This is a genomic window from Saccharothrix sp. DSM 118769 (assembly GCF_052936295.1).
Genome location: NZ_CP193627.1, coordinates 2,786,729 through 2,844,399 on the forward strand (window position 1 = coordinate 2,786,729; position 57,671 = coordinate 2,844,399).

Below are 57,671 nucleotides of genomic sequence, written 5' to 3' on the forward strand. Positions count from 1 at the left end.
TGTGCGGCGAGCAGCTCGGCATCTTCACGCACGGACACGCCGTCCCGCTCAACCCCGAGGGGACGAGCGGCGACCCGACCTGGCCGGCCGTCCGCGACCACCTCGTCAACCACTACGACGGCGACGGCGACGACCCGTTCTGGGACGAGAACGTCTGGTACCGCATCGACCCCAGCTGGATGGTCGCCTACAGCACCGACCCCGCCGGGCTGCTCGACCGACAACCGCCGGCCTGAGACCGCGAGTACGCACAGGCGGGCGCCGTTTGCGGAACACGAGCTCCCCGCGGTCATCCCGAGCCCTTGTCCTGATCGCGCTCCTCACCTGTGTGGACGGGTTTGGTGAACGCCCTGCTGTCGTTCGCCGAGGTGACGACGCGGTTGTCCTGCAGGCGGTGCGAGTTCACGCGGCGTGGTGAGCACGGCCCGTTCGGGCAGGTCGAGGTCCGCTGCTGCCGGCCGGGCATGATTGTCCGCGGTGGTGGGCGCTGTCGTCCGCCACGACGGGCGCGCCGTTGACCCGGTCGTCGTCGCGTGAGCAGCGGAGTGGAGTCGGATGGAGAAGTCCCGAGGCTGGTGGGCGAGCCTGCTCGCGGTCGTCGCGACCGGTGTCCAGGCGGCGTCCGCCCTGCTGCTGTTCGGCGGTCCGCCCGGTGGGGTCACCAGGTTCGACCAGGCCGCCCTGGGTGTGCTGGTCGTGTTGAGCCTGCCGGTCAACCTGGCCGCGCTCGTGCCGATGGTGCGCCGGGTGCGGCGCCGGGCCGCCCCGGGTGTGGCGGTCTTGGTCTTCTGCGCCGTGTTCCTGCTCTGGCACGGCTTCGCGCTGGGCGCGCTGGCGGGGTGGTGGGCGGCCGGCTTCGCGGGCGCGCTCCACCTCGCGTCCAGCGTGCCGATCTCGTTCGGCTACCAGGTGGTGCTGTGCGGTGCCTTCGCCGCGGTCCTCGCCCTGGGCGTGCCGAGGCGGGGTCGCGCCGAGGGGTCGTGAGCCGCTTCCGCACGACTCCGTGGTCGACGGCTGCGGCTTGGGACAACCTCACCACGCGCGGTTGTATGCGTGACGTCGAGCATGTGTGTTTTGTCCACGATGTTCTAGAGTCGGCACGTGACGAACGACGACCAGTCCCGAGACGCTGCGGATGCCGACCTGTTGGACTTGATCGGTCCCGCGTTCGCACGGCTGCGCAGGCGTACGACGCAGGTGGCCGTCGATCCGCCGGTCGAGCGCAAGGACCTGAACCGGAACCTGGTGCTGAACGTCATCGACGAGGCCGAGGGGGAGATCGGCGTCGGGGACGTGGCGGACGTCCTGGGCGTCGACCCCTCCGTGGCCAGCAGGATGGTCGCCGACTGCATCTCCCACGGTTACGTCCTGCGCCTGCCCTCGCAGGTGGACGGCCGCCGGGCGGTGCTCCAGCTCACCGAGACGGGGCTCGGCCTTCGGGACCGCTTCCGCTCGCAGCAGCGCCAGGCGTTCGAGCACATCACCCGTGACTGGCCCGAGGCCGAGCGCCGGGAGCTCGCGCGGTTGATCATCAAGTACGTCGACTCGGCGGCCGAGGCGATCAAGGGGTGAGTGCGCCCCGGTGCGCCGGGGCCGTTGGCTGAGGGTTCTCTCAGGAAGGGCACACCGTACGAGCAAATGTGTGTAAGTTGCACATGTAAGCAACATGCATATGTCTGATCGTCGCTCATCCTGAACGGAGATGCCCCGATGTGTCCTGTCACTCGTCGTGCCCTGCTGGGGTCGGTCGGTGCCGCCGCGGTGGCGGCCGGGTCGTCGGCCCTGGTCACCGCGTGCTCCACCGGCGGTCCGGAGCAACCGTCCTCCGGGCTGACCGCCATCACCAACGCACGGGTCTTCGACGGCGAGCGGGTGCTCGACCAGCACACCGTCCTGATCGAGGGCGGGTCCGTGGTCGGCATCACCGGGGATGCGCCGTCGAACGCCCGGGTCGTCGACGCCCTCGGCGCCACGTTGCTGCCCGGGCTGATCGACGCGCACGTGCACACCTCCGAGGACGGCCTGCGCAACGCGCTGCTATTCGGTGTCACCACCGAGCTGGAGATGCAGGGCGGGTTCGACGCGAAAGGGCGGGAGTCCATCGCGGACCGCGACGACCTGGCCGACGTCCGGTCCGCGGGGTTCGGCCTGACCGCGCCGGGGGGTCACCCCAGCGAGCTGGTGCCCGACGGCCCGCCGCCCGGGGCCGAGGGTGCGGGGGAGGGGCCGCCCGAGGGCGGGTCCGGGCCCAACCCCGCCGAGTCCGAGGTCACGACCCCCGAACAGGCCGTCGCCGCCGTTCGCCTGCGGGTCGGGGGCGGCTCGGACTTCATCAAGATCATGATCGAGGACGGGCACGTCCTGGGTGCGCCGAACCTGCCGGTGATGAGCGACGAGACGATCAGGGCCGCGGTGCTGGAGGCGCGGCGGCTCGGCAAGTTGGCCGTCGCGCACACGTTGACCGTCGCGGCGACCGAGCAGGCCATCGCGGCGGGCATGAGCGGTCTCGCCCACCTGTTCATCGACCGCCCGCACACGCCCGAACTCGTCGAGGGCATCGTGCGTTCCGGGGTGTTCATCACGCCGTGCCTGTGCCTCAACGCCTCGATCATGGGCCGGACCGGCGCCGAACTCGCGGCCGACGAACGGGTGGGGCCCAGGCTGAGCCCCGAGTGGCGCGACACCCTCAACGGCAGTCTCGACAGGTACCCGGAGGGCGACTTCGACGCGGTCCTCGCGACGGTCGGGGCGTTGCACGCCGCCGGGGTGGACCTCCTGGTGGGCACCGACGTGTCCGTGGCGTGGCCGGAACTGGGCGGGATGGCGCACGGCGCGAGCGTCCACCACGAGATGCAACTGCTGGTGAAAGCAGGTCTCAGCCCCGTCGCGGCGCTGCGTGCGGCGACCTCCGTGCCGGCGCGCCGGTTCGGCCTGTCCGACCGGGGCCGCATCGTCCAGGGGGCTCGTGCGGACCTGCTGCTGGTCGACGGTGACCCGACGAGGAACATCGGCGACTCCCTGTCGATCAGGGAAGTGTGGCGGCGGGGCGTCCGGCAGGCCAGGGCGTAGCACCGGGCGCCACGCCCGCGATCGTGCCTCCGCGACGCGTGGTGCGCGCTCGCGGTCGTGGACGGCCGTGCCGAGTGCGTTCGTCGCCGGCGCAGCACCAAGCGGTTGCTCCCGAAGAACCCGTGACAACGCCACCGAGGGCGCTCATCGCCGTGCCGGCCCTCGCGGGGACCACGGTGTCGTTGCAGCAGACCTTCGTCATCCCCTTGCCCCCGCACCTGCCGGCGCTGCTGCGCACGACCCCCGGCGAAGCCTCGTGGGCCGTGACGGCCACGTTGGTCGCGGGGGCGGTGTCCATCCCGATCGCAGGCCGGCTCGCCGACGTGCAGGGCAAGCGACGCGTCCTGCTGTGCTGCCTCTCCTTGCTGGTCACGGGTTCCGCGGTGACGGCGCTCAGCACCTCGCTGGGCTGGTTCGTCACCGGTCGCGCCCTGGAGGGCACCGCCGCCGGTGTGGTGTCCCTGGGCATCAGCCTGCTCCGCGACCACCTGCCGGCGCGCCGGCTGGCCTCCGCGACGTCGGTGATGGGCACGTCGCTCGGCGTCGGGGCGTCACCGGGCATCCCGCTGTCGGCGTTGCTCGCGCAGTGCACCGACTGGCGGGTCCTGTTCTGGACCGCGGGCGGGCCGGCCGCCGCGGTGGGTGTCCTCGTCCTGCTCGTCGTGCCCCGCGCGTCGCGGCCGCGGGACGGCCGGTTCGACCCGCTGGGGGCGTTGCTGCTCTCGGGAGCGCTGGTCTGCCTCCTCCTCGCCGTCTCCCGCGGCGGTGGATGGGGGTGGACGAGCGGCCTCACCCTCGGGTCGTTCGCGGGCGCTGCCGCGCTGCTGGTCCTGTTCGGCGCGTGGGAGCTGCGCACCCCGCAACCGTTGATCGACCTGCGGGTGAGCCGCCGGCCGCAGGTCCTGCTCACCAACACCGCCTCGGTGGCCTTCGGCTTCGCCGTGCTGACGAACTCGCTGGTGTTCACCCAGCTCCTGCAGGTGCCCGCGACGGCGGGGTACGGGTTCGGCGAGTCGATGCTCGTCGCCGGCCTCCTGCAGGCGCCGGGCGGGGTGTGCATGATCGCCACGTCACCGGTGTCGGCCAGGATGACCACCCGCTTCGGGCCGAAGGTGGCGCTCGTGGCCGGTGCCCTGGTCCTCGCGTGCAGCTACGGCTTCGCGGCGCTGTGGCACGCCCGGCTCTGGCAGTTGCTCGTCCGCACCGCCCTCGTCGGGGCCGGCACCGGGCTCGCCCACGGGGCGATGCCCTCGCTCGTCATGGACGCGGTCCCCGCCGGTCAGACCGCGGCGGCCAACGGCCTGAACAACCTCTGCCGGTCGTTGGGCACGTCCGCCGCCGGTGCCGTGACCGGACTGCTCCTCGCCGCCGGCACCACGACGGTGAGCGGGCGCGCGGTCCCGGACCCCGCCGCGTTCACCACCGTCCTGCTGGCCGGCGCGGCGGCGCTGCTCGCCCTGGTCGTCGCCGCCTTCATCCCGGGGCGTCCACGCGTCGCACGTGGCCGGGGGACGACGCGCGACGCCGTGCCCGGGCAGTGGGGAACCCCGCCGGGTCGCGCCGTTCCCGCACCTCGGCCCGCTCGACCGGCGTCGTCGGTGTGTATCGTCCCGGCGTGCTCAGGACGCGGCTCGACCTCGACCGGGTCCACGCGGCCCGCCGGGTGGTCGACCCGGTCTTCCTGGACACCCCCCTGGACCCGTGCGAGGCGCTGGGACGCCGTCTCGGCTGCGCGGTGAGCGTCAAGGTGGAGACGGCGAACCCCGTCCGCAGCTTCAAGGGGCGGGCGACCGAGTTGGTGACGAGCCTGCTGGGCGAGCAGGGACGGGCCGCCGTGGTGTGCGCCAGCGCCGGGAACCTCGGTCAGGCGCTCGCCTGGTCGGGTCGGCGGCGTGGTCTCGACGTGACGGTCGTGGCATCGCGGCACGCGTCCGTCGCCAAGCTGGACCGCATCCGTGCGCTGGGGGCGGAGCTGGAACTGGTGGACGGCGACATCGAAACGGCCCGCGAGCGGGCGGCGGGCATCGCGCGGGAGCGCGGCGTCCGGCTGCTGGAGGACAGCCTGGACGTCGAGACCTGCGAGGGCGCCGCGACGATCGGGCTGGAACTGGTGGACGCGCGGCCCGGGTTCGACACCGTCCTGATCGCCCTGGGCGGCGGTGCGATGGCCACCGGGATCGGCTACGTGCTCAAGAGCCTGGCCCCCGGCGTCGAGGTGATCTGCGTGCAGCCCGCGGGCGCGCCGGCGATGACCCGCTCCTGGCACGAGCGCCGCGTCGTGACCACCGGGCCGACCGACACCATCGCCGACGGCGTCGCCGGGCGGTACCCCGTTCCCGAGGTCCTGGACGACCTCCTCGTCGTGGCCGACGACGCGGTCCTCGTCCGGGAGTCGTCGATCATCGCGGGCATCCGGTTGCTCTGGGAGCACGCCGGTCTGGTCGTCGAGCCCTCGGCCGCGCTCGGTGTCGCCGCCGTGCTGGAGGACCGCGACCGCTTCCGCGACCGCCACGTCGTCACCGTCATCTGCGGCGGCAACGTCGACCCGCGCGCCCACGGGCGTTGGGTCCGCCGGTGACCCGTACCGGGGTTCAGCCGGACGAGTCCCGGGCCTGTACCCGCACCACGTGGTGCTCCACGAGGTGGGTGAGCGCGCCGGGGTCGCCGGCGATCTTCGGCACCGCCGCGGGCGCGGCCGGCTACCTGGTAGCGGCCCGCGCCGGACCGGTCGCCGTGCCGGGGCCCCGGTGGCCGACACCGAGGTGCGCTCAGACCAGGGTCAACCGCGGTTCTCCCGCGTGCGCCGCGCGACGGTTCTGGTGATGTCCACGAAACCGTGGACCAGTGCGCTTCGATCGCGGCGGCGCCAGGCGATGACGAGCGGGCTGGGGGCGACACCGTCCACCGGGACGACGGTGATGCCGGGGGCCTCGCTGATCGTGAGGGGGGCCAGACCGATCGCGTTCGACCAGAGAACCGCCTGGATGCACTCGCGGACGGTCCGCACGGTGGTGTCGGCGTCGTTCGCCGGGGTTCGACCGCCGGCCCAGTAGTCCCGCCAGTGCGGGTCGGCGGTGTCGGGGAGGCGGAACCAGCGCCGGTCCCGCAAGTCGTCCACGTGGACCCGGTCGAGGGACGCCAGCGGGTCGGTCGTGCGGACGACGACCCCGACGGGATCACGGCGGATCTCGGCGATCACCACCCCGGGGGCCTGGAACGGGCCGCGGGTGAGCGCCACGTCGACCTTGCCGAGGGCGACCCCCACGGTGGGATCGGTGAGGTCGCCCTCCACGATGCGGATCTCCACACCCGGGTGACGGGCGCGGAACAGGTCGATCAGGTCACGGCCCGCGCGGTCCACGCTGTCGGCCAGCGTCCCGATGGTGATGGTGCGCGCATCGGCCGCCCGCGACACCAGGGACGGCAGCGCCCCGACCCGGGCGAGCACCTCCCGTGCCTCCGGCAGCAGCGCGTGCCCCGCCTCGGTCAAGGTCATCCCGCGAACGGAACGCGTGAACAGCTCCGCGCCGAGATCACGTTCGAGCCGCTGGACCGCCCTGCTCAAAGGCGGCTGGGACATGTGCAACCGGGCCGCCGCCCGACCGACGTTCAGCTCCTCCGCCACCGCGACGAAGTAGCCGAGAACGCGCAGGTCCACCACTCCCGAACCATACCCCGACGGTATGGCTCCGCCGGATCGGGTGTTGGCCGCCCGACCCGCGGGCGGGGTCCAATCGAAGGGTGAGCCACGACGGGGAAACCCCGCACGACCGAACCGCCCGCGGCACAGCGGTCTGCGCCGAGACCTTCGGCGTCGGCACGAGCGAGCTGCCGGGCGTGTTCGAGGACCGCGTCGGCAGCCGGTTCGCCGAGGAGGCCATCCTCGGCGCGGGCGGCCCGGCCTCGAAGTCCTCACCGTTCTGCTGTCCCTGTACGTGGGCCAAGCGCGCACGTCGGTGGCGGCCGAGGAGATCCACCACTTCTTCCGCACCCCGGAAAGGCACGGCACCCCATGACCTACGCCCTGATCGGCGTGGCGCTCGCAGTCCTCGCCGCCTCGTTCCTCGCCGTCCGGTCGTTCCGGCCCGCGCCCCTGCCCGCACCGGCCCCGTGGACGGGCCCGCTGCCGGAGGCGTCGCCCCCGGAGGGCATGGCGCTCCACCAACTGCCGACCGGCACCTACCAGAACCGCGCCGCCCTGGCCTACCGCGGCGGCTCGTTCTCCGACCTGCGCGAGTTCGCCGCGACCGCCGTGCTGATCCAGCACCCTTCGGGCGACCTCCTCGTCGACGCCGGGTTCGGCGCGAACGTGGAGGCGCACATCGCCGCCATGCCGGCCTACCGCCGCACCCCGCACGAACTCGGCGCGACGGTCCGGGAGCAGCTGGGGAACTACGACCTGCGACGGTTGCGGGGCGTCGTCATCACCCACGCCCACTGGGACCACGTCAGCGGTCTGGACGAACTCGACGTGCCGATCTGGATGAACCCGGCGGAACAGCGCTACGTCGACCGCGCCAAGGACGCGACGGTCTTCCGCGACATCGCGAGCGGGCGCGAAATCCACCACTACACCTTCGACGGACCCCCGTACCTCGGTTTCCCCGGCAGCCACGACGTCCACGGCGACGGCTCGGTCGTCATCGTGGAGGCCGGTGGCCACACCGACGGGTCCGTCATCGTGTTCGTCACCCTCCCCGACGAGCGCCGCTTCGCCTTCATCGGCGACCTGACGTGGCAGTCGGAGGGCGTGACCCTGCGAGCCGAGCGCCCGAAGGTGCTCCGGGTGCTGGCGGACGTCCAGCCCGAGCGGGTGCGGGACGCCCTCCTGCGCGTCATCGCACTGGCCGACCGCGTGCACGTCGTCCCCGCCCACGACGTCCACGCCTACGACCCGATCCCGAAGTGGGTTCCGGCACCGGTGGCCGGGTGACCGCCCGGATCAGCGCCCACCCCCGGTCCGCGTGAGCCGCCCGGTGTGACGGCCGCCCGCCTGAAAGGTTCCGCGTGACCGTCCACCGGGTCGTGCCCCACACCGCCGGCGTGCTCCTGGTCGTCGCCGGACTGGTCAACGCGTTGACGCGCGCCGGCGGCGGTCCCGACCCACCACGAGGTCCCCGCCGGCCGGGCCCCGGTCAGGGGCGTAGTCGCACCGGGCCGAGGTCGATCGACAGGGGCAACACGACCAGGGCACCCACGACCAGGGCCGCGACCGTCACCAGGAGCACGATCGCGCGGGTGGTGGTCCCCCAGGTGCCGAGGACCTCGTGCAGGAATTCGACGAGAACCGGTTGTCGAACGCCGTCATGCGTCGCGGGGGTGTCCGTCTCCTCGTCGGGGGCGGCACGCGCGTCGCGTCGCGGCGCGAGGTGGCGGGGACGTGATTCCACGTGGTGCTCCTTCCGGGGGGTGGCGAGATGCCTGCCGACCTCGACGTGCCTGTCGTGGCAGTGGTTCGACGGCATCCCCTACCTATGAAGGATGCGTCGACGCGTGGATCGTGACGCGTTGTCGAACTGTGGAGCAGTTTTTTACGCCCACAGGCCTAACCTCGTCCTTTGCGGCACCCCTGATCGCTACTACCGGTGCCCGGGTGGGCCGAACGAGTCAATCGCCGCGCACGACCGGGGACGTTGATCCACTGTTGCGCGTGGTGGAACCCCGTTTTCCCAGGCCAGGTCGCCGGTCCAGGCGACCCGCGCGAGGGCCGGTTCCGGCCTCGCCCGCAGCCGGTACGACAGCGGGCCGAGTGCGACAGCGGGCCGAGTGCGACCGGGTCGATTCCCGGGACCGGTCGGTCGTGGCGCGGACTCGCGGTGCCCTTCGTGCCGTCGGCCCCGCGCCGGGGCCCGTCGGCACGGGGGTGGCGGTGCGGCCCTGAACCGCGACCTCGGGACAGCCGTGGACGACGTCGGCCACGGCTCGACGGCCGGTGGACTCGGGTCGGTCGGCTGTGGGGCGCGGGTGGTGGGGGACGGCGGGTCGTGGCGGTCGTGCGGCGGGCGTGGGCGAGTGCGTCCGCGGACGGTTCGGCGCCGTAGACCTGGCGCATCAGGGTGGTGAGGCGGTCGGCCCAGGCAGGAATGGCGATGTGGCGCCCGGGTTCGAACAGGGCGCGGACGCCGAGGAGCAGGAGTTCGTCGGTCGGGTGGTGCTCGACGAGGACGTGCAACTCCTGCAGCACCCGGTCGGCCCAGCTTTACGACCGTGCCTGTCCGCGGTAACCGGACACCGACGAGGACGGTGTCGAACGGTGTCGGGCACTTCTCGTCCCGGTCGCGGATCAGGAACCGCGCGGAGCTGCCCGCGTCGCAGGCCGGCAGAGCTTCGGCCAGTGGGCGGAGGGAGGTCGACCAGGTCGCCGTGGGGTGCGTCCGGGTGCCGCGACGCCGGGATCTCCCCGCCAGGCCGCGGGTTCGGGCGTCGTACCGCCGGCTACCTGCCGTCTCGTCGCAGGAACCGGTACAGCAGCCACAGCACCAGGGTGATCGGGGTGAGCAGCGCCGCGAACAGGATCGCTGCGAACACCCCGTAACCGTGCGGGTCGGTGGACAACCCGGTCACGCTGAGCAGCCCCACGCCGATGAGCAGGGCGATCAGGGCCACCGCGCAGCTGAACACGGCGAGGACGATGCGCCTCAGCGCTGTTCGCAGAGCGCTCTTGCGTGTGGTGCCGTCCGGTGCGTCCATGTTCGGCTCCGCAGGTGGTTCGGTCCGACCTCTTCATCAGCCGGAGTCGGGGGTGCAGACGGTCAGGAACGACTTCTGGTTCTCCCGCTCCACGTCCGCCGCGTCCATCCAGCCGCGCCCGCCGAAGAGGTAGCTGTCGGACGGGTGCCGGGCCGACTCGTCCAGCACCCGTCCGACGTCGACCCTGGCGCCGTACGCGCTCGGGCCGTCGACGGAAAAGTTGATCGAGTCCGACTTGGTCCAGTCGTAACCCTCGACCAGGGTTTTCCGCACCCGAAGCGGTTCAGCGGTGTCCGGAGGTGGTTCCCCGGAGGTCCTCAGCAGGTCCATGCGCTCCAACAGCACCCCCGGCGGGGGTGCGGACCACGCCTGCTCCGCGCTCCTGGTGGTGCCCGAGTCGAAGGTCACCGTCACGCCGGTGACGCCGTTGCAGGGGGTTCCGGTCCACAGCTTCAGGACGTCGCCGTCGACGCGGAACCCGGTCGCCGTGGGCAGCGACGGTTCGAACGGGGCCTTGGTCCCGCACGCAGCGGTCACCGACATCGCGAGGAGGACGGCGCAGGCGACGCGCCGCCGGTCAGCGATACCCGCCATCGGAAAGCCCCGCGTCTTCCTCGGTCTCGTTGCCGCCTGTGACCTGCTCCCACACGTAGGAGGCGAGGAAGCCCGTGTAGCCCTCCCGCGCCCACTGCTGCGAGTGGCGCTCCTCGTGGTGGAGCAGTCGGTCCAGGTCGAGATCGCCCCGCTGAGGTCCGCCCTCGCCGTCGTACCACACGTGGCCCGACCCGGCCACCTCCCGGAGCTGCTGCGCGGCGTCCTCCGGGTCGTCGATGTTCAGCATGAACGTGTCGCCCCAGGCCGTTCCGCCCTGCTGGCTGAACTGGTCCTGGACCAGGTTCCCGCCCAGGCCCATCATCATGCCGTTCGGGGTGGTCACCAGCCGTCCGCCGTTGCCGTGCACGAACGCCACGTCTTCGTCGTAGCTCCAGTCGTTCGCCCGTTGCCGCTCGATGATGCGGTTGAGCTCTCCCGAGCCGTAGGGGGTCTGCGGGAAGTCGGTTTTCTCCCCTTCGGTGCCGTAGTCGGTGCCCGCGTTCATGACGTAGGTCATCCGCACCGCCTTGGCGGCGTCGTCGCCGCTGATGTCGGTCGGCATCATGAAGTACGACTTGGACGTCCCGTCGCCGTCCTCGTCCTCCCGGATCTCCTCCATCCCGTCGAGGACCTTGAAGTCCTCCGGCGTGATGTGGTGTTCGGCGGCGATCTTCTCGATCGTGTCGATCGGTACGCCGCGGCGCACGGCGTTCTCGAGCCACTGCCGGTAGTGGCCGGACGCGGGTGGCCCGGTCAGCAGCCCGGCGTCCCGGAGCGACTGCTCCATCCTGACGACCTGGGCGTCGATCTCACCCGATTGCCCGGCGGCAGCCAGGGTGGTCGCGCCGTCGTCGCTGATCTTGCCGTCCTGCGCGAGTCGCAGCACGCGCGCGAGGGTGGCGTCGATGCTGTTCGCCGTGGCCAGTATCGCCTTGGTCTCCTGTTCCAGTTGCCTCTTGATGTTCTCGCGGTGCTGCTGGGCCGCGATGCGTTCGTCGGCCTCGTGCGACGATCCCGGTGGGCTGTTGTCGACGGGCCTGTTGTCCACGATCGTGCCGTCGGGGGAGATGTGGAACCCGTAGGCGTCGGCAAGGGCATCGTTGTTGGAAACCCGGGACTGCAAAGAGGAAACGTCGTCGGACGCGCTCTGCAGTGCGCGTTTGACCGCGGACAGCTCCGCGATCATGATCTCGGCCTTGTCCCGCGTGCTCCCCAGCGAACCGCGCGCGAGTTCGCCGGCGGAGCCGTGCCAGTCGGGCAATTTCCTCGCGCCGTCGAGTTCGTCCTGCAACCCGACGAGCCTGTCCCGCCTGCCGCCCAGGTTGGTGGCCGACGCGTCGAGCGCCTCAGCGTCCCACTTGCGGACGTCGTCGTAGCCGGCGGTCATCCCCCGAAAGCTCTTTCGGCGGCGTCCTCGTTCTCCGCGTAGGTCTTCGAGGACGACAGGACCGACTCGCTCCACCGGTCGATCTCGCCCGCCCACCCCGCCGCGCGTTCGTCGAACGCCGAGGCCAGGGCCGGCGCGCCCTTCGCCGACTCCCCGCCCGGCATCGCCGTCGCGATCGCGCCCAAGTCGGTGCCCGGGCGCACCTCCCTGGCCTGGTCCGCGGCTGAAGCCGCCGCTTTCGACGCAGCCCGCAGTTGACCGATCTCGACTCCGTACCCACTCACACCCGTGACCTTCCTGTTCCGGATCGATCAGCAGAGACCCCGAGTCCGGGAATGTGCGGCTACATCGTCAGACCCCTTGTCGTGGCGGGTACCGCACCGCGCGAACGTGTATCGCCATCTCAACCCCCGGGAGTGGACCGTGCACTGCGTCGACGAGATTCGGTTCTACCGACCGGTGTGGGCGGGTTCCGCGCATTTCGCGTACCCGTCGCTCGTTCGGTCGTACAGGTCCACTCGACCGGACGATGTGCCGTCATCCGATTCCGCTTTTCGGCGGTGATCATCGGTCGCCGGATGCGCTTCGTGCGATTCGGGGACGAAGTGTGCGAAGACCAATGGTCCGGCGAGGGCATTCCGGTCGAACAGGAATTCGCGGTAATTTTCCCGCGACCTCGCGCCGGGCGCAGCAGCGCGAACGCGTCGAACGGCTCAACCCCGGTTCCACCTCACTGGGACTGAATGGTCTACACGCGCCCGCGTGGAATTGCGGAACACTGTCCGTGGGCGAGTGAACACGGAGAGGACGCAAAGTTGCGCAAGAAATGGAATGCCTTCCGCGTCACCGCGTTGTCCCTGGTCTCGACAGTGGTGGCCGCCGGGGCGCTGGCGGGGGCCGCGGGTACGGCGTCGGCGCAGACGACCGCGGTGCGGATGAGTTATGCCTGCACCACCTCTCCCGGGCCGAGCGTCGAGCTGACCGTGTGGGTCGTCGGCGGTCTGCCGGACGAAGGGGCCGGCCTGAACACCGTTGCCAGCCACGACTACGCCCACATCGACGTGGACCTGGACCTGCGCGAGCTGCGCCCGGCCCTGTCCTTCGCCGAGGGGATTCGCCTGGACGGCGACAGCACCGCGACGCTCGACGCGAGGATCGTCGGCCCGGACGGGACGCGGACCACCCGGGCCGCGTTCACCCTCGCGCCCACGTGGTTGACGACCACCGAGAGGACCGCGGTGCGGGCCGCGGGCGCCTTCCCGGTGCAGCGGCTGGGCACGCCGGGCTCCTACGAGCTGCGCGTGGACGACCTGACGTTGACCCTGCGCCCCGAGCGCGCCGACGGCACGTCCCTCGGCACGGTCACCGCGTCCTGCTCGCACGACCCGGCGCAGGACGACCTGCTGGGCACCGTGCTGTCGCAGGGGGCCCACTTCGAGCGGCCCCCGCGCCCGAGCTGGTTGCAGGTGGTCTCGACGACCCCGACGTCCGTGACGCTGTCCTGGGAGGGCTACTCCTGGTGGAACCCCACCCGGGGCTACGAGGTGCACCTGGACGGCGGGAACACCGGCCTCGTCACCGAGGAGCAGGTCACGCTGACCGGGCTGACCCCCGACAGGCAGCACCGGGCGAAGGTCGTCACCGTGGACGTGCAGGGCATCCGGTCGACCTTCAGCCAAGGTCTGATCTTCACCCTCCCGCGCGCCTGAGCCGCGTCACCCCGTCGGTCACCGGGGTCCGTCGCTCGGTGGACCCCGGTGCCGCGACGTGGCCTCGGGCTCACTTGCGGTACTCGTAGACCTGCCCGTCCCGCCCGTCGACGGCTCGTACCAGGTGAACGAAGGCGCTACTGAGCGCCTTCGTCGCCTGGCCGGCCAACCTCCGCTCGTCGGCGATGCCGTCCCAGATCTCCAGCGCGATGACACCCCGGTGACCGCTGCCGAGCAGGGAGATCTCGCGGTCCTTCGCCACTCTGCCCTGCCCGGAGGCGTTGAGACCCGCCAGCTGGTTGGTGGCGGTTTCGACGTTGTGCGCCAAGTTGCTGAACTTGAAGGACTTGGCCTGCACGAACTCGCCGTCGTACTCCCTGGTCCCGTGGTCGGCCCCCTTCTCGCCGGTGTCCTCCTCTTCCCGGGGTCGCCAGAAGACGAGGTCTGCGCCGACCGGGCCGTCGCGGTGCTTCTCGTAACGGGTCGGGGAGCCTTTCAGGTGATCGGTGAGGAGAACTCGACCGAGCTTCTCGACCTGCACCAGGGAGCGCTCGTTGCGCTTGATCTCGGCGGCGGCGAGGCGGAGCTCGAAGAGGAAGCCGGTGCCGGGGGCATCGGCCTTGCGGGCCTTGCGGTCCAGCTCGTCCAGCGGGAACACCCGGTTGCTCGTCCGCAGGAGGTGGTACAGCCCGGCCACCTCCGGGGAGAGTTCACCTTCCCTCGGCGGGGTGCCGGCCGCGCTGGTCCTCCGCTCCTCCTGCTGCCGGTAGAGCTGGTACTCCCTGACCTTGTTCTTGAGGCTGTCCGGGGTCGGCCCGACCGCGAAGACCTCGTCCGAGCTCAGCATCTCGACCAGGCAGGCTTGCAGCGCGGCCTGGTGGGCCGCCAGCTTCTCCGCCCACTCCCTCTTGTTGTTGCCGAACTTCTCCTTCTTGGTCTTCTGCGACATGGAGAAGAACCCCGGCACGTCGGCGCCGATGTGCTTGAGGTCCGCGAGGGTCCTCGCCTGGACGAGCCCCGAGTCGACGACGCGCTGCACGGCGACCACGCGGGAGAACGCCGCGTTGCCGATCGCCTGGTGCAAGCCCACCGCAGCGTGGGGCGTCAACGGTCGCGCACGCTGCCCGGGGTGTTGCCCGGTGCGGTCGAGCCTGTCGTCCCCTCGATGGATCACACCACCAGGATGCGGCAGACGGCCCAGCGCCACAGCGTCCGCGAGGGCGGGAAACGCCGCCCTCGCGGACGATTGGTCCCGGTGCCCTCCCGCGCCAACGCTGAGTCGACGATCCGCCGCCCCGGGCGGAACGGCGAACGGGGACCTGTCCGCGGTCCCGTGGCGGGCCTGCCGGTTGCCGGTGGAGAACCGCGTTCTCGTCCGCCCGGTGGCGTCGAATTCCCGTGCGGCCCGCGGGGCCACCTGGTCCGTGCCGCGATTTCCTCGCGCGGACCGTGAGCCGCTGTTGTGCAGGAATTTCGGCACGCCGGGAAGTTTCCCGCAGTGGAAAAATCGGCACGGGATCTCGCGGAGTGGTCAACAATGGCCGGCCCGCCAGCTCCGGCAAGCGAGAGAGCTTCGGCTTGCCGAAGCGTGACGGGCTGGTCGGCCGGTCGCGGGTCACGCGTCGCGAGCGGATGTCCGACGCTTTGTCGGATATTCCACTCAATATGGATTGGATTTCGCGCCGGACCGGCCGGGAAGGGTTGTTATTCGCGGTCGGTGGTAATCCCGAGGAGGTGTTCCGAATCCCTCAGGCGGAGGTGAGGGAGGGCATCGTGGTTTCGTGCGCGGAGGTGAACCGGTGGCACACCGACCGCAGGACCTCGATGTGCGGTTTGTCCTTTTCCGCTACTTGCCAGATCACGCCGAACTCGCACTCCGGCAGGTCCGCGACTTGCAGGTAGCGGACATCCGGTCGCACGTAGAGCCGCGCCGCGGTGACCGGGACGAACGCGATCGCGCCGCCGAGCGCCACTGTGGACAAAAGCGACTCGAATCCCGTGACCTTGTGCGTGGCGTGGCGGACCCGGGTCCCGTCCGGCCGGGGGTCCACCGCCCAGAACCGGCGCCCCTCCGGGAAGCCCTCCGGGTTGAGGCCGAGCACCGGGTGATCGGCCAGGTCCGACAGGCGGATCACGTCGCGCTCGGCGAGCGGGTCGTGGGCGGCGATGCACGCCACCCGCGGCTCGGTCACCAAGGGCTGTGCGCCCAGGTCGTCCGGCACGGGAAGGTGGACGAACGCCGCGTCGATCTCGCCTTTGCGCAGTTCGGCCAACTGCTCGGTGAAGGAGTCGACCACCCGGACCTCCGGGCCCAGTTCCGGGTGGTCGGTCGAGAGCATCGAGATCACCCCCCTGGTGGCGTCGAGCGCGGCGAAGCTCTCGCACACCCCCAACCGCAGCACGGGGGTGTCGTTCGAAGCGCGTTCCGCCGCCCTGAGCAGGTCGTCCACGGAGTCGACCACCCGTCGGGCGAGCGGCAGCAGTGCCTGCCCCTGTGCGGTCAGTTCGACCCGTCTGCTCGTCCGGTCGAACAGTTGCACCCCTAGTTTCAACTCCAGTGCGCGCACCCGCTGGCTGAGCGCCGGTTGCGACAGGTAGAGCCGGTTGGCCGCACGTCCGAAGTGGAGCTCTTCGGCGAGCACCAGCAGTTGCCTCAGATGCTGGGCCGTCGGCTCGTCGCCGTTGGTCATGAATACGCCTCCCCCGATCCATAATCCCTGAATTATCAGTGTACCGCAGATACTAATCGATCTCCGGTTGCACTCGCGGTTCTGTCGCTGGCAGACTGATCTCAGAACTGGGGTGGTTTCCAATGTCTGCCGTCCCGGCTGCGTGGGGGCGCAACTTCACCAGGAGGAGAAGTTGAGTACTAACTCGACTGATGCTTTAGCTCCAGCGGAAGTGTCGCGAAAAGTATTGGAAACCCTCTACCGTTACCGGCGCGTCGACACGTCGGTGCAGTTGGACAAGAAGCAATCCTTCGACGACTCGGGCTGCGTTGCCTGCTTCGAGGCGTTCCAGGCCAAGATTGAAAAGTTCGTGAAGCACCACAAGGCGATCCGCTTCGTCATCCCGGCCTTCCCCGCCAAGTCGCCGAACCGGAAGAAGGTGCTCGGCGCGCTGCCGGACCTCGGTGAGCACGCCGCACTGGACTTCCTCCAGTCGCTCTGCGATTACGTCCGCCACTTCTACGCGCCCGGAGCGCACATCACCATCTGTTCGGACGGGCACGTCTTCAGCGATGTGATCGGTGTCGACGACGGCACGGTGACGGCGTACCGCAAAGCCCTCGAAGAGATGATCAGGCGGGAGAGCTGGACGTCGCTCGACCTCTTCGGCCTGGACGACGCCTTCGGCGACGCGGGCTACCCGAAGCTGCGGGCGGTGCTCGAACGCGACTACTCCGACACGCTCGCGCAGCTGAAGGGGAAGATCCGCGAGGACGACGCCACGCGCTCGCTGTTCAACGGCATCCACCGCTTCATGTTCGAGGACGCGCTGGGCATGAGGGAGGACGTGGTCTCGAAGACCAAGCTGCGCGCCGAGTCGAAGGACAGCGCCTACCAGACCATCCGCCGGAGCAACGCGTGGAGCAGGGTCGTCTCGGAGAAGTTCCCGGACGCCATGAGGTTGTCCATCCACCCGCAGGCGCCGCACTCGGAGAAGTTCGGGATCAACCTCATGCGGGCGCGCGACCAGTGGTTGACCCCGTGGCACGGCGTGGTGCTCGACGACGGCACGAACCTGTCGCTGGTCAAGCGCTGGGAAGCCGAGGAGGTCGACGCCTCGGTCATCTGGCGGGACGGCCGCCCCAGCCACTTCGTCGCCCCTCACCTGACCATCAACTCCTGAAAGGGCGGGCTCCGACATGACATCACCGGCAGAGACGCTGATCCACACCCCGCTGCGCCCGTTCGGCCGCATCGTCCAGGCCCCCGGTGGGGCGCGGGTCGCCGACATCCCGGTGGAGACGCTCGCCACCTGGACCATCGAGTCCCGCGTCCTGGTGCTGCGCGGGTTCGACCTGATGGCGAAGCAGGAGTTCGCCGACTACTGCCGCCAGTGGGGCGAGGTGCTCAAGTGGGAGCCCGGCGAGGTGGTCGACCTGGTCGTGCAGGAGGACCCGAAGAACTACCTGTTCGCCAGCGGTGACGTGCCGTTCCACTGGGACGGGGCCTTCGTCGAGGCCGACCCGCGCTGGTTCTTCTTCCAGTGCCTGGACGCCGCCGAGGAAGCCGGTGGCGAGACGGTCTTCTGCGACACCACGGCGGTGTACCGGGACGCGGAGGCCGAGACCCGCGAGCAGTGGTCGCGGATCAGCGTCACCTACGAGACGGAGAAGCTGGCGCACTACGGCGGTCAGGTGACCGAGCGGCTGATCTCGCAGCACCCGGCGACCGGTGTCCCGGTCCTCAGGTTCGCCGAGCCGCTGGACCCGGCGGTCTACAAGAACCCGGTGCACGTCACGGTGGACGGCGTCGAGCAGGGACAGGTCGACACCTTCCTGCGGTCGATGGCCGAGCGGCTGCACCGGCGCGAGTACTGCTACGACCACCCGTGGCAGGCCGGTGACATCCTGATCGCGGACAACTTCTCCCTGGTCCACGGGCGCAACGCCTTCACCGGCCCCACCACGCGCCACCTGCAGCGGGTCGAGGTCATTTGATGGGGGCGGGGATCGGCATCGTCGGTGCAGGCATCTCGGGCCTGCACCTGGCGCTGCGGCTGCACCAGCGCGGGATCGACTGCACGCTGTACACGCCCGGCGACCCGGAGGAGATCCGGAGCGGCCCCCTGGTCAACCTGGTGACCCGCTTCGCCTCGACCAGGGAGCGGGAGCGCGAGCTCGGCGTCACCCGGTGGCTGTCGGGCGAGTTCGACAACAGCTGGATGCACATGCGCCTGGAGGGCGGGGAGGGGCTGTCCTTCCGGGGGCGGCTGCCGAGCCCGGCCAGTTCGGTCGACTTCCGGATGTACCTGGCGTCGCTGCTGGAGGAGCTGAACGCCCGCGGCGGGACGGTGGTGCGGCACCGACCGGCCGACCGGGCGCAGCTCGCCCGGCTGGCGGAGCGGCACGACCTGCTGGTCGTCGCGGCCGGGCGGGGCGAGTTGGCCGACGTCTTCCCGCGCGACGAGGCGCGCTCGCCGTACCGCGAGGCGCCGAGGGCGTTGCTGGGCGGGCTGTTCCACGGCATCCGCCCGCCGGACCCTCCCGGGATGACCATGGACATGATCGCCGGGGTGGGCGAGATCCACGCGCCGACCTACCACTCGTTCGGCGGCCGGGTGCACGCGGTGCTGGTGGAGGGCGTGCCCGGCGGTCCGTTCGAGGCGGTGACCCGCGGCGACCACCGGGGTGATCCCCACCTCGTGGCCAAACAGGTCCTGGGCCTGATCACCGAACACGCGCCCTCGTTGAGGGAACGCGTGGACGAGCGGGAGTTCCAACTCGTCCGACCCGACGACGTGCTCCAGGGGGCGGTCGTGCCGACGGTCCGGCGGGGCTGGGCGGAACTGGCCGACGGGCGGTTCGCCCTGGCGATCGGGGATGCCTGGATCACCAACGACCCGCTCACCGCGCAGGGGGCCAACCTCGGCTCCCGGCAGGCGTTCCAGGTGGCCGACGCGCTGTCGGAGCACACCGGCCCCCATGACGGGGAGTTCTGCCGACAGCTCTCGGAGCGGTTGTGGTCCGAGGCGCGCCCCGTGGTCGACTGGACGAACACCTTCCTCGGACAACCCCCGCCGCAGGTGCTGTCCCTGTTGACCGCCGCGGCCGAGGACCAGCGCGTCGCGGACGCGTTCATCGCCAACCTCGACCGCCCGGACCGGATGTGGCACAGCATCGAGCGACCTGAGGACACCGAGCGGTTCATCACCGCGGCGCGTTCCACCGGGGGTGGGGCATGAGGGTGAAGGTGGGACTGGCCTGGGACGCGGTCGGCCCGATCGACGGCGGCCGTGACCTGCTCGCCCTGGCGCGCGCCGCCGGCATGGACGCCTTCCTGGTCTTCGACCACCTGATCAACGTCTTCCCGACGCAGGCGTGGGACGCGGACTTCAGCTACCTGGCGACCGTGCTGCCCACACCGGACCAGTGCCTGGACTTCGCCACGGTCCTCGGCAACTTCGCCCCGCAGGCCGGACCGGTGCAGTTGGTCATCGGCGTCACCGACCCGAACCGGCGGCACCCCGCGGTGCTCGCCCAGACCGCGCTGACCCTGGCGCAGCTGACCGAGCGGCCCCCGGTGCTCGGCATCGGCGCCGGCGCGCTGGAGAACCTCCAGCCGTACGGCGTGGCCCACGACCGCCAGGTCGACCGGGTCGAGGAAGCGCTGCAGGTGCTGCGGCTGCTCTTCGGCGGCCCCGGGCCGCACGACTTCAGCGGGAGGTTCTTCTCTCTGGACAAGGCCCTCATGGGGCTCCGGGCGCCCGAGGGGCGCGCACCCGAGATCTGGGTGGGCGCGAACCGCTCGCGGATGCTCACCCTCACCGGCCGGTACGCGGACGGGTGGGTGCCGTCGGAGCTGGTGCCGGCCGCCGAGTACGCGCGGCGACTGGCCGTGGTGCGAACGGCTGCCGCGGAGGCCGGCCGGGACCCCGACGCGATCGTCGCCGCCGGTGGCGTGCCGATCGTCGTGGCCGACACCGACGCGGAGGCGCGCGAACTGCTGCGCGCCGACGCCATCCGCTTCACCGCGCTGCACGCGAGCGCGGCGGCGTGGCGGGAGCACGGCGCGGTCCACCCGTTCGGCGAGGGGTACCGGGGCCTCAAGGAACTGCTGCCCCACCGGCTCACCCGCGAGGAGGTGACGCGTGCGCTGGCGGCGGTGCCCGACGACGTGGTGGCCGCGCAGGCCCTCGTCGGCAGCAGGCAGACCGTCCTGGACCGGATCGGCGACCTGGTCGACGCCGGTATGAGGCACCCGGTGCTGATCCCGGTGTCCGCGCTGGCGTCACCGGAAGCCGCGCGGTTCACCGTCGAGTCGCTGGCCTGGCTCAGCGCCGAGCTGCGCGCGGGAGCGCCTGCCGGGAGCGTGACGGCGTGACCGGCATCGGCATCGTCGGCTCCGGCATCTCCGGCCTGCAGCTCGCACTGCGGCTGCAGCAGTTGGGCCTGCCGGCGACGGTGTACTCCGCGCAGTCCGCGACAGAACTGGCCTCGGGTCGCCCGCGCAACTTCCCGGCGAGGTTCGGTCCCACCCAGCGGCGGGAGGAGCAGCTCGGCACGGTGGCCTGGCGGTCGGCGGACGCGCAGGTGCGCGCCTGGTCGGTCGCCATCGGCGTCGACGGACCGCCCCAGCGGTTCCTGGCCGACCTGGACCCGCCGTCCAGCGTGGTGGACTTCCGGGTCTACCTGCCCCACCTGCTGGAGGTCTTCGTCGAGCGAGGCGGCGACGTGCGGTTCGGGCCGAGCCGGGTCGACGACGTCGCGCGGCGGCACGACCTGGTGGTGGTGGCGAACGGCGACCGCTCCGTGCGCGAGCTGTTTCCCCGCGACGACGCGCGCAGCCCGTACCGGGAGCCGCAGCGCATCCTGTGCAGCGGTCTGTACCACGGCATCCGCGAGGACGTACCGCACTCCTTGGACCTGTACTTCCTGCCGGGGATCGGCGAGATCTTCCGCATCCCCTTCCTGTCGCCCCGGGGCCGCGCCGACGTGCTCGCCTTCGAGGCCGTGCCGGGTGGTCCGCTCGAAGCCGTCAGCCACGTCGACGCCGATGGCGACCCGGCGACGTTCCACCGCGATGTGCTCGCCCTGGTGGCCGAGTTCGCGCCGGACCTCCGCGACCGCGTCGACGTGGGCGACTTCGGGCTCATCGGCCCGGGCGAGGTGGCACAGGGCGGCGTCACCCCGGTCGTGCGCCGGCAGTGGACGCGGTTGGACGGCGGCAGGTGCGCGATCGCCATCGGCGACGCGTGGATCACCAATGACCCCTTGACCGCGCAGGGGGCCAACCTCGGCTCCCACTCGGCCTTCGCGCTCGCCGGGCTGATCGCCGGCGCGTCCGGGCGCCTGGACGAGGAGTTCTGCGGGAGGGCCGCCGAGCGGCTCTGGGAGCACGCGCGGCACGTGGTCGAGTGGAGCAACGCGTTCCTGGCCCCGCCGCCTCCGCACGTCGTGGAGCTGTTGGGGAAGGCGGCCGAGGACAAGCGGATCGCGGACGCCTTCGTGAACATGTTCCACGACCCCGTCGCCATGTGGCGGACCCTGAACGGTCCCGACGGCGTGAGGTCCTTCCTCGCAGACTTCCTCGAAGGAGCCCGATGACGAACCTGGGAATCGACATCGACGCACGGGGCGTGCTGATCCCCGAGGCGGACCAGACGGCGGTGTGGCTCCTCGGCGGGCTCGCCCAGGTCCTCGTACCCGGTGAGGTGACCAGGGACAGCTTCACCGTCGTGCAGCACACGGGAAAGCGCGGCTACACCACGCCGCTGCACTACCACACGATCGAGGACGAGGTGTTCATCGTGCTGGACGGCCGGCTGCGGATGGTGTCCGGCGGCCGTGAGCTCATCGCCGAGGCGGGCACGACGATGATCATCCCCAAGGCGGTTCCGCACGGGTTCGTCGCGGTGTCACCGGACATCAGGTTCCTGACGATCCACTCGACCCCCACACCGGGTGAACGCCCGCAGTTCGACCGGTTCCTGGCCGCGGAGATCCCTCGCGCCAAGGCGCTCACGCTACCGACCGAGGACCTCGGTCCGGAAGCCGGTCCCGACCTGGACCGGCTCATCGAACTCGGTGGCGAGTACGGCTACGGCTACGCCGGGCCCGCCCCCACCCCGTAGAAACAGCACCCAGCTCAACGAGGAACAACATGCGTCTCAGACTCATCGCCTTGATGGTGTGCGTCTTCGGCATCACCACCGGCGAGTTCGTCATCGCCGGCATCCTGCCGGACGTCGCCACCGACCTGGGCGTCTCCATCCCCGCGGCCGGTCTGCTGGTCACCGCGTACGCCATCGGCATGATCATCGGTGGTCCGGTGCTGACCGCGATGACCACCCGCTTCCCGCGCAAACCGCTCATCCTGATCCTGCTGCTGGTGGCGGTCGCCGGCAACGTCGCGTCGGCGTTCGCGCCGGCCTACGAGGTGCTCTTCCCCGCCCGGGTGGTGACCGCGCTGGTGACGTCCACGTTCTTCGCCAACGCCATCGTCATCGCGACCTCGACGGTGCCGCCGGAAAAGCAGGGTTCCACGGTGTCCAAGCTGGTCTTCGGCATGAACATCGCGATGATCCTGGGCGCGCCGATGGGGACGTTCGTGGGCAACAACTTCGGCTGGCGGGCCACGTTCATCCTCATCGGGGTGATCTGCGCGGTCGGTCTGCTGATGGTGCTGAAGCTGGTGCCGGCGGTCGCGAACACGGGCACGTCGGCCGTGGCGGAGCTCAAGGTCTTCCGCAGGAGGGACGTGCAACTGGCGATCCTGGTGACGGCGATCGGCAACGCCGGCTTGCTGATGGTGTTCACCTACTTCGCCCCGCTGGTCACCGACGTCGCGGGCTTCTCCGCGGGCACGGTCGCCGGTCTGCTGCTGGTGTACGGCGTGGGCGCCACGGTCGGCAACCTGCTGGGCGGTTGGCTGTCGGACCGGGCGCTCATGCCGTCCCAGGTGGGGCTGCTCGCGCTGCTCGCGGGGGCGCTGGTGCTGATGTGGGTGGTCGGCTCCAGCACCGTGTTCGTCGGGATCATGGTGTTCGTGGTCGGGGCACTGGGCTTCTCGGTGGTCCCCGGCATGCAGGCGCGGGTCCTGCGGACCGCCAGCACGGCGCCGACGCTGGCCATCGCCGTGAACGCGTCCGCCTACCAGCTCGCGGCCGCCTTCGCCGGGTGGCTGGGCGGCCGCGTCATCGTCGGGGTCGGGCTGCGCGAGGTGTACCTCGTCGCCGCCGCCGTCACCGGCCTGGGCATCCTCGTGAGCTGCTTCGCCTGGTACCGCGACCGCACCGACGTGCGCGCCGGAGATTCGCAAGTCCCCGCGGCATGACGACACTTGGGAGGATCGATGACCGGTGAAACGGCACTGGTGGACGGCGACTGGGCGGAGCGCAACCTGGACACGCCCGGGGTGGTGTTCGTCGAAACCGGCAACGAGGACACCGAATACCGGAAGGGGCACCTGCCCGGCGCGGTGTGGATCGGGTGGGACGAGTTCCAGGACGACGTGCGACTGGGTGTCGTCGGTCCGGACGAGTTCGCCGGGCTGATGTCCGCCAAGGGCATCGGCGAGGACGACACCGTCGTCCTCTGCTCGGCGTCGGCCGGCCTGCTGGCCGCGCTCGCCTACTGGTACTTCACCCTGCACGGGCACCGGTCGGTGCGGCTGCTCGACGGCGGTCGCCGCAAGTGGGAGTCGGAGGACCGCCCGCTGTCCCCCGAGGTCACCGGGCGACCGGCCACCGAGTACCGGGTGCGCGTCCCCGACCCGTCGGTCCGGGCCACGCGCGACGACGTGCTGGCCGCGATCGGCACCGGGAACATCCTCGACGTGCGCACGCCCCAGGAGTACGCCGGTGCGATCTTCGCACCGGGGTTCGCGGGCGAGGCGTTCGCGCCCGGCAACAACCCCCACGAGGTGGCCCAGCGCGCCGGGCACGTGCCCGGCGCGCTGAACATCCCGTGGGACGCGGTCGTGAACGACGACGAGACGTTCAAGGGGCGGGAGGAGCTCGAACGGCTCTACGCCGACCTGGAGCCCGCGAGGGGCACGATCACCTACTGCTGGGTGGGCGCGCGATCGGCGCACAGCTGGTTCGTGCTGCGTGAACTGCTGGGACGCCCGGACGTCAGGAACTACGACGGTTCCTGGGCGGAGTACGGATCGCTGATCGGGGTACCGGTCGAGCGCACCCATCGAGGGCGGAACCGGTGACGACGGGACGACTGCACGGCAAGGTGGCGCTGGTCACCGGCGCGAGTTCGGGCATCGGGGAAGCCGCGGCCAAGGTGCTGGCGGCGCAGGGCGCCCGTGTCGTGCTCGCGGCCCGGCGGACCGACGAGCTCGACCGAGTGGCGAAGGAGATCGAGGAGGCCGGTGGTGCCGCGGTCGCGGTGCGCGCCGACGTGCAGGTGGACGACGACCTGGCGCGCGCGGTGCACGCGGCTCGGGAGCACTTCGGCGGCTTGGACATCGCGTTCAACAACGCAGGTTCGCTCGGTACCCCGGGCATGGTCGCCGATCAGACGCCCGACACCTGGAGCGCGACCATCGCCACCGTGCTGACCAGCACGTTCCTCTCGATGCGGCACGAGATCCCGGCGATGCTCGAACGAGGGGGCGGGACGATCGTCAACAACGCCTCCCAACTGGGCCTGGTCGGCCTCGGCATGGGCGTGAGCCCCTACGTGGCGGGCAAGCACGGGGTCATCGGCCTGACCAAGGCGGCGGCCCTGGAGTACGCGCCGCGCAACATCCGGGTCAACGCGCTCGCGCTCGCCTCGGTGGACACGCCGATGTACCGCGGGTCGGTGGGCGGTGACGAGGAGATGGCGGGCCTGTTCCGCTCCATGCACCCGCTGGGGCGCATCGCCACCGCGGAGGAAGCCGCCTCGGCGGTGGCCTACCTCGCCGCGGACGAGGCCGCCTTCTTCACCGGGTCCGTGCTGGTCATGGACGGCGGGTGGACAGCGCGGTGAAAGCCACCCCGGTCCTGGCCGGCACCCTGCCGGGCGTCGTCGGCGCGGACCTGCGCGTGCCGCTGGTCACCGGGGCTAGCGTGCCGTACGCGAACCTCGACTACGCCGCCAGCACGCCGTGCCTGGTGGACGTGCGCCTCGCGGTGGAACGACTGCTGCCCTGGTACAGCAGCGTGCACCGCGGGGCGGGGTTCACCTCGCAGGTCTCCACGCGGGTCTACGAACGGGCGCGCGCGTCGGTCCGCGGGTTCGTCGGCGCCCGGCCGGACGCCACCGTGCTGTTCACGCGCAACACCACCGACGCGCTCAACCTGCTCGGGCACGCCCTACCGGGGGGCACGACGGTCTTCAGGTTCTCGACCGATCACCACGCCGCCCTGCTCCCGTGGCGGCGCGCGCGAGTGTGCCGCCTGGGGATGCCCACCGGGGCGGTGGACGCGGTCTCGCGCCTGGAGGAGGCGCTGGCCGCCGCGCCGCGCGGACCCAAGCTCGTGGTGATCACCGGGGCGTCGAACGTGACCGGCGAGGTGTGGCCGGTGGCGCGGTTGGTCGAGGTGGCGCGCTCGCACGGCGCCCGCACCGTCCTCGACGCCGCCCAGTTGGCCGCGCACGGACCGATCGACGCCACCGGTTGGGGCCTGGACTGGGTCGCCCTGTCCGGGCACAAGCTGTACGCGCCGTTCGGCGCCGGCGTGCTGGTCGGCAGCCGCGACTGGCTGGCCGCCGCCGAGCCGTACCTGCTCGGCGGCGGCGCCACCGCGCTGGTGGCGGAGGAAGGGGGCGTGGAGAGCGTCACCTGGTCGGGGCTGCCGCACCGGCACGAGGGCGGCACCCCCAACGTGGTGGGCGCCCACGCGCTCGCGGTCGCCTGCGACACGGTGTCGACCGTCGGTTGGAGCGCGATCACCGCGCACGAGCAGCAACTCGCGATCAGGCTGCGGCAGGGCATCGCCGAGATCCCCGGCGTGCGCCAACTCCGGATGTGGGACGGTGACCACCCGCGCCTGGGTGTGGTGTCGTTCAGCGTCGACGCGCCGGCGGACCCCCGGCTGGTGGCCGCCGCGCTGGCCGCCGAGCACGGCATCGGCGTCCGCGACGGTGCTTTCTGCGCCCACCAGGCGGTGCGGGCCATGGTGCGCGACACGAGCGGCGGGAACCCCGGCCGGGCGCTGCGGGCCAGCATCGGGATCGGCACCACGACCGAGCACGTCGACCGGTTCCTCGACGCGTTGCGCGACATCGTTGAGACCGGCCCCCGGTGGAGGTACCGGGAACAGGCACACGGGTGGGCGCCGGTACCCGATCCGCGGCCGTCGCCCGAGTTCTTGAGCTGACGAAGGATGGGGATGTCCGGGAAGTTCGGTGTGATGCTCTACCCCGACCAGCCGTTCGACACGCTGGTCGAGAGGTTCCGGTGGTTGGAGGACCTCGGGTTCGACCAGGTCTTCGTCCCGGACCACAGCGGTGACCTCCGGGACCGGCGCAACACCTGGCACGACAGCTGGGCGGTGCTCGCCGCCGCCGCGGTGAGCACCCGGCGGGTCCGGATCGGCACGCTCGTCGCCAATCAGGTCCTGCGCCCGCCGGCGCACCTGGCGAGGCAGGCGGTCGCGATCGACCACCTGTCCGGGGGGCGTCTGGAGCTGGGCATCGGCGCGGGCCTGTTCGACTGGGACCACTACAGCGTCGGGGAGCGACCCTGGTCTCCGAGGGAGCGGATGGTCCGCTTCGCGGACTACGTGACGATCGTGGACGGGCTGCTCCGCGCGACCGGTCCGACCTACAGCCACTCCGGTTCCAAGTTGTGGGTGAAGGACGTCGCGACCGCGCCGGGCCCGGTGCAGTCACCGCGACCGCCGATCACCCTCGGCGGGCAGTCGCCCACCGTGCTGCGGGTCGCCGCGGAACTGGCCGACGTCTGGAACACCCACGGCCCGCCCGGCGCGACCGCCGAGGAGGTCCTGCGCGCCACCGCCGCGCAGACCCGCACCATCGACCGCATCGCCGCCGACGCCGGTCGCGACCCGGCGCTGATCAGGCGCTCGTACACCATCTTCGGACCGTGGGACCCGAAGTGGGGGAGACACGGTTACGAGGAGGTCTTCGACCGGTTCGGTCGGTTGGGCATCACCGACTTCGTGCTCGACTGGCCCGGTGAGGACCACCGGAACGAGTTCGAGCGCGTTGCCCGCGAGCTCATCCCGAGCCTTCGCGAGTAACAGCGGTATCAGCACCAAGGGGGAACAGTGGTATCGCGAGGAACGGCATTACCGCAGGGAACGGCGTCACCGGCGGGGGAGTCGCCGGTGGTGGCCGGACGAGGGGGGACCGCTCGGACGACCGCGGTGACCAGGGAGGACCCCAGGTACGCGTACCTGGTCAGCGGGCTCAACCAGCGCTACGTCGGCACACCGGAGTCCGTGCACGTCGTCGGCTCGACCGAGGAGGTCGTCGCCGTCGTGCAGGACGCGGTCGACCGGGGCAAGCGCATCGCCGTGCGGTCGAGCGGGCACTGCTACGAGGACTTCATCTTCAACCCCGAGGTCCAGGTCGTGCTCGACATGTCGCGGATGGACGACGTGTGCTTCGACCCGCACCGGCGCGCTGTCGCCGTCCAGGCCGGCGCCACGATCCTCAGGACGTACCAGACGACCTACTCGGAGTGGGGGGTCGTCGTACCCGCCGGGTTCTGCTACTCGGTGGCCATGGGCGGCCACGTGAGCGGGGGAGCATGGGGACCGCTGTGCCGGCAGCACGGTCTCGTCGTCGACCACCTGTACGCGGTGGAGGTCGTCGTGGTCGATGCCCGGGGCCGTGCCCGCGCGGTGATCGCCACGCGGGACCGGGACGACCCGAACCGCGACCTGTGGTGGGCGCACACCGGTGGCGGGGGCGGCAACTTCGGCGTGGTCACGCGCTACTGGTTCCGCACCCCGGGCGCGACCGGTCACGACCCGAGCCGGCTGCTGCCCCGGCCGCCGGCCGAGTTGCTGGTCAGCGCGCTCAGCTGGTCGTGGGACGACCTGAGCCGCACCCAGTTCGACCGCCTGACCCGCAACTACGCCGACTGGCACGTGGAGAACAAGGCCCCGGACAACCCCGCCCGCGCCCTGATCAGCCAGCTCGTCCTCACGCACCGGTCGGCGGGGCGACTGGGGATGCTCGCGCTGGTGGACGCGTCGGCGCCGGGGGCCGAGCGGATGCTGTCGGACTACGTGGACCGGGTGGGCAGCGGCGTGACCGCCACGCCGAGCGCCCTGGTCGCGCCGCTGGGCGACCTGCCGGCGATGCCGCAGTTCGCGCAGGCCCGGAGACAACCCTGGTTGCAGGCGATCCGGATGATCGGGACGACGAACAGCACGTTGAACGACCCGACCCTGCGCGCCGAGTACAAGTCGGCGTTCATGCGGGGGACCTTCCCGGACGACCAACTCCGGGCGCTGTTCGACCACCTGGCGCGGGAGGACTACGCCAACCCCACCGCCGCGGTGCAGCTGACGTCCTACGGGGGGCGCATCAACTCGGTCGCCCCCGGCGCCACGGCCTCCGTGCACCGCGACTCGGCGTTCAAGCTGCAGTGGCAGGTGTTCTGGGGCGACCCGGCCGACGACGACGAGAACACGGGCTGGGCCAGGGACTCCTACGCGGCCGTGTACGCGGGCACCGGCGGTGTGCCGGTGCCCGACGACGTGACCGACGGGTGCTACGTGAACTACCCGGACGTCGACCTCGGGGACCCACGGTTCAACACCTCCGGCGTGCCGTGGCACTTCCTGTACTACAAGGAGAACTACGCCCGGTTGCAGGACGTCAAGCGCCGGTGGGACCCGCGCGACACGTTCCGGCACGGCCAGTCCGTCCGGCTGCCCTGATCCGGCCGGCGCCGGTCACCCCCGTGTCGCCGCGGGGGTGACCGGCGCCCGGTGCACGCCGGGAACGGGTGACGCCGGTGCGGTGCCGAAAACCGGGGCCCGGGCGTGCCGCCGGTCGGCTCAGGGGGTGCCGGGGGACAGGACCTCGTAGGGCAGCGTCGTCGCGCTCGTGCCGCGGTTGCGGGCGAGGGTGAAGGCACCGTGGGCGCTCGCCACGCCCCGGGCGTCACGCCACTCGACGAAGCGCAGCTCGTCCACGTCCACCCACGCGGGCTGGGCGGAGGAGCCGGTCACCTTCAGGTACGGCATCACCATGTTGCCCGTCGACGGTCCGCTGTCCAGCTCGGGCACGGTCAGGTCGACGACCACCCGGTGCCACCGGCCGTCCGCGGGGACGTCCACCGGCCTGGTGAGGGTCGCCACGACCTCCGAGGTGGGGTCCTCGGCGGGGTTGCTGTCGTCGAAGTGGTAGATGTCGAAGCGGACCTCCGCGGTCGCGGTGGAGGAGCGGCGGACCTCGGTGACCAGGGAGTAGGACGGTTCGGGGTCGGTGGGGACGGCCTTGCCGCCCTTGTCCTCGTAGGCCCGGTGGCGGGGCAGGGGGATGCGGGCGATCGGCCTGCTCTGCACCGAGTCGCCGTCGCGCACCTCCAGGCGCAGGGCGCGCAGGCCCTGCGCGGCGTCACCCGGGCGGGTGCCCTCGCGCTTGCTGTTCACGCTCCAGTGCACGGCTTCGCTGACGGCTGCGTCGGCGGTCTCGTCCTCGAAGTGGCCCCAGCCGTAGAGGTCGCGCCCGATGTCCATGGCGTCGCCGCCGGTCGGTTTGACGAGCTCCGACGCCGTCACGGGGAGGTCCACCACCGCGCCGGGCGCCACGTCCTGCTCCTGGGCGCGGCGGGCGGGGGCACCGGTGACCAGGCGGCCGGTGTGCCGCTCCAGGACCAGTTGCGCCGGTGTGCCGCCCCCGTTCGGGCGGGTGCGGACGGCGCCGGTGTCGTCGCGGTAGGACTCCAGCGGCAGCGTGCTGCGCTCCCACACGCGGGCGAGGACGCGTTCGGCGGCGGAGTCGGTGACCGGCACGGGCTTGTAGTCCACCAGTTCGAGCGGGAAGAGCCTGGCCTCCAGCAGGGTGTCGCCCTCCCACACGGTGCGCAGGAACGCGCTGGCGAAGGTGGCCAGGAAGTTCTGCTCGAACACGAAGTTGCCGAGGCTGTAGGCGATCAGCTTGCCCCTGTACCACTCGACCCCCTGGAGCACGTGCGGGTGGTGGGCGACCACGACGTCCGCGCCCGCGTCGATCGCCTTGCGGGCGATGTCGCGCATGTTGTCCGACGCCGCTTCCTGGAACTGGAAACCGGCGTGCACCTGGACCATCACCAGCGGGGACGTCGCCGCGGCCTGCTTGATCCGCTCGGTCGACGCCTCGGCGTCCCACCGGGCCGCCCCGCCGTGGCCGCGTCGCGCCACCCAGTCCTGCACCTCGGGGTAGACGGCCGCCAGCGACGCCCACATGCCGGCCACCTGCTCGTCGGACGCGCGTTCCTCGGCCGCGCTGAACCGCTCCCACGCCTCGCGGACGCGGCGCGGCGCGGACGGCACGCCCGCGGCCGGGTAGCCCCACGTCCTGGTGTCGTACTGCCACCGGTCCGACTCCGCGACGTCGTCGGGTCGTCGCGCGCTCGCGGCGGGGAAGCTCTCGTTGACGAACGAACCGTCCACGCTGGTGTAGGCCAGCACGGAGACGCCCGTGCCGGCGACCTCGCGCCGGTGCGGCTCGGTGGCCTCGGTGGCGTCGGCACCGGCGCCCACGGTGGCGATGCCCGCGCCGGACAGGGCGGCGCGCGTGTCGGCCACGCCGGCGTCGAGCAGGTCGCGGGAGTGGTTGTTGGCCAGCACCGCGAGGTCCGTGGACAACGCGCGCAGGCCCGCCACGGTGGGGCCGGCGGACTGGAGGATGTAGCGCTTGCCCGGGTAGGCGGCACCCGCGGGCTTGTCGCTGATGACCGTCTCCACGTTGGCGGTGCGGAAGTCGGCGGCGGCGAAGGCGGGCGCGATGGCGGACACCACGTCCTCCGCGCCGGCCGCGGCGTCGTCGGCGGGGATCAGCGGCTCCGCGCGCCCGCTGGACTCCTCCTGGGCCGGTGTTGCGTAGCGCCTGCCGAACATCACGTCGCCCGCCGAGTGGACGGCGAACCTGCCGCCACTACGGGAGAACAGCGTCACGTCGACCTCCTTGCCGGAGTCCGACCAGCCCAGCGGGACGGGTTCGGCCAGGTGGCCGTCCGCGGTCACGACGGCCGTGGCGGGTCCGGGCAGCTCGGGTGCCTCGACCACGCCGTCGTCGTCGGAGGTCAGCGCGACCGGGGTGCCCAGCGGTGAGTGCACGGTGACGGTGGCCCCCTCCAGCGGTTCGCCGGACTCGTCGAGGACCTTGAGCCGCACGGCGATGCTGCTGCCGCCCGCGGGGCGGAGGCAGCCGTCGCAGTCGGTGTCGCTGACCGCGTGGACCACGGCTCCCGCGGCCACGGCCAAGACGAGGGGGATGGCGACCCACGGCCACCGGTGTCTCAACGTGCCGATGATGCCCACAGCAGATAACCCTTTCGTGGTAACGAGAAAACGCTCGGGTGTCGAGGAGTCGAGGAGTCGAGGAGTCGGGGAGTCGGGGAGTCGGGGGTGTCAGCGGTCCAGGGCCCGCCCGAGGGCGCGGACGACGGGTTCCCAGCGGTCGGGGGAGTCCCGGGTGGTGCGGTTGACCTCGACGTGCGCGAAGAACGCGTCGTGCTCCGCGGCGGTGACGCCCTGCCGGTTGCGGGTGCCCTCCAGGTCGCCGCAGTCGCGCGCCCACGCCCGGCACACGCGCAGCCGTTCGTCCAGGGCGTCGGCGACCTCCTCCAGCAGGGGGTCCTCCCGCGCCGCGCCGGGGGAGAGCACGAGGTCCGCCCCCGGGAGGCTGGCGTCGTCGAAGCCGTGCAGCTGCACCTGCGGCACGCGGTCGCGCGAGTGCCGCTCGGCCGCGGCGTGGAACATCGTGTCCGCGCGGTGCGCCGCGTCGCCCGCCCCGTTCGCCGCGCGGCGGTGCGTGCCCGCGACGGAGAGCACGGCGCCGGGCACGCGGCGGAACAGGTCCAGGCCGATCTCCGCGGTGCGCAGGTCGTTGGCGGGGTGGGGGACCTGCACGGCGACGCGCACCGGCCGGGACAGGTCCACCACGTACAGGCCCCACCCGCGCTCGGTGTCGGACCCGGTGGTCGCGAGGGCGTAGGGGCGGCCGGTGCCCTCGTCCACGGCGCGCGCCACGGCGAACCCGAGGGACCGCAGGGCGTCGTCCGCGCCGGACGGGGTGGCGCCGAGGTCCGCGAGCGCCTCGGCGAACGCCCGCCGCTGCTCGGGCGCCGGCGGTCGGTAGGGCGCGTCCTCGCGCGGTGCGCCGGCGAAGGCGGTGACCCGTTCGGCGATCCCCGCGCCCGGGTCGACCGTCGGCGGCGCATCGTCGGAAATGCCGTTCGCGTAACAGCCGGCGAGCGAGATGCTGATCACGGCGAGAAAAAACGGGAAGCGACGCGGTAATAGAATATTGCTCACCTATGGTAACCGGTTTTGCTCGTTCGACGCACCGTTGAACTCCATCGGACTAGGTGTTGACGACTTCCGTGGTGCACAATCTACGGGCTGTATCAACGGGGGTAGCGCGATCGGGGGCGCGCCCTTCTCCTTACGGGTGATGGGTCGGAGAATTTTTCGTGCGCCACAAAAAAGTTACCGTCGGTGACGTCCGGGTGCGTCGCCTTCAGGAGCAATTACCGGAAACGGCGTTTCCCGCGACTGTCCGCTCACTTCCCGCGCTGCTTCTCGTCCTGCTCCTGGCGCTGGCCGCGACCACCGGCGTGCTGCTGAGCACGAGCGGCGACGACGAGGTGCCGGCCGCGTTCCTCGACTCCCAGCAGGAGATCGCGCTCGGCGCGGCCCGCTCCATCGGGGCGGCGGCGAACCAGGGCCTGGCCGAGCTGCGGACCGCGTCCGTCAACGCCGCCGGCGGAGCCGACCAGGTGCTGGACGCGCTGCTGCGCAACCGCAGGTGGCGCGGCGCGGCGGTGCTCGCCGACCCCGGCCGCTCGCTGCTGGCCGCACGCGGCGAACAGGTCCCGGTCCAGTCGGTCCCGGCGGCGGTCGAGGGCGCGGTGGTGACCTCCGCGGTCGCCCCCGGCGGTGAACCCGTCCTCCTCGTCACCGCCGAACTGCCCGGCGGGCGGCTGCTCACCGCGACGACGGCCGTGCGGCTGCCGGAACCGGACGCCGACGACACCCTCGGCCAGTCCTTCCTGATCACCACCCTCGCCGGCCGGGTCGTCGCCGCGACGGGCCCGCTGGCGCAGGGCCGCACCCCGGACGTCGAACGCCTCGTCACCGAGGCCGCCGAGGCGTCCACCGCCGGCGCCGGCGTGCTGCTCGGCGCGCCGGGCGAGCGCGGCCGGCGGACCTACGCCCACGTGCGGGTCGCCCCGTCGAGCAGCCCCGAGAGCCTCGACCTGGCCGTGGTCGCGGTCGCCGACGGCCCGCTGCACAGCGGCTCGCCGGGCACCTCGGGGATCGTCCCCGCCGTGCTCCTGGCGCTGCTGGCCGTCGTCGGGTTCGTGGTCGTGCGCCGCGTGCTCACCGGACCCGTCCTCGCCGTGCGCGCCGACCTGCTCTCCCTCGCCTCCGGGAACCTGGACACCGCCGTCCGTCCCGCCCGGACCGCCGAGGTGGCCCGCGTCGTCGCCGCGGCCGAGCTGTGCCTGGACCGCCTGACCGGCGGGAGCGGCGACGGCCGGCCGGTCACCGGGCGCCGCGTCACCGCCCGCGCCACCGCGGGCGTGCTGGCCCTCTCGGTCTTCGCCTGGTCCGCGGGCATGCTCGTGGCCTTCCGGCCCGCCGAGGTGGACATCCCCGCCGGCGTCGTCGCCGGCCTGCGCGCCCAGACGGCCAAGGCCACCGACGCCCTGCGCCGCAGCATGAACGACGGCCTGGCCGACCTCTCCGCCGTCGCCGCCGGCGCGGGCACCCCGGAAGCGCTGCGGGCGGCGCTGGAGCAGGTGATGGCCGACCAGACCCGCTACCGCAGCCTCTACCTCGTGGACCGCTCCGGGCGGTCCGGCGAGCCCGTCGGGCGCCCGCCGCTGCGCATCGGCGAACCCCCGGCGACCGGGGCGGGCCTGCGCCAGCAGAACCAGGCGGGCCGCGTGCCGGTGATCTTCGCCGAGGTCCCGCTGGAGGGCGGCTCCACGCTGATCGGCGAGTTCGACCTGGAGCACCTCGGCACCCTGCTGGGCCACGTGCCCGGCCACGCCCGCCTGGTCGACGGCGACTTCCGCACCATCAGCGCCACGGACGGTTTCATCGCGTTCGAGCAGGTCACCGACCCGGCGCTGCGGGACGGCGCCACCCGCGCCCAGCGCGGCGGCCCGGTCGGCGACGTCCAGCCCGGCGAGGACGGCCCCGGTGTCGTCTCCGCCGCCGCCGTGCTCGGCGGCGAGGTCGGCCGGCTCGGCTGGACCGTGGTGTCGGAGAAGCCCGGCGCCGAACTCGCCCTGCCCGTCAACGACGTCCGCCGCCACGCGAAGCTGGTCGCGCTGATCGCCGCGCTCATCGCGCTGTTCGGCTACGGCTGGCTGCTGTTCTCCGTGCTCGGCCCGCTGCGCCGGGTCTCCCGCGCCGCGGACGCCCTCGTGCGCGGCGACCTCAAGTCGGTCATCTACCCCCAGCGGCACGACGAGGTCGGCACCATCGCCTCGTGCCTGGAGATCTGCCGGCAGGCGGTGACCCAGGGCCCCGACCGCCTCGGCGAGGTGCGCCGGCCGAAGGGCGCGGCCACCGACCCCACCCAGTTCCTCAAGCCGGTGGAGAAGCCCGCGGCGCACACCCCGCCGCCCCGCCGGCCCGCCCGGCGCGCCGACGTCCGCACTGATGCCCGCACTGATGCCCGTGCCGACGCCCGCACTGATGCCCGCGCCGATGTGCGCGCGGCCTCCCGCACGCCCCGCGACCGGGTCGGGAAGGGCTCGGCGTGACCTACCTCTACGTCGTCTTCGTCCTCCTCACGGGCGGCATGTTCATCGCGGGCGTGGCCGAGCAGCGCAAGCACCTCGCCGAGCTGAACAGCATCGAGCACCGGGTCCTGGTCAACGGCATCCGCGGCAAGAGCTCCATCACCCGCCTGTGCGCGGGCGCGCTGCGCGGCGGGGGACTGGTCACCACGGCCAAGACCACCGGCACGGCCGCCCGCTTCATCCACCCCGACGGCAGCGAGGAACCCGTCTACCGCAAGTGGGGCATCGCCAACGTCGTCGAGCAGATCGGCATCGTGCGCCGCGCCGCCGCCTACCGGTCCGACGCGCTGGTGATCGAGTGCATGGCGGTCATGCCCGACCTCCAGGAGATCAACCAGAGCAAGCTGATCCGCTCCACCATCGGCGTGCTGTGCAACGTCCGCGAGGACCACCTCGCCGAGATGGGCCCCACCCTCGACGACGTCGCCCGCTCGTTGAGCCGCTCCATGCCCGTCGGCGGGGTGTGCGTGACGGCCGAGGTGGACCGGCTGCACATCCTGGAGAAGGAGGCGGCCAGGCGGGACTGCGAGCTGATCGCGGTCGACCCGGAGTCGGTCACCGACGAGGACATGGCGGGCTTCACCTGGGTCACCTTCAAGGAGAACGTCGCCATCGCGCTCAAGGTCGCCGAGCTGCTGGGCGTGAACCGGCGCTCGGCGCTGACGGGCATGTGGTCGGCCCCACCGGACCCGGGCGTGCTGTCCGTGCACACCCGCGTCGCGGGCGACAAGCGGATCAAGCTGGCCAACGTCTTCGCCGCCAACGACCCCGAGTCCACCCTGATGAACATCGAGCGGTTGCTGGAGCAGGGTTCCATCAGCCGCCCCCTGCACGTGGTCATCAACTGCCGGCCGGACCGCGTGGAGCGCAACCAGCAGATGGGCGCCCTGGTGGCGCGCATCGACCCCGACCGGGTCGTGCTCATCGGCGAACCGACCCGCAGCGCGCTGTCCACTGTGGACGAGCAGTGGCGCGACCGGGTGACCGACCTCGGCGGGGCGCGGAGCCCGCAGGAGCTGCTGGACGCCGTCCTGGCCGAGATCGAGTCGACCGCGTCACTCGTGGCCATCGGCAACATCCACGGCCAGGGCGAGGTGTTCCTGGAAGCGGTCGAGCACCTGGAGGAACCGCCGGCGGACGAGGTGCCGGACGCGGGGGGCGAACCCGTCGCGCGACCGGCGGCCCGACCCGCGCCGGTCGCCGACACCCCGTCCGTTCGCACCGCCCGCCCGGTCCCGCCCCGGCCCGTCCCGCCCGGCTCCGTTCAACCCGGCCCCGTCCCGCCGCGACCCGTCCCGGCCGGGGCCGGCGGGGCGCGGCCGGCACCGGGGAGGCCACCGCACCCCGTCCCGCCGCGCGGGACGGGTGACGCCGCACGGCCGTCCCGACCGGCGGGACAGGAACCCCCGGCGCGTCCCCGTGCGACCGAGCACCGGGTGCCCGCGGACCGGCCGCGCCGCGCCGCGTCGGCCGAGACGCGGTTCATCGACCCGGCGGCGGACCCCGCGGCTGACCGCGCCCGGGGCCGGGTGCCCGACGACCCCCGCCGCGCGCCGGCACCGGACCGGCCGCGCCGACCCTCGGCCCCCGCCCCCGCCCCCGCCCCCGCTCCCGCGACCGAGCGCTTCGAGAGCGTGACGTCCCGCCCGACCCCGCCGGCCGGCGCGCCCCACCGCCCACCGCCCGACGAGGGCGCGCGCGGGAACCTCTTCGAGCCCGTGCGGCACGAGACCCCCGACCGCGACGCGCCGCGGCACCCCGACCACCGCCCCACCCCCCGGACCAGGGAGCAGTCGTGACCAACGGATCCCTCCTCCTGCCGGAGGTGGCCACCCTCGGCCTGGCCATCGGCCTGGTGTTCTCCCTGGCGTGCTACCTCACCACCAACCTCTCGCCCGGCGGCATGATCACCCCCGGCTGGCTGGCGCTGACCCTCGTGGAGGACTACCGGCGCGCGCTGCTCGTGGTGGTCATGAGCGGTGTCACCTTCGGCGCGGTGAAGCTGTTGCAGCGCGTGGTCATCCTCTACGGCAAGCGGCTCTTCGCCGCCGTCGTGCTCACCGGCGTGCTGCTCCAGACGACGCTGTTCATGCTCATCCAGAACGACTTCCCGCTGCTGTTCGCCCACCAGACGCTGGGGTTCGTGGTGCCCGGCCTGATCGCCTACCAGCTCGTCCGGCAACCGCCGCTGGTCACCGCGATCGCGACCAGTACCGTCAGCGCAGCCGGGTACGGCGTGCTGGCGAGCGGTGTGCTCATCGGGCTGGTGCCCACGGTCTGAAGCGGTCGGTGCGGAGGGGGATGCGGGTGGAGCGGCGACCTGTGCGCGTGACGTTGGTCGGGGTCGCGGTGCTGGCGGTCGCCGCCCTGGTCGTCGCCGTGATCGCCTGGTGGCCGGACGCGCCCGCCGGCGGCGCCCCGGACGGCGGACGCACCGACGACCCGGTCGCGGCGGACGCGCCCACCGACCAGCTGGTCTACGAACGGCTCGACGCCCCCGCCCGCACGGTCGTGCGCGACCGTGCGGGCGGCAGCGTGGCGGTGCTCACCGACGACGCCCGCACCGCCCTGCTCACCGGCCCGCCCCGGTCGTTCCGCGAACCCAAGGCGACCGCTGCCGCCGTCACCACCTCCTCGTGGGTGCGGCTCCTGCCGCAGCCGTGGCGCGCCGGCGCCGAGGACGAGGCGTGGTTCACCGAGTGGTTCGCGCGGGCGCGCGAGGACACCGGCCCCGACGTGCTCGCCACCGCCACCGAGTACCTGATCGACATGCCCGACGAGACCGACGCCAACGGCGTGCGCTTCCGGGGCGACGCCTCGTTCGGCCCGGTCAAGGCGTCCGGCGCAGGTCGGCAGGAGCAGTCGGACTTCTACGACTACCTGGGCGTGCCCTGGGACTTCGCCAACGGCGGCAGCGCGCAGCCCGAGCGCGACCGCTACGGCGCCGTGGACTGCTCGGGCTACGTGCGCCTGGTGTTCGGCTACCGCCTGGGAATGCCGCTGCTGTCCACCAACACGCCCGGTCCGGGCATCCCCCGGCGTGCCTATGCCATCTCGCAATTCGGTCCGGGCGTGCAGGTCGTGGCCGACGACCACCGCCGCGCCACCGACTACAGCAGGCTCCAACCGGGCGACCTGGTGTTCTTCGAGGTGGAGGACGACCCGGAAACCCTGGACCACGTCGGCATCTACCTGGGCCTCGACGACGGCGGCCACCACCGCTTCGTCTCCAGCAGGGAACGGATCAACGGCCCCACGCTGGGCGACGTCGGCGGCACCTCCCTCCTGGACGACGGCGGCTTCTACTCGACCGCGTGGCGGTCGGCCAGGCGCCTCTGACCGCACGTCGGCTCCGAACCGGTCACCGTCCTGGGACCGGTCACCGTCCTGCCGGGAGCACCCGAGGAGAGCCCCACACCGCGTGCACCGGTTCGCAGTCCGGCACGTCGTTGTTCACCAACGAGTTGCGCAACGTGATGGTGGAAGTGTCGTACGGCAGCTCGACGACCACCTCACTCGCTCCACCCTCGACGACCACCACCTCCTCCAAGCGCCTGTTGTCGTCGCCCAGGACTTCGAACTTGACGGATGCCCGGGCGGTGGCGGAGTCGGCCCCCACGACCGGGACCTCCAACCGCCGGAAGCCCGTCACCTGGAACTGCTGTTCGACGGACACCTCCCCGCAGGTGGGCAGCTCGGCCCACACCGATGACGGGTAGGTCGTGCCCCGGACGTCCCGCTCACCGTGCCCGAACTGCCAGGAGTGGTTCGGCAGCGTCTCGAGGAGCACCGGGGTCGTGCCGTTGTTGTGCTTACCGGTCGGCGCGGGAACCGCGGTGCTCGTCGTCCCGGACGGCACCGGGGGCGTGCCGGCGGGCCGGGCGGAGGTCTCGGCAGTGGGCGGGGCTTCTGCCTCGCCTGGCCACCGCGGGCTCGTCGAGCGCCCCCAGAGGAACCCGGTCAGCAGCAGCACCGCCACGCCCGCGGTCCACAGCACCAACCACCTGGTGCGGCGCGTGCGGGGTCTGCGGGTGCCGGCCGGAGCACCGCGCAGCGCTTCGCGGAGCCGGCTGCCGAACTCCGGGTCGTCGCGAAGGTGCCGGACCAGCTGGAGGTACAGGGTCTGCGTCACGAGCGGGTCGGCCGGCGACACCTTGAACCGCTCGAAGGCTTCCGCGGCGAAGGGGTCGGACACCACCTGCACGTCGACCCGGCCGAGCAGGACCTCCAGCTGGACGTCGTAGACCCCGCTCCCCACCTGCTTCTTCCGGATGAGGTACTGCTCCAGTGGCCGCACCACCGACCACGCCAACTTCTCGTGCTTGTTCACGACGCGCTCCAAGCGGTTCGGGCTTCTCCGACGGGGCCGTCCCCGTGCGCACGGTGCTTCGGCGGCACCGGGGTCAGCCGTCCTTCTTGTCGTCCTTGGGCTGCTTGAGGAACAGGTCCCGGAGGAGGGTGAACGCGCCGGGCGGCAGGATCGGCTTCCCGTCCGGTTTGATCGGCATGCGCCCCGACCCGGGGTCGACGCCGCCCACGAGGAAGTCGCGCACCGTGGTGTTCAGGGCGTCGAGGACGCGCGCGAGGCGTGGTGGCACGGTGGTGCCGTTGTGTTCCCTGAGCTGGTCCATGAACTCCTGGTTCGCCTTGAGCGCCGCGTCGACGAGGGCGCCGCGCAACGGGTCGCGCGCCTGGTCACCGCCGACGAGCTTCATGAGCAGCGACAAGGCGTCCGGCATTTGCCGGTCGACGTTCCCCATCTCGTGGGCGACCGCCCTCGCCAGCGGCTCGGGGTGTTCCAACCTGGTGACCACGTCGAAGATCAGCGGCTCGATCCGGTGAGGTGCCGCGCGGAACAGGGCTTGGACGACGGGCACCAGGTCGCGGTGCCGCGTGAGCGCCCGGCCGAGCACGGTCAACGTCGAGGTGAGCCACTCGTCCGGGAACGCGGCGACGAGGGTCGTCACGAGCAGGGGCTGCGCGGTCAGGGTGTCCGCGACGAGGCGTTCGCCGAGCAGGTCGGGGCTCAGCGCGTTCACCGGGTGCGGTCCCGGGTACAGCCGCGACCAGAGTTCGACGTACTCGCGCACGGCCGCGGGGTCCTCCCCGAGGACGTCGGGAAGCCTGGCGATCAGCGCCTCCGCCCGGTCCCGCGAGGCCGGGGCGCACAACGTGGCGAGCGTCCCGATCACCGCGAGCGCGGTCCGCGCGGTCCCCGGCGCACCGCGGTCGTCGGTCGCCGAGCGCCACCGGCTGCGGTCGTGGTCGAGCACCCGGGCCGGCGGGTCCTCGTGACCGGCCGACCCGAGAACCGCTCCCAGGGCGAGCGCGTGGAGTTCCAGCACCGTCTCCGCCCGGCTCGTGGGAGGCGGTGCCACCGGCAGGCCGAGCGCGTCCGCGAACGCCGCCACCGCCGCCTCGGGCGTCGCGCCGACCGGAACACCGTCGAGCGCCACCGGGCCGACGCGGTCGGCGTCGCCGAACAACGCGGCGACCCGGTCGTCGGCGTGTTCCCGCAACGGGGTCAGCCAGCCACCGGTCGACCGTGCGAGCACCAGCAACCTGCTCGGGGCGCCGCGCGCCGACGAGCGGTCGACGAGCGCTTCCGCCAGCACCGCCAACTGCTCGGACCGCAGCTCGCCGTCCGGGACGACGACCAGGAGGGGCCTGTCGACCGAGCCGGCGCGGCGGATCTGGGCCGCGGGCGCCTGCCCGTCGAGCACACCGGCGAACCACCCGGTGCGCCGCAGCCTGTCGCACAGCTCCAGCGCCAGCCGACGCCGCCCCGAACCGGGACGCCCCACGAGGAGGCGCACGGCGCTGGTGGCCGGGTCGTTGGCCCACGCCGTCAGGTCCGTGAGTTCCCGCTGCCGACCGGAGAACGGCACCACGCCGTGCTCCGCCCGCAACAGCACGCTGGGCGCCACGTCGGCGCCCGGCGCGGGCACGGGCTGCACGAACAGCCGCGGTACCGCGAGGGTGGGCACCAGTTCGACCAGGCGCTCCACCAGGTCGGCCACGTCCTTGCCGAACCGCCGCTGGCTGAAGCGCGCGGCCTGGATGCTGGCGAACCGCTTGATGTCGGCGGGCAGTTCGTGGTGGCGCGGGGTGGTGGCGTTCTCCGGGGTGTCGAGCAGCAGCACCGGGACGACGGGGATGCCGTGGCTCAGCGCGTGGGCGATCTCCATCCTGACCCAGTCGTCCTCGGACTCGATGCGCGGTTTCCCGGTGGACGGGTCCCGCACCATCCAGTTCGGGCCGACGACGGCGACCAGGACGTCGGCCGAGTACAGGGCGTTGCGGATGGCCTGCGGGTAGGGCTCGCCCGGGTCCATCGAGACGCAGTCGCGGAAGACCGATTCCTTGCCGAAGTTGTCGCTCAGCACCTGGGCGATCGCGGCGGCGGCGACCGGGTTGTCCTTGGCCCGGTAGTTGACGAACACGCCTGCCATGTGATCAATCCTCCGCTTCGGTGATCGCATCGACGAGGCGCGCGCCATCACGTCCGAAAGGTGACCGAGGCGCGCATTTCCCTTTGTCGGCGATTTCCATGCTACCTGTCCGCATAAGTGCGGGAAGTGGGGGAGGAATCGTTTTCGGGGCGACGGGGAATGAGCATTGCTCGGCATTCGTATTGTGTCGAGGGGGATTCGTTCGGACTTTGTGCTCGCCGAGAACGTCGTTCACGCAGGTCGGGGTTTCGGTCCGGGAAACCGGCCACCGCTGAACTCCCGCGAGCGGAGCGGTGGTCAGTCCTTCGGTCCCAGGTAGCCGCGGGAGAAGGCGGTGGCCACGGCGGCTGCCCGGTCGTTGACGCCCAGCTTCGCGTACACGTGCAGCAGGTGCGTCTTGACCGTCGTCTCGCTGATGTGGAGCCGCTTCGCCGCCTCGCGGTTCGTCGAGCCGCCGGCGATCAGCTCCAGCACCTCCAGCTCGCGCTGCGACAGCGGCGCCGGGGCGGGTCTGCGCACCTGTCCCACGAGCCGGGTCGCGACGGTGGGGGAGAGCACCGCCTGCCCCCGCGCCGCGGCCTCCACCGCGCGGACCAGTTCCTCCCTCGGCGCGTCCTTGAGCAGGTAGCCGGTGGCGCCGGCTTCGACGGCCGCCAGCACGTGGCTGTCCGTGTCGTACGTGGTGAGCACCAGCACCCGTGACGGCACGCCGCGCTTCGCCAGCTCCCTGATGGCGGTGACCCCGTCGGTGCCGGGCATCCGCAGGTCCATGAGGATCACGTCTGGACACAGCCGTTCCCCGGCCGAGACCGCCTCCGCGCCGTCACCGGCCTCGCCGAGCACCTTGAAGCGCGGGTCGGCGCCGAACATGCCCCGCAGCCCGTCCCGCACCACGGGGTGGTCGTCGACGATCAGCAGCGAGATCACCTGCCGCTCCCGGCGGGGATCGCGGGCACCGTCACCGTGATCGCGGTGCCCCCGCCCGGCTCGGACTCGACGTCCAGCCGCCCCGCGAGGCGCTGCACCCGCTGCCGCATGCCGGCGAGCCCGAAGCCCCCGTCCGGGGAACCGCCGGCGCGCTGGGCGTCGGGTGCGAAACCCACCCCGTCGTCCAGCACGTCGAGCGTCACCAGGTCCTCCATGTACGACAGGGTGAGCGCGACCCGACCGGCTCGCGCGTGCTTGGCGACGTTGGCGAGCGCCTCCTGCGCGGTCCGCAGCAGCGCCACCTCGACGTCGGTGTGCATCGGCCGGGCGTCGCCGGTGGTGGTCAGCACCGCGTCGACGCGGTTCACCTCCGACCAGCGCCTGGTCACGTCGCCGATCGCCTCCGGCAGGCGGGACTCCGCCAGTGCGGACGGTCCCACCGCGTGCACCGTCCGGCGGGCCTCGGCGAGGCTCTCGCGGGCCAGCTCCACTGCGTTCGCCACGTGCCGGCGCGACGTCGCCGGCTCGTCCGACGCCTGCTCGGCGGCCTGGAGCTGGGTGAGGATGCCGGCGAGGCCCTGGGCGAGGGTGTCGTGGATCTCCCGCGCCATCCGCTGCCGCTCGTCGAGCACGCCGGCCTCGCGGGCCTGCACGAGCAGTTGGGCGTGCAGGCCCGCGTTCTCCGCCAGCGCGGTCTCCAGCTCGGCGTTGGCCCTGTGCAGCTCGACCAGCGCCCGCTTCTGCCGGTGGTTGCGCCGGTCGGACATCACGTCGGCGTGGAAGGCCGTCGTGGCGATCACCGTGGTGATCACGCTGATGGCGGGCCACTTCCACCACCCCTCGGCGGTGATGTTGTCCGCCCCGCCCACGTAGGAGACCGCCGTGACCGCGGACGTGACGACCACGCCGACGTACCGCCACCGGCCCTTCAGGTACTGGAAGGCGTGCACGTAGCCGATGAAGGCGAAGAAGCCGAACCAGGGCGTGAGCAGCACCAGGCAGGCGGTCAACCCGACGAGCACCGCGTAGTACAGGCCCATCAGCGGGTGGTCGCGGTGCGACTCCGGGTGGAGCGTGTGGAACCACAGCACCCACGCGGTGAGCACGGCGGAGAGGCCGAGCGCCGCGGGGAGGTGCACGGGTGCGCCCCAGAGCGGCTGCACCAGGGTGAACAGGACGCTGATCGCGAGCAGCGGGTACGGGAGCACCTTCAGGACCGCGGTCTCCTTGCGCTCCCAGCGGTCGAACTCCTCGCGCAACTCCGCCTCGACGCCCACGACCTACTCCCAGCGGAAGTACCGCGCGGCCGGAATCCCGGCCACGACCGCCCACCCCAGCACCACGGCCAGGTGCAGCGGCTGCGGCCAGTGCCCGACCGTGGCGTCCTGCAATGATTGCACGCCCGCGCCCAGCGGGGTGAAATCGCTGATCGAGCGCAGGACGTCCGGCATGCTCTCGCGCGGCAACCAGAGGCCGGCGAAGAACACGAGCGGGAAGAACACCAGCGTCCCGACCGCGCCGGCACTCTTGCCGGTCGACGCCAGGGACGCGATGAGCAGGCCGATCGTGAACATCGCCAGCGCCGTGGGCAGGTAGCCCACCAGGTAGGCGGGCGGGTTCCGGGGCAGGCCCACGCCGAACGCCAGCCGGCCGATGGCGAGCACGACCAGCGCGGTCGCCGCGGACAGGGCCAGGGCCATCAGCAGTTGCGCGCCGAGCATGGCCCTCGGCTCGACCGGGGTGGTCCGCATCCGCCGCAGCACGCCCTTCTCCCGGTAGGTGGCGAACAGCTGGGGCAGGGAGTTGAGCGCGAACAGGGCCAGGCCCAGCGCGACGGTGATCGGCACGTACAGGTCGATCGCCCGCAGGCCGACCGCGTCGTCGGAGGGTTCGCGCATCGCGGGGATGGCGCCGAAGACCACCAGCAGGAGCGGCGGGAAGGCGAGCGTGAAGAACACGAGCACCGGCTCGCGGAAGAACAGCTTGGTCTCGGTGGCGGTGAGTCGGGACAGGGCGGGCACGGTGGTCTCCTCAGGGGGTGGCGGGGCGGCCGGTCAGCGCGACGAACGCGTCGTCCAGCGAGGTCTGCTCGACCCGCAGCTCGGCCGCGGTGATCCGGTGGCGGGCGAGCACGGCGGTCACCGCGAGCAGCAGGTCGCCCGTGCCGGTCACGATCAGCCGGTCGCCGGCCTGCTCGACGGAGGCGACCTCGGGCAGCGCCGTCAGCACGGCGTGGTCCAGCGGCGCGGACGGCCGGAAGCGGAGGCGCTGCCGGTCACCGATCCGCGAGACCAGCCCGGCCGGGGAGTCGAGGGCGACGACCCGACCGGAGTCGATCACGGCCAGCCGGTCGCAGAGCCGTTCCGCCTCCTCCATGAAGTGCGTGACGAGCAGGATCGTCACGCCGCGGTCGCGGACGCCCGCGATGAGGTCCCACGCGTCGCGGCGGGCCTGCGGGTCCAGGCCGGTGGTCAGCTCGTCGAGCACCGCCACCCGCGGGCCGCCGATCAGGGCGAGCGCGATCGACAGCCGCTGCTTCTGCCCGCCGGACAGCCGCCGGAACTGCGCGTCGAGCTTGTCGGTCAGGCGCAGGACCTCGACCAGCTCCCGCCAGTCGGCCGGCCGGCGGTAGAAGGAGCTGTAGAGCTCCAGCGCCTCGCGGACCTTGAGCTTGTCGGGCAGTTCGCTCGCCTGGAGCTGTGCGCCGAGCAGTTGCCGCAGCTCGCCGGTGTCGCGTCGCGGGTCGAGGCCGCAGACGCGGATCGTCCCGCCGTCCGGGGTGCGCAACCCCTCGACGCACTCGACGGTCGTGGTCTTGCCGGCCCCGTTGGGACCCAGGATGCCGAAGATCTCGCCCTGCTCGACGGCGAAGCCGACCCCGTCCACCGCGGTGTGGTCGCCGTAGCGCTTGACGAGGTCGTGTACCTCGATGATCGCCATGCGGAGGAGCCTGCCGCCCGCGGGGACGCGCCGGATCGACCACGCGGGCGGGGATCACCGCGGACGCGGTAGACCCCCTCCATCCTCCGATCGGAGGATGGAGGGGCAGGCCCCCGGTGGAAAGCTCCGGGTGTTCCCCGCGTCACACGGACTGGAACCTGACACCGGTGTCACGGCTTAGCTTCGTGACGTCCTCGGGCCGATCGCCGATCACCGAACGCCGATCGCCGATCGCCGAACGAGGACGTCGAGAGAGGAAGCCGTGATGAGCACAGCCCTGGGGTACCGGACCTTCGGTCCCGCCGACGTACAGGAGTTCTTCGACCGGCCCGACCCGTCGCCCGGTCCCGCCGAGGTCCTCGTCCGCGTCGCGGCCGCGGGGGTCAACCCGATCGACCACCACCTCCGTTCCGGCCACCTCCGCGAGATGAACGGCCACCTCCCCTTCCCGCAGGTCCTCGGCATCGAGGCCGCCGGCACGGTCCTGGCAGTGGGTGACGAGGTGTCCGGCCTGGCCGTCGGCGACCGGGTCACCGGGTTCGCCCTGACCGGTGCCGGCACGTACGCGGGGACGACCCTGCTGCTCGCCGGGTCCACGGCCCGCATCCCCGACGCGCTGCCGGAGACCTGGGCGGCGACCATCCCCGTCGCCGGCACCACCGCGCTCGACGTCCTCGACCAGCTCGACCTGCCCGCCGGGGCGTCGCTGCTGGTGAACGGGATCGGCGGCGGCGTCGGCCTGGCCGTCGCCCAGATCGCGCGGGACCGCGGCCTGGTCGTGACCGGCACGGGCAGCGCGGCCAAGCGGGACAGCGCGACGGCCACCGGGGCCGCTTTCGTCGACTACACCGCCGGCGACGTCGTGGCCCGGCTGCGGGAGCTGGCCCCGGACGGCTTCGACGCCGTGGTCGACACGGTCGGGGGTGACTCGTTGCGCGCCGTCGCCCCGCTGGCGGCGAAGCCGGACGCGCTCGTCTCGGTCGGGGACGTGTCGGTGACCGAACTCGGCGGCGTGCCCGTCCGCCGCCGCCTCGACCGCGGCGGCCTGGAGCGCGTCGCCGCGCTGATGGTCGCCGGGCGGCTCGACCCGAACGTCACGGCGACCTACCCGCTCGCGCGGGCGGGGGAGGCGCTGGCCCTCGTCGAGTCCCGCCACGCGGCGGGCAAGCTCGTCATCGACATGAGGCTCTGACCTCACGACGCGGTGCCCTCACGACGCGCGGTGAAGACCCTCCTCGGCGTCCTCCTCGGCGCGACCGGGACCACCCCGGTCCGCGCCGAGCCGGTACCGGGTGTTCACCTCGATCAGCGCATCGAGGGCGTCCCGTGCCTCGGCGAGCCGGGTGATGTCGGCGGTCAGGCGGTCGCGTTCCCCGACCATCGTGCCGAAGGCGTCTTCGGCGATGCCGGAGTCGTCGCTGTCCACGCAGGGCAGCAGCCGGGCGATCACCCTGCTCCCCAGCCCCGCGTCGAACAGCCGCCGGATCACCTCGACCCGCGCGATCTCCGCCGCGGTGTAGTACCGCTGACCACCACTCGAACGTGTGCTGTGCAGCAGGCCCTGCTGCTCGTAGTACCGCAGCGACCGGGCGCTGACCCCGGTCAACCGGGCCAGTTCGCCGATCCGCATGGTCGCGGGAGACGCGGCGGCCACGAGGCCACCGTCCCGCGCGCAAGCCGGTACTCCCACCCCCGCAGTCTAATCGCCCGCTCCCGGGTTCGAGCGGGCGAGGACACGGGAGCGGAGCAGGCCGCAGGTGCCACCGGGCCGTTCCCGGTGGGGCTCAGGCCCCGGATTCGCGCCGCTCGGCCATCGTGTCCGGCGCGGACTCCGGGACCTCGGTGCGCAGGTCCGAGTCGCGCAGCACCTCGCGTGCCTGCGCCTCGGGGTCGGCGCTGCCGGTCTCCAGCTCCTCCGGCAGCAGGTTGGCGCGCGTCCGCGTCCGCTCGTCGACGCCGTTGCGCCGGTCGAAGACCTCGGGGCGGTCCAGGTCGTGCTCGCGCCGGAGGCGGGCCTCCTCCTCGGCGGACAGCTCGGTGGTGCCCAGGTCCAGCGGTTCTCGTTCGGTCACCCCCCTGCCGTACCCCGGACGGGGTCGTTCCACGCCTTCCCGGTGGCCCGGCGCTTCGGTGGCCCGGGGGACCGACCCCGGGCCACCGCCGGTCACGTCGGGTGGTCGGCGGTGGCCCGGGGCGTGCTCGTCGAACGACGCGCCCTGCTCGACGGGCACGCCGTGCGCGTGCGCCTTCGCCACGGCGGCGAGGAAGCAGCACCGGCCGCGGTTCCCGGGCGGAGCCTCGTCGTCCTCGACGTGGTTGAGGACGGTGTTACAGCTCGGCGGCCTCGGTCCACGCGTCGCGGGCCCGGGCGTACTGCCCGAGTGCGATGTGCGGGTGTCCCAGCACGTCGAGCGTTTCCGCAGCCGCGCAGAGGGGCCAGGTCTCGCGTCGCAGCTCCGGACGGCGATCTCGTCGTGGACGTGCCCTTGCCGGAAGTGGAACGTGTCGGTCGCCCACACCGGTTGCCAGGTGGTGCGGTGCAGCCGGTTCGCGACCGCGGTGTGCTGCGCCACCGGGCGAGCAGGGTGCCCGGCGTGACCGGGAAGACCTCCGGCCGACGGTGACGATCCGGTCCTCACCTCCGCAGCGGTCCGCCGCCGTGTGCGCCCGGTGGCCAGCGCCGCGCCCACTCGTCGACCTCCTGCGCCTCTCGCGTGCCCAGGTCCAGGAAGACCTCCTCCGCCGCCCGCCAGTGCACCGCCGCGGTGGCGGGGTCGCCCGCGCACGAGTGGACCGCCCCCAGGTCGCGTCGGGTGCGGGCCTGCCACAAGCGGTGCTCCATCTCGGTCCACGCCGCCAGCGCGCCACCCAGCTCCCGCAGCGCCTCCGGCAGGCGCCCGGCGACCAGGTGCAGCTCGCCGATCGTGCGTTGCACCAGCGCGGCACCCAACCGGTCACCGTGCTCGGCGCAGACCCGCCGGGCGTGCAGCAGCGGTTCCAGCGCCCGCTCCGGCTGCCCGGAGCGGATCCAGACCTTCGCCAGCGCCTGCACGGTGTACGAGGACAGCAACTGCTCACCGGACGCCAACGCCAACCGGTGCGCCCGCTCGCTCCACCGCCCCGCCTCGTCCAGTTCGCCGCGCGCCCGGTGGACCAGGCCGATGCCCCGTACCGAGACCGCCTCACCCGAGCGGTGCCCGAGGGCGCGGTACCGCTCGACCGCCGTGCGCAGGTGCGCCAGGGCCGGTGCGTCCAGGCCGCGCTCGCGGTAGGCGTAGCCGAGCCCGTAGTGGGCGTTGGCGCTGCCCTCGTCGAGGCCCAGGCGGTCGAACTCGACCAGGTGCTCCGACAGCAGCGGGATGGACCGGGCGTGGTCGCCCAGCTCCCGGTGCACGGTGGCCAGGCCCACCGCGGCCGAGGCCGCGCCCACGGCGTCGCCCAGTTCGAGGAACAGCGCCCGGGCCCGCCCGAACAGCTCTGCCGACTCGGCGAACCGGTCCTGCGCGTAGCGCAGCTGGCCCTGCCCGTAGTACGTGCCGGCCAGCACGCCCCGCTCGCCCGCGGCCGTCGCCGCGGCGGCCACCGCGTCCCGCACGCGTTCCCAGCCCGCGAAGTCGTTGGTCTTGGCGAACGAGGCGAACACCAGTGCGTCGGCCAGCGCCGCCGCCCGCCGCACCAGGCCGCGCCGCGCCGCCGTCTCCACCAGCACCACCAGCGTCGGCTCCTCGGCCGCGAGGTCGACGGCGACACCCCGGCAGGCGGGCGGCTCGGGCAGCGGGTCGTCGCGCACGTGGCGCACCAGGTACGCGCGGCGCGTGTCGTGCCCGCGCACCAGGTGCACCGCGGCGGCCAGCACGCGGTCGAGCATCGCGACGGCCTCGTCGGGCCGCTCCTCGGCGTGCGCGCGTTCGGCGGCGTAGAGGCGCACGAGGTCGTGGACCCGGTAGCGGGTGTTGACCCCGTCGCCCGCCGCCGCCTCGACCAGTCGGGCGTCGACCAGGTGCTCAACCAGGTCGTCGGTGGTGGTGGCGTCGGTCCCCAGCGCGGCGGAGAGCAGCCACGGCGCCAGCTCGCCGACGTCCACCGCGCCGATGGCCCGCAACGCGCGGCGGGCCTCCCCGGACAGGCCCTGGTAGCCGACGTCTATGCCGGTCCGCACGCGCAGGTCGTCCACCGCCAGCTCGTCCAGGCGCCGGCTGCGGTCGGCCATCCGGGACACCAGCTTCGCCACCGGCCAGTGCGGGCGGGCGGCCAGCCGGGCGCCGACGATCCGCAGCGCCAGCGGCAGGCCCGCGCACAGCGACACCAGCCGGGCCGCCGCGACCGGTTCCGCGCGCAGCCGGTCGCGGCCCACCACGCGTTCCAGCAACCGGTGCGCGTCCCGGTCGTCCATCGACCGCAGTTCGACCCGTCCCGCCCCGGGCAGCGCGGTCAGCCAGGCGCGCGTCGAGACGAGCAGCGCGCAGCCCGGTCCGCTGGGCAGCAGGGGCCGCACCTGTTCGGCGCCGGCGGCGTCGTCGAGCACGACCAGCGTCCGCTTGTCGTGCGTGACGGCCCGGTAGCGGGCGAGGTCGGCGTCGAACCCCGCCTCGGGCGGCTGCCCGGACGGGTCGAGCGCCCGCAGCGCCCGGTTCAGCACCTCGGCCGGCGACATCGGCGTGCCGAACGCCCCGCCCAGACCGAGGAACAGCGCGCCGTCGGGGTAGTCGGCGCGGACCAGGTTGGCCAGGCGCACGGTGAACGCGGTCTTGCCGACCCCGGCCGGGCCGGAGACCACGACCAGCGGGGACCGGTGCCGCAACCGGGCCCCGGCCTCGGCCAGCACCTCCTCACCGCCGGTGTAGTCGGGCAGGTCGGGCGGTAGTTGGAACACCGGCGCCACCGGGACCGGCCGCGGCGGCGTCCGGTCCAGTTCGTCGCGCAGCACCGCCTCGTGCAGGCGGCGCAGCCCGGGGCCGGGTTCGACGCCCAGCTCCTCGGCGATGCGGGTGCGCGCCCGCGCGTACTGGTCCAGCGCCTCGGCCGACCGGCCGCTCCGCGCCAGCGCCCGCATCAGCACGCCCACCGGCTGCTCCATCAGCGGGTGCCGCTCGACCAGGTCCACCAACGGGCCGACCACCACCTCGGGGGAACCCGCCTCGACCTGCGCGTCGGCCCAGCCGACCAGCGCGTCGACGTAGAGGCGCTGCCACGTCTCGCGCGTCCGGGTCGCCCAGTCCCCGACCACGTCCGCCAGCGGCGTGCCCCGCCACAGGCGCAGCGCCCGGTCGAACAGCTCGACGCGCTCGGCGGCCGGCAGCTCGGTGCCCTCCGCGCGCTTGAGCAGCGTCCGGAACCGCAGCGCGTCGACGTCGTCCGGGGCGACGTCGAGCACGTAGCCGCCGGACCGGCGCGGCAGCGCGACCGTCGGGCCCAGCGTCCGCCGCAGGCGGTTGATGTGCACGTACAGCGCGCCGCGGGCGCGGTCGGGCGGGTCCTCGCCCCACACCCGGTGCAGCAGGGTCTCCACGCCGACCGGTCGGCCCGCCTCCACCGCCAGCGCGGCCAGCACGGCCCGCTGGCGCGGCTGCACGGCCTCCACCTCCCGGTCGCGCTCCCACACGCCGACCGAACCCAGCAGCCTGACCTCCATCGCGCCCCCTGGGCCGCACCACTCCCGTGCAGCGGCATTAAGGATTTCGCAAGGCCCCGTGAATGCCCATGCCCGAGGGTGCCGGCCGTACAGGGGAGAAGCCACGACGGGGGGAGAACCGTGCACTTCATGCGCAAGATGACCACGGCGTTCACCGCACTTCTGCTGACCGCGACCACCGCGGTCGGCGGGGCGGTGTCCGCCCACGCCGACCCGCCGGGCCGGGACCAGGGCGGCGCGCCGCCGTCCACCCTGGCCCTGCCCGGCCTCGGGCCGCAGATCAGCAGGTCCGAGGTCCTCGCACGCGCCCAGCGGTGGGTGGACCTGCGGGTGCCCTACAGCCAGGACCAGGACGACGAGTTCGGCGACGGTGACGGCCACGCCTACCGCCCGGACTGCTCCGGGTACGTGTCGATGGCCTGGCACCTGCCGAAGAAGACCGACGGGTGGGACCTCAACACCGGCGACTTCGCCGCGTGGTCCGGCAAGACCTTCCTCGGCGGTTACGACGAGCTGAAGCCGGGTGACGCCCTGCTGAGCGAGGGGCACATCGCCCTGTTCGACAAGTGGGTCGACGCCGGGCGCACCGAGATGTGGGTGTACCAGGAGCGGACCTGGGGCGAGGTGGCGCAGCACGTGAAGCGGTCGCGGTCGAGCTACGTGTCCGACGGCTTCCGCCCGCTGCGCTACCGCAACATCGTCGACAGCACCCCGGTCGCAGGCGGTGACACCCAGGTCCGGGCCGACTTCACCGGTGACGGCAAGGACGACCTGGTGATGCTCTACGACTACGGCAACGCGCGGACCGCGGCGTTCGTGGCGCGGTCGACCGGTGCGGGGTTCGAGTGGCCCGCCTACTGGTGGGACTCGGGCAACGGCGTGTGGGAGGCGGGGCGCACCAAGTTGTCGGTCGGCGACGTGACCGGTGACGGCAAGGCCGACCTCATCCTGTTGTACGACTACGGCAACGCCCGTACCGCGGCGTTCGTCGCGCGGTCGACCGGCACGGCCTTCGAGTGGCCGGTGCAGTGGTGGGACTCCGGCAACGGCGTCTGGGAAGCGGGCCGCACCCGACCGGTGGTCGGTGACGTGACCGGTGACGGCAAGGACGACCTGGTGCTGCTGTACGACTACGGCAACGCGCGGACCGCGGCGTTCGTGGCGCGGTCGACCGGTGCGGGGTTCGAGTGGCCGTCCTCGTGGTGGGACTCGGGCAACGGGGTGTGGGAGGCGCCGCGGGTGAAGCTCACCGCGGGCGACGTGACCGGTGACGGCAAGGCCGACCTGGTGATGCTCTACGACTACGGCAACGCGCGGACCGCGGCGTTCGTGGCGCGGGCGACCGGCACGGGGTTCGAGTGGCCGTCCTTGTGGTGGGATTCGGGCAACGGCGTGTGGGAGGCGGGGCGCACCCGGCCGGTGGTCGGTGACGTGACCGGTGACGGCAAGGACGACCTGGTGCTGTTGTACGACTACGGCAACGCCCGCACCACGGCGTTCGTGGGGCGGTCGACCGGTACGGCGTTCACCTGGCCGGCGCAGTGGTGGGACTCCGGCAACGGCGTCTGGGAGGCCGGGCGCACCAAGCTGGTCCTCGGCGACCACACCGGTGACGGCGTGGTCGACGCCACCCTGCTCTACGACTACTCCAACGCCCGCACCGCGGCGTTCGTCGCGCGGTCGACCGGCACGGCCCTGGTGTGGCCGCTGTCGTGGTGGGACTCGGGGACCCGCGTGTGGGAGTGGGGGCGTTCGCGGATCGCCTGATGCGCGTCGTGGTGGGCGGGCCGGCGCACGGTCCGCCCACCACCTGCTCGGGGGACACCTGGACGCCGGTGGCGAGGGGTCACAGGCGGGTGGCGACCTGGACCAGGACGGCGAGGGCGAGGGAGCGGCTGTGCGGGGGCCAGGCGATGACGGTCGTCACGGGCGGGGCGTCCACGACCGGTACGGCGGCCAGGCCCTCGGGCAGGGTGGTGCAGGTGGACCCGGGCATGACCGCGGTGCCGCGGCCCAGGGCGATCAACTGGAAGAGCTGCACCTGGTTGTGCACCTCGATGCCGGGGCCCTCGGGGTAGGCGCCGTCGGGGCCGGGCCACCGGGCCATGGGCAGTTCCGGCAGTGAGCCGACGTCCGCGGTCCTGACGTGGGACTCGCCGGCGAGCGGGTGCCAGGTGGGCAGGATCGCGACCTGCCCCTCGGTGGCCAGGATCTCGGTGTCGAGCCCGGCGGTGGGGTCGAAGGGGTGGTGCAGCAGCGCCACGTCGGCCCGGCCGTCGTGCAGCGGTCGTTGGGGTTGGGACTCGCAGAGCAGCAGGTCGACGGTGACGGCGTCCGGTTCGGTGGCGTAGGCGTCGAGCAGTTTCGCCAGGAGGTCGCCGGAGGAACCGGTCTTGGTGGCCAGGACGAGCGGGGGACGGCTCGTCGCGGCGGTCCGGGTGCGCCGCTCGGCGGCGGCCAGGGAGCCGAGGACCCGGCGGCCCTCGGCCAGCAGCACCGATCCGGCTTCGGTCAGCCCGACGCTGCGGCTGGTGCGCTCCAGCAGCGCGACCCCGAGGCGCTGTTCGAGTCGGGCGATCGCCCGGGACAGCGGGGGTTGGGCGATGCCCAGGCGTTGGGCGGCCCGGCCGAAGTGCAGTTCCTCGGCGACCGCGACGAAGTAGCGCAGCTCCCGCGTTTCCACCGGGTCCAGGCTACCGGTTGACCGATACCCGCCGGGTATCGCTGTGCGACTCCGGAGGTGTTGGTTCCCCGGTGGTGCGCGGTCACGATCGAGGCATGAGCGAAACGACGATCGCGCTGGTTACCGGCGCGAACAAGGGGATCGGGTACGAGATCGCGGCCGGGCTCGGCGCGTTGGGCTGGAGCGTCGGCGTCGGGGCCCGCGACGAACAGCGGGGGGAGGAAGCCGTGGCGAAGTTGCGCGCGGCCGGCGTCGACGCGTTCGGCGTGCTCCTCGACGTGACCGACGACGCGAGCGTCGCGGCCGCCGCGGCGTCGGTCGAGGAACGCGCCGGGCGGCTCGACGTGCTGGTCAACAACGCCGCCGTCGCCGTGGCGTGGCCGGACGCGCCCTCGACCGTCACGCCGGGGAACCTGCGGGAGGTGGTGGAGACCAACGTGATCGGCGTCGTCCGGGTCACCAACGCGATGCTGCCGCTCCTGCGCCGGTCCGAGCACCCGCGGATCGTCAACCACTCCAGCCACGTCGCCTCCCTGGCCCTGCAGACCGCGCCGGACGTCGACCTCGGCGAGGTGAGCGGGGCGTACTCGCCGTCGAAGACGTTCCTCAACGCGGTCACGATCCAGTACGCCAAGGAACTGCGCGGCACCAACATCAAGATCAACGGAGCCTGCCCCGGTTACGTCGCGACGGGCCTCAACGGCTTCCGCGGCACCCGCACGGCCGAGGAGGGCGCCAGGACCGCCATCCGGCTCGCCACGCTGCCCGACGACGGGCCGACCGGCGGCCTGTTCGACGACGACGGGATCGTGCCCTGGTGACGGGTTCGCGCGCGGAGGGCGGTCCGCGCGGGGCTGTACGGGGGTTGTCGGCCGGCGAAGGTCAGCGCCACCAGGTGTTCTGGGTCCGTTCGTCGACGAGCACGCCGTCCACGACGGTTCGGCTGTCGTGCCGCACGCGGTGGAGGTCGACGCCGAACAGCTTCGCGCCGGAGAGGGTGGCCCCGCTCAGGTCCAGGTCCCACACGGTCGCGTTGCGCAGGTCCGCGCCGGTGAGGTCCGCGTCGATCAGGTCGGCGTTGTCGAGGATCGTCTGGGACAGGTTCGCCCCGCGGAGGTCCGCGTCGGTGAGGTCCGCGCGATCGAGGCTCGTGCCGGTGAAGTCGGCTCCCCTGAAGTCCGCTCCGGCCAGGTCCGCGCGCGCCAGGCAGACGCCCGTCAGGTCCGCCCTGGTCTCCTGGTCGTGGGCGGTGTCTCGGCGCACCAGCACGTCCAGTGCCGCCTGCACGTCGATCGCGAGCGGCAGTTCCGGGCTCGGGCAGGCGCTGAAGCCGTCCGTGTAGGTCCACCGCCTGGGCGGCGCGGTGCCGCGGACGAACGCGGACACGACCTCGATGACGGTGGGCTGGTCGCGGGGTGAGTCGCGGGCCAGGCGCTCCAGGGCGTAGAGCGCGCCCAGCCGGGCCTGGAGGTGCTCGACGCCCGCGCGGTCGAGCTGGTCGACGGCCTTGGTGAACCGGTCGGTGAGCTGCCCCTGTTCGGCCACCGCGATCTGCGCGCGGGTGGCCTGCAGCGACAGGCCGGTGAACACCACGCCGCCCACCGCCGCCACCGCGGCCAGCACCGACGCCACCGCCGTCCAGTTCCAGGACCGGTCCCCGCGTGACGACCGCTTCCGACGTCCGGTCGAGCGGTGCAGGCGGCCCACCCGGGCGATCCGGGCGGTGGACCTCGGTGTCACCGGACCTCGGGGACGGGGCGTGCGGTAGCGGTTCACCGCACCAGGCTGGCACAGGCGGGCCGACGGTCACGGCCGCGTCACTCGATCGGCCCGCGGTAACGATCGCGGCACCCGTCGCGAGAAGCGGGTAGCCAACCGGGTGGCGGAGAACGAGGTGCGCTGTGGGGCTCCTGCGAGTGGGGGGAGTGCGACCGGCCTGCCTCGGGTTGGTCGCGGTCCTCGTCGTGCCGCTGCTCGTCGGTGCCACCGCGCCGGCGGCGGTCACCGCGCCCGTGTCCGATGTGGTCGTGTCGGTCGAGGTGTCGGCGTCACCGGTGGCGATCGGTGACGAGGTCGTGTTCACCGCCTCGGTGTCCGCCGCCCCGGTGTCCGCCGGTGCCGGTACGCCCACCGGCACGGTGCGGTTCTCGGTGGACGGTCAGCCCCCGGGGGAACCTGTCGGCCTGGTGGCGGGCAGGGCGAGCACGTCCTCGTCGACGTTGCCGACCGGCGCGCACGCGGTCACGGTCGACTACGGCGGCGACGCGGTGTTCCGCGCCGCCGACGCCGGGCCCGGCGGGCGGGTGGTCGTCGTGCCGAAGGGCACCTCCAGCTACGTGCCCGTGCCGCCCGCGCGGCTGCTCGACACGAGACCCGGGCCGGCGCAGACCGGTTACGCGGGACCGAAACCGGCCGCCGGCGGCTCCACCCCGCTCCAGGTCACCGGTCGGGGCGGGGTGCCCGCGAGCGGCGTGTCGGCCGTCGTCCTCAACGTCACGGCCACCGAGGCGGAGGCGGCCGGGCACATCACCGTCCACCCCGCCGGTCAACCGCGTCCCGTGGCGTCCAGCCTCAACGTCGAGCAGCCGGGCCAGACCGTGCCCAACCTCGTCGTCGTGCCCGTGCCCGCCTCCGGCCGCGTCGCCCTGTTCACCTACGCGGCGACGCACCTCGTGGCCGACGTCGCCGGCTACTTCACCCCCGAGGTGTCCGCGAACGCCGGGCGGCTCGCGCCCCTGACGCCGGCCCGCCTGCTCGACACCCGCCCCCACGGCCCGCAGACCGGGTACACCGGCGGCAAACCGGCGTCCGGTTCGACGGTCCGCCTCCAGGTCACCGGGCGCGGTGGCGTGCCCGCCGAGGGGGTCGCCGGCGTCGTGCTGAACGTGACCGCGGTCGGCACGACCGCTCCGGGTTTCGTCGCCGTCCTCCCCGGCGGGCAGCCCCGGCCCGCCGCCGCCTCCAACCTCAACATCACCCGCGCCGGGCAGATCACCGCGAACGCGGTGTGGACACCGGTGTCGCCGGACGGCACGGTCGACCTCTACCTCCAGGAGTCGACCGACCTCGTCACCGACGTGGTCGGCTGGTTCACCACGTCCCGCGCGCCCACCAGGACCAGCGGCCTGTTCGTGCCGACGACCCCGACGCGGGTCCTCGACACCCGCCCCAACGGCCCGCAGGTCGGCTACCGGGGCGGCAAACCGGGGCCCACCGCCACGGTCACGGCCGCGGGCACACCGATCCCGGCGTCCGGTGCCGCGGCCGTCGTGGCGAACGTGACCGGCGTCGACGCCACCGACGCGGGGTTCGTGTCCGCCTTCCCCGCGGGCAGCGCCCGCCCCGCCACCTCCAGCCTGAACCTGGAGTTCCCCGGGCAGATCCGGCCGAACCTGGTCACCAGCCCGCTGGGCGGCGGCAACGCGATCAGCCTCTACACGCAGTCCGGCACGCACCTCCTCGCCGACGTCGCCGGCTGGTTCACCGCGGACCTCGACCCGGCCCCGCCGACGACCCAGCGCCTGACGACCACGCCGGCGCCGGGCACCGTCCTGCTGGACCCGGCGAGCGCCACCGCCGTCGAAGGCGGTCCCGACACCGGCTACGTGGTCACCGTGGCCGCCGGCGTCCCCGCTCCCGCCCAGGGCGGCGGCGTGGTCCTCAAGGGCGGTGGCGCCGCCTACCCGCAGGGCCTGGCGGGCAGGGTCGGGACCGCCACCCGCCTGCCCGACGGCACGACCCGCCTCACCGTCTCGCCCGTGGCGCTCGACCAGCTCTTCCAGGACCTCCAGGTCGGCTACGACGGCCCGGCCGCGCTGGTCCCGACACCGGTCGGCGCGACGCGCCCCGCCGAGGCGCGGACCAACGACGTCGTGCAGGGCGAGACGAGCATCGACCGCTCGGTCGTCGAGTTCGGCGCCGGCGCGTTCGAGTGCAACGTGAGCACCGGCGTGAGCGTGTCGGCGGCCCTGGTCCGG

At 72.7% G+C, this 57,671-nt stretch carries 49 protein-coding genes (2 of these 49 running past the window's edge); 28 read left to right on the plus strand and 21 right to left on the minus strand.

Annotated features, from left to right (window positions below):
• The 6 genes from ACRAKJ_RS12800 to ACRAKJ_RS12825 all read left to right on the plus strand — a co-directional run.
• A protein-coding gene (locus tag ACRAKJ_RS12800; RefSeq protein ID WP_438923531.1) for a pyridoxamine 5'-phosphate oxidase family protein crosses the window boundary here: on the plus strand, positions 1-236 show its 3' portion. Its footprint begins 304 nt before the window's first position; the window shows 236 of its 540 coding nt (coding positions 305-540); the start codon falls outside the window, past its left edge; it ends in the stop codon at positions 234-236.
• A 319-nt stretch (positions 237-555) separates the two neighbouring features.
• A complete protein-coding gene (locus tag ACRAKJ_RS12805) occupies positions 556-984 on the plus strand; it encodes a hypothetical protein (RefSeq protein WP_438923530.1) in 429 nt (142 codons plus the stop codon).
• 117 nt (positions 985-1,101) lie between these two features.
• Positions 1,102-1,572, plus strand: coding sequence for a MarR family transcriptional regulator (locus ACRAKJ_RS12810; protein ID WP_438923529.1), 471 nt, complete (start codon positions 1,102-1,104; stop codon positions 1,570-1,572).
• A 138-nt stretch (positions 1,573-1,710) separates the two neighbouring features.
• On the plus strand, positions 1,711-3,069 hold the full coding sequence (locus ACRAKJ_RS12815) for an amidohydrolase family protein (RefSeq protein WP_438923528.1): 1,359 nt from the start codon (positions 1,711-1,713) through the stop codon (positions 3,067-3,069).
• A gap of 122 nt (positions 3,070-3,191) precedes the next feature.
• Entirely contained in the window at positions 3,192-4,808 is a 1,617-nt protein-coding gene (locus ACRAKJ_RS12820; RefSeq protein WP_438923527.1) for an MFS transporter, read from the plus strand.
• Complete coding sequence (locus ACRAKJ_RS12825; protein WP_438923545.1) at positions 4,733-5,647, plus strand: pyridoxal-phosphate dependent enzyme; 915 nt, start codon at positions 4,733-4,735, stop codon at positions 5,645-5,647. The genes ACRAKJ_RS12820 and ACRAKJ_RS12825 overlap by 76 nt, the downstream gene beginning before the upstream one ends.
• Before the next feature lie 201 nt (positions 5,648-5,848).
• Here ACRAKJ_RS12825 and ACRAKJ_RS12830 read toward each other — a convergent pair whose 3' ends face one another.
• Complete coding sequence (locus ACRAKJ_RS12830) at positions 5,849-6,730, minus strand: LysR substrate-binding domain-containing protein (protein ID WP_438923526.1); 882 nt, start codon at positions 6,728-6,730, stop codon at positions 5,849-5,851.
• Between the two features lie 351 nt (positions 6,731-7,081).
• On the opposite strand from ACRAKJ_RS12830, the gene ACRAKJ_RS12835 reads away from it, so the two are divergent.
• Positions 7,082-8,002 (plus strand): MBL fold metallo-hydrolase, encoded by a 921-nt coding sequence (locus tag ACRAKJ_RS12835; RefSeq protein WP_438923525.1) that lies wholly within the window; start codon positions 7,082-7,084, stop codon positions 8,000-8,002.
• A 202-nt stretch (positions 8,003-8,204) separates the two neighbouring features.
• Here the strand turns inward: ACRAKJ_RS12835 and ACRAKJ_RS12840 are convergent, their stop codons facing one another.
• From ACRAKJ_RS12840 to ACRAKJ_RS12860, 5 genes are all read right to left on the minus strand, one after another.
• Positions 8,205-8,459 carry a hypothetical protein gene (locus ACRAKJ_RS12840; protein WP_438923524.1) on the minus strand — a complete coding sequence of 85 codons (255 nt, stop codon included), beginning with the start codon at positions 8,457-8,459 and terminating at the stop codon, positions 8,205-8,207.
• 1,045 nt (positions 8,460-9,504) lie between these two features.
• The gene (locus tag ACRAKJ_RS12845; RefSeq protein WP_438923523.1) at positions 9,505-9,759 is read right to left on the minus strand and encodes a hypothetical protein; all 255 of its coding nucleotides are present in this window, start codon (positions 9,757-9,759) and stop codon (positions 9,505-9,507) included.
• A gap of 36 nt (positions 9,760-9,795) precedes the next feature.
• Positions 9,796-10,353 carry a hypothetical protein gene (locus tag ACRAKJ_RS12850; RefSeq protein WP_438923522.1) on the minus strand — a complete coding sequence of 186 codons (558 nt, stop codon included), beginning with the start codon at positions 10,351-10,353 and terminating at the stop codon, positions 9,796-9,798.
• Positions 10,337-11,740 (minus strand): WXG100 family type VII secretion target, encoded by a 1,404-nt coding sequence (locus tag ACRAKJ_RS12855; RefSeq protein ID WP_438923521.1) that lies wholly within the window; start codon positions 11,738-11,740, stop codon positions 10,337-10,339. Before ACRAKJ_RS12855 ends, ACRAKJ_RS12850 begins: the two co-directional genes overlap by 17 nt.
• Positions 11,737-12,024: a hypothetical protein gene (locus tag ACRAKJ_RS12860; protein WP_438923520.1), complete on the minus strand. Its 288-nt coding sequence runs from the start codon at positions 12,022-12,024 to the stop codon at positions 11,737-11,739. The genes ACRAKJ_RS12855 and ACRAKJ_RS12860 overlap by 4 nt, the downstream gene beginning before the upstream one ends.
• A 531-nt stretch (positions 12,025-12,555) precedes the next feature.
• On the opposite strand from ACRAKJ_RS12860, the gene ACRAKJ_RS12865 reads away from it, so the two are divergent.
• Positions 12,556-13,449 carry a DUF6801 domain-containing protein gene (locus ACRAKJ_RS12865; protein WP_438923519.1) on the plus strand — a complete coding sequence of 298 codons (894 nt, stop codon included), beginning with the start codon at positions 12,556-12,558 and terminating at the stop codon, positions 13,447-13,449.
• 70 nt (positions 13,450-13,519) lie between these two features.
• Here the strand turns inward: ACRAKJ_RS12865 and ACRAKJ_RS12870 are convergent, their stop codons facing one another.
• Both ACRAKJ_RS12870 and ACRAKJ_RS12875 read right to left on the minus strand, forming a co-directional pair.
• Entirely contained in the window at positions 13,520-14,539 is a 1,020-nt protein-coding gene (locus tag ACRAKJ_RS12870; RefSeq protein ID WP_447008946.1) for a hypothetical protein, read from the minus strand.
• 658 nt (positions 14,540-15,197) lie between these two features.
• The gene (locus ACRAKJ_RS12875) at positions 15,198-16,262 is read right to left on the minus strand and encodes a LysR substrate-binding domain-containing protein (protein WP_438923517.1); all 1,065 of its coding nucleotides are present in this window, start codon (positions 16,260-16,262) and stop codon (positions 15,198-15,200) included.
• Positions 16,263-16,410: 148 nt separating this feature from the next.
• Between ACRAKJ_RS12875 and ACRAKJ_RS12880 the strand changes: the two genes are divergently transcribed.
• The 12 genes from ACRAKJ_RS12880 to ACRAKJ_RS12935 all read left to right on the plus strand — a co-directional run bounded on the left by ACRAKJ_RS12880 (position 16,411) and on the right by ACRAKJ_RS12935 (position 28,971).
• Positions 16,411-17,301, plus strand: a complete 891-nt coding sequence (locus ACRAKJ_RS12880; RefSeq protein ID WP_438923516.1) for an L-tyrosine/L-tryptophan isonitrile synthase family protein — start codon at positions 16,411-16,413, stop codon at positions 17,299-17,301.
• A gap of 16 nt (positions 17,302-17,317) precedes the next feature.
• Complete coding sequence (locus tag ACRAKJ_RS12885) at positions 17,318-18,115, plus strand: TauD/TfdA family dioxygenase (RefSeq protein ID WP_438923515.1); 798 nt, start codon at positions 17,318-17,320, stop codon at positions 18,113-18,115.
• Complete coding sequence (locus ACRAKJ_RS12890) at positions 18,115-19,359, plus strand: styrene monooxygenase/indole monooxygenase family protein (RefSeq protein WP_438923514.1); 1,245 nt, start codon at positions 18,115-18,117, stop codon at positions 19,357-19,359. The genes ACRAKJ_RS12885 and ACRAKJ_RS12890 overlap by 1 nt, the downstream gene beginning before the upstream one ends.
• A complete protein-coding gene (locus tag ACRAKJ_RS12895) occupies positions 19,356-20,498 on the plus strand; it encodes an LLM class flavin-dependent oxidoreductase (protein ID WP_438923513.1) in 1,143 nt (380 codons plus the stop codon). The genes ACRAKJ_RS12890 and ACRAKJ_RS12895 overlap by 4 nt, the downstream gene beginning before the upstream one ends.
• The gene (locus ACRAKJ_RS12900) at positions 20,495-21,721 is read left to right on the plus strand and encodes a styrene monooxygenase/indole monooxygenase family protein (protein WP_438923512.1); all 1,227 of its coding nucleotides are present in this window, start codon (positions 20,495-20,497) and stop codon (positions 21,719-21,721) included. Before ACRAKJ_RS12895 ends, ACRAKJ_RS12900 begins: the two co-directional genes overlap by 4 nt.
• Positions 21,718-22,248, plus strand: coding sequence for a cupin domain-containing protein (locus ACRAKJ_RS12905; RefSeq protein WP_438923511.1), 531 nt, complete (start codon positions 21,718-21,720; stop codon positions 22,246-22,248). The genes ACRAKJ_RS12900 and ACRAKJ_RS12905 overlap by 4 nt, the downstream gene beginning before the upstream one ends.
• 29 nt (positions 22,249-22,277) lie before the next feature.
• Positions 22,278-23,450: an MFS transporter gene (locus tag ACRAKJ_RS12910; protein WP_438923510.1), complete on the plus strand. Its 1,173-nt coding sequence runs from the start codon at positions 22,278-22,280 to the stop codon at positions 23,448-23,450.
• 18 nt (positions 23,451-23,468) lie between these two features.
• Entirely contained in the window at positions 23,469-24,335 is an 867-nt protein-coding gene (locus ACRAKJ_RS12915; RefSeq protein ID WP_447008947.1) for a sulfurtransferase, read from the plus strand.
• A complete protein-coding gene (locus tag ACRAKJ_RS12920) occupies positions 24,332-25,099 on the plus strand; it encodes an SDR family oxidoreductase (RefSeq protein ID WP_438926397.1) in 768 nt (255 codons plus the stop codon). The genes ACRAKJ_RS12915 and ACRAKJ_RS12920 overlap by 4 nt, the downstream gene beginning before the upstream one ends.
• Positions 25,084-26,433 (plus strand): aminotransferase class V-fold PLP-dependent enzyme, encoded by a 1,350-nt coding sequence (locus tag ACRAKJ_RS12925; protein ID WP_438926396.1) that lies wholly within the window; start codon positions 25,084-25,086, stop codon positions 26,431-26,433. The genes ACRAKJ_RS12920 and ACRAKJ_RS12925 overlap by 16 nt, the downstream gene beginning before the upstream one ends.
• A gap of 12 nt (positions 26,434-26,445) precedes the next feature.
• Positions 26,446-27,318, plus strand: coding sequence for an LLM class flavin-dependent oxidoreductase (locus tag ACRAKJ_RS12930; protein WP_438926395.1), 873 nt, complete (start codon positions 26,446-26,448; stop codon positions 27,316-27,318).
• Between the two features lie 126 nt (positions 27,319-27,444).
• On the plus strand, positions 27,445-28,971 hold the full coding sequence (locus ACRAKJ_RS12935) for an FAD-binding protein (protein WP_438926394.1): 1,527 nt from the start codon (positions 27,445-27,447) through the stop codon (positions 28,969-28,971).
• Between the two features lie 120 nt (positions 28,972-29,091).
• Here the strand turns inward: ACRAKJ_RS12935 and ACRAKJ_RS12940 are convergent, their stop codons facing one another.
• Complete coding sequence (locus tag ACRAKJ_RS12940; protein WP_438926393.1) at positions 29,092-31,560, minus strand: CapA family protein; 2,469 nt, start codon at positions 31,558-31,560, stop codon at positions 29,092-29,094.
• A gap of 90 nt (positions 31,561-31,650) precedes the next feature.
• On the minus strand, positions 31,651-32,511 hold the full coding sequence (locus ACRAKJ_RS12945; RefSeq protein ID WP_438926392.1) for a hypothetical protein: 861 nt from the start codon (positions 32,509-32,511) through the stop codon (positions 31,651-31,653).
• Positions 32,512-32,750: 239 nt separating this feature from the next.
• On the opposite strand from ACRAKJ_RS12945, the gene ACRAKJ_RS12950 reads away from it, so the two are divergent.
• Genes ACRAKJ_RS12950 through ACRAKJ_RS12965 form a run of 4 tightly spaced genes read left to right on the plus strand, consistent with a single transcriptional unit; the run spans position 32,751 to position 38,399 of the window.
• Positions 32,751-35,021, plus strand: coding sequence for a HAMP domain-containing protein (locus ACRAKJ_RS12950; RefSeq protein WP_438926391.1), 2,271 nt, complete (start codon positions 32,751-32,753; stop codon positions 35,019-35,021).
• Complete coding sequence (pgsB, locus tag ACRAKJ_RS12955) at positions 35,018-36,859, plus strand: poly-gamma-glutamate synthase PgsB (RefSeq protein ID WP_447008948.1); 1,842 nt, start codon at positions 35,018-35,020, stop codon at positions 36,857-36,859. Before ACRAKJ_RS12950 ends, pgsB begins: the two co-directional genes overlap by 4 nt.
• On the plus strand, positions 36,856-37,341 hold the full coding sequence (locus tag ACRAKJ_RS12960; protein WP_447008949.1) for a poly-gamma-glutamate biosynthesis protein PgsC/CapC: 486 nt from the start codon (positions 36,856-36,858) through the stop codon (positions 37,339-37,341). The genes pgsB and ACRAKJ_RS12960 overlap by 4 nt, the downstream gene beginning before the upstream one ends.
• A 41-nt stretch (positions 37,342-37,382) precedes the next feature.
• Positions 37,383-38,399: an NlpC/P60 family protein gene (locus ACRAKJ_RS12965; protein WP_447008950.1), complete on the plus strand. Its 1,017-nt coding sequence runs from the start codon at positions 37,383-37,385 to the stop codon at positions 38,397-38,399.
• A 40-nt stretch (positions 38,400-38,439) separates the two neighbouring features.
• Here the strand turns inward: ACRAKJ_RS12965 and ACRAKJ_RS12970 are convergent, their stop codons facing one another.
• The 6 genes from ACRAKJ_RS12970 to ACRAKJ_RS12995 all read right to left on the minus strand — a co-directional run bounded on the left by ACRAKJ_RS12970 (position 38,440) and on the right by ACRAKJ_RS12995 (position 45,379).
• Complete coding sequence (locus ACRAKJ_RS12970; RefSeq protein ID WP_438926605.1) at positions 38,440-39,390, minus strand: hypothetical protein; 951 nt, start codon at positions 39,388-39,390, stop codon at positions 38,440-38,442.
• Between the two features lie 73 nt (positions 39,391-39,463).
• Positions 39,464-41,512 (minus strand): TIR domain-containing protein, encoded by a 2,049-nt coding sequence (locus tag ACRAKJ_RS12975; protein WP_438926606.1) that lies wholly within the window; start codon positions 41,510-41,512, stop codon positions 39,464-39,466.
• Between the two features lie 297 nt (positions 41,513-41,809).
• The gene (locus ACRAKJ_RS12980) at positions 41,810-42,439 is read right to left on the minus strand and encodes a response regulator (RefSeq protein ID WP_438926607.1); all 630 of its coding nucleotides are present in this window, start codon (positions 42,437-42,439) and stop codon (positions 41,810-41,812) included.
• Positions 42,436-43,716 carry a histidine kinase gene (locus tag ACRAKJ_RS12985; RefSeq protein ID WP_438926608.1) on the minus strand — a complete coding sequence of 427 codons (1,281 nt, stop codon included), beginning with the start codon at positions 43,714-43,716 and terminating at the stop codon, positions 42,436-42,438. Before ACRAKJ_RS12985 ends, ACRAKJ_RS12980 begins: the two co-directional genes overlap by 4 nt.
• A 3-nt stretch (positions 43,717-43,719) precedes the next feature.
• Complete coding sequence (locus tag ACRAKJ_RS12990) at positions 43,720-44,460, minus strand: ABC transporter permease (RefSeq protein ID WP_438926609.1); 741 nt, start codon at positions 44,458-44,460, stop codon at positions 43,720-43,722.
• A gap of 10 nt (positions 44,461-44,470) precedes the next feature.
• Positions 44,471-45,379: an ATP-binding cassette domain-containing protein gene (locus tag ACRAKJ_RS12995; protein ID WP_438926610.1), complete on the minus strand. Its 909-nt coding sequence runs from the start codon at positions 45,377-45,379 to the stop codon at positions 44,471-44,473.
• Positions 45,380-45,644: 265 nt separating this feature from the next.
• Here ACRAKJ_RS12995 and ACRAKJ_RS13000 point away from each other — a divergent pair, with 265 nt between their 5' ends.
• The gene (locus tag ACRAKJ_RS13000; protein ID WP_438926611.1) at positions 45,645-46,571 is read left to right on the plus strand and encodes an alcohol dehydrogenase catalytic domain-containing protein; all 927 of its coding nucleotides are present in this window, start codon (positions 45,645-45,647) and stop codon (positions 46,569-46,571) included.
• 18 nt (positions 46,572-46,589) lie between these two features.
• Here ACRAKJ_RS13000 and ACRAKJ_RS13005 read toward each other — a convergent pair whose 3' ends face one another.
• The 3 genes from ACRAKJ_RS13005 to ACRAKJ_RS13015 form a co-directional block, all read right to left on the minus strand.
• Positions 46,590-47,033 carry a MerR family transcriptional regulator gene (locus tag ACRAKJ_RS13005; protein ID WP_438926612.1) on the minus strand — a complete coding sequence of 148 codons (444 nt, stop codon included), beginning with the start codon at positions 47,031-47,033 and terminating at the stop codon, positions 46,590-46,592.
• A 130-nt stretch (positions 47,034-47,163) separates the two neighbouring features.
• Complete coding sequence (locus tag ACRAKJ_RS13010; RefSeq protein WP_447008951.1) at positions 47,164-47,634, minus strand: hypothetical protein; 471 nt, start codon at positions 47,632-47,634, stop codon at positions 47,164-47,166.
• A 380-nt stretch (positions 47,635-48,014) separates the two neighbouring features.
• Positions 48,015-51,011, minus strand: a complete 2,997-nt coding sequence (locus ACRAKJ_RS13015) for a BTAD domain-containing putative transcriptional regulator (RefSeq protein ID WP_438925254.1) — start codon at positions 51,009-51,011, stop codon at positions 48,015-48,017.
• A 129-nt stretch (positions 51,012-51,140) separates the two neighbouring features.
• On the opposite strand from ACRAKJ_RS13015, the gene ACRAKJ_RS13020 reads away from it, so the two are divergent.
• Positions 51,141-52,778, plus strand: coding sequence for an FG-GAP repeat domain-containing protein (locus ACRAKJ_RS13020; RefSeq protein ID WP_438925253.1), 1,638 nt, complete (start codon positions 51,141-51,143; stop codon positions 52,776-52,778).
• Between the two features lie 79 nt (positions 52,779-52,857).
• Here ACRAKJ_RS13020 and ACRAKJ_RS13025 read toward each other — a convergent pair whose 3' ends face one another.
• Positions 52,858-53,694: a LysR family transcriptional regulator gene (locus ACRAKJ_RS13025; RefSeq protein WP_438925252.1), complete on the minus strand. Its 837-nt coding sequence runs from the start codon at positions 53,692-53,694 to the stop codon at positions 52,858-52,860.
• A gap of 95 nt (positions 53,695-53,789) precedes the next feature.
• Between ACRAKJ_RS13025 and ACRAKJ_RS13030 the strand changes: the two genes are divergently transcribed.
• Complete coding sequence (locus tag ACRAKJ_RS13030; protein WP_438925251.1) at positions 53,790-54,515, plus strand: SDR family NAD(P)-dependent oxidoreductase; 726 nt, start codon at positions 53,790-53,792, stop codon at positions 54,513-54,515.
• Between the two features lie 61 nt (positions 54,516-54,576).
• Here the strand turns inward: ACRAKJ_RS13030 and ACRAKJ_RS13035 are convergent, their stop codons facing one another.
• Positions 54,577-55,434 (minus strand): pentapeptide repeat-containing protein, encoded by an 858-nt coding sequence (locus ACRAKJ_RS13035; RefSeq protein ID WP_438925250.1) that lies wholly within the window; start codon positions 55,432-55,434, stop codon positions 54,577-54,579.
• Between the two features lie 161 nt (positions 55,435-55,595).
• Here ACRAKJ_RS13035 and ACRAKJ_RS13040 point away from each other — a divergent pair, with 161 nt between their 5' ends.
• Positions 55,596-57,671: the 5' portion of an Ig-like domain repeat protein gene (locus ACRAKJ_RS13040; protein ID WP_438925249.1), read on the plus strand. 2,352 nt of this gene lie beyond the right edge of the window; the window shows 2,076 of its 4,428 coding nt (coding positions 1-2,076); its start codon is at positions 55,596-55,598; the stop codon falls past the right edge of the window.

Coding starts and splice junctions, on each gene's coding strand:
- ACRAKJ_RS12805 (WP_438923530.1), top strand. CDS start 556: ATGGAGAAGTCCCGAGGCTGGTGGGCGAGCCTGCTCGCGGTCGTCGCG.
- ACRAKJ_RS12815 (WP_438923528.1), top strand. CDS start 1,711: ATGTGTCCTGTCACTCGTCGTGCCCTGCTGGGGTCGGTCGGTGCCGCC.
- ACRAKJ_RS12835 (WP_438923525.1), top strand. CDS start 7,082: ATGACCTACGCCCTGATCGGCGTGGCGCTCGCAGTCCTCGCCGCCTCG.
- ACRAKJ_RS12845 (WP_438923523.1), bottom strand. CDS start 9,759: ATGGACGCACCGGACGGCACCACACGCAAGAGCGCTCTGCGAACAGCG.
- ACRAKJ_RS12850 (WP_438923522.1), bottom strand. CDS start 10,353: ATGGCGGGTATCGCTGACCGGCGGCGCGTCGCCTGCGCCGTCCTCCTC.
- ACRAKJ_RS12855 (WP_438923521.1), bottom strand. CDS start 11,740: ATGACCGCCGGCTACGACGACGTCCGCAAGTGGGACGCTGAGGCGCTC.
- ACRAKJ_RS12885 (WP_438923515.1), top strand. CDS start 17,318: ATGACATCACCGGCAGAGACGCTGATCCACACCCCGCTGCGCCCGTTC.
- ACRAKJ_RS12890 (WP_438923514.1), top strand. CDS start 18,115: ATGGGGGCGGGGATCGGCATCGTCGGTGCAGGCATCTCGGGCCTGCAC.
- ACRAKJ_RS12895 (WP_438923513.1), top strand. CDS start 19,356: ATGAGGGTGAAGGTGGGACTGGCCTGGGACGCGGTCGGCCCGATCGAC.
- ACRAKJ_RS12905 (WP_438923511.1), top strand. CDS start 21,718: ATGACGAACCTGGGAATCGACATCGACGCACGGGGCGTGCTGATCCCC.
- ACRAKJ_RS12910 (WP_438923510.1), top strand. CDS start 22,278: ATGCGTCTCAGACTCATCGCCTTGATGGTGTGCGTCTTCGGCATCACC.
- ACRAKJ_RS12915 (WP_447008947.1), top strand. CDS start 23,469: ATGACCGGTGAAACGGCACTGGTGGACGGCGACTGGGCGGAGCGCAAC.
- ACRAKJ_RS12930 (WP_438926395.1), top strand. CDS start 26,446: ATGTCCGGGAAGTTCGGTGTGATGCTCTACCCCGACCAGCCGTTCGAC.
- ACRAKJ_RS12975 (WP_438926606.1), bottom strand. CDS start 41,512: ATGGCAGGCGTGTTCGTCAACTACCGGGCCAAGGACAACCCGGTCGCC.
- ACRAKJ_RS12995 (WP_438926610.1), bottom strand. CDS start 45,379: ATGGCGATCATCGAGGTACACGACCTCGTCAAGCGCTACGGCGACCAC.
- ACRAKJ_RS13000 (WP_438926611.1), top strand. CDS start 45,645: ATGAGCACAGCCCTGGGGTACCGGACCTTCGGTCCCGCCGACGTACAG.
- ACRAKJ_RS13015 (WP_438925254.1), bottom strand. CDS start 51,011: ATGGAGGTCAGGCTGCTGGGTTCGGTCGGCGTGTGGGAGCGCGACCGG.
- ACRAKJ_RS13020 (WP_438925253.1), top strand. CDS start 51,141: ATGCGCAAGATGACCACGGCGTTCACCGCACTTCTGCTGACCGCGACC.
- ACRAKJ_RS13030 (WP_438925251.1), top strand. CDS start 53,790: ATGAGCGAAACGACGATCGCGCTGGTTACCGGCGCGAACAAGGGGATC.